Source organism: Hanamia caeni, assembly GCF_003721595.1.
Lineage (GTDB): Bacteria > Bacteroidota > Bacteroidia > Chitinophagales > Chitinophagaceae > Ginsengibacter > Ginsengibacter caeni.
In genome coordinates, this window is the sequence record NZ_RJJR01000005.1 from 230,687 (window position 1) to 288,357 (window position 57,671).

At 39.2% G+C, this 57,671-nt stretch carries 51 protein-coding genes and 1 other RNA gene (1 of these 52 cut by a window edge); 26 read left to right on the top strand and 26 right to left on the bottom strand.

Features of this window, described 5'->3' with window-relative positions:
* The 4 genes from EFY79_RS08420 to EFY79_RS08435 all read right to left on the bottom strand — a co-directional run.
* Positions 1-324, bottom strand: partial view of a penicillin-binding transpeptidase domain-containing protein gene (locus tag EFY79_RS08420; RefSeq protein WP_123120251.1) — the 5' portion only. The gene continues 471 nt to the left of window position 1, outside the view; 324 of the gene's 795 nt are visible here — the first part of the coding sequence; it begins with the start codon at positions 322-324; its stop codon lies beyond the left edge, outside the window.
* 19 nt (positions 325-343) lie between these two features.
* On the bottom strand, positions 344-931 hold the full coding sequence (locus EFY79_RS08425; protein ID WP_123120252.1) for a DUF3109 family protein: 588 nt from the start codon (positions 929-931) through the stop codon (positions 344-346).
* A 102-nt stretch (positions 932-1,033) separates the two neighbouring features.
* On the bottom strand, positions 1,034-1,678 hold the full coding sequence (locus tag EFY79_RS08430; RefSeq protein WP_123120253.1) for an endonuclease III domain-containing protein: 645 nt from the start codon (positions 1,676-1,678) through the stop codon (positions 1,034-1,036).
* Positions 1,679-1,780: 102 nt separating this feature from the next.
* Positions 1,781-2,500, bottom strand: coding sequence for an EcsC family protein (locus EFY79_RS08435; protein WP_123120254.1), 720 nt, complete (start codon positions 2,498-2,500; stop codon positions 1,781-1,783).
* A 140-nt stretch (positions 2,501-2,640) separates the two neighbouring features.
* Between EFY79_RS08435 and lhgO the strand changes: the two genes are divergently transcribed.
* Both lhgO and EFY79_RS08445 read left to right on the top strand, forming a co-directional pair.
* Entirely contained in the window at positions 2,641-3,864 is a 1,224-nt protein-coding gene (gene lhgO / locus EFY79_RS08440) for an L-2-hydroxyglutarate oxidase (RefSeq protein ID WP_123120255.1), read from the top strand.
* Between the two features lie 67 nt (positions 3,865-3,931).
* Positions 3,932-5,356 (top strand): nicotinate phosphoribosyltransferase, encoded by a 1,425-nt coding sequence (locus EFY79_RS08445; protein ID WP_123120256.1) that lies wholly within the window; start codon positions 3,932-3,934, stop codon positions 5,354-5,356.
* An 11-nt stretch (positions 5,357-5,367) separates the two neighbouring features.
* Here EFY79_RS08445 and EFY79_RS08450 read toward each other — a convergent pair whose 3' ends face one another.
* The 7 genes from EFY79_RS08450 to rpmB all read right to left on the bottom strand — a co-directional run bounded on the left by EFY79_RS08450 (position 5,368) and on the right by rpmB (position 9,150).
* The gene (locus tag EFY79_RS08450) at positions 5,368-5,772 is read right to left on the bottom strand and encodes a putative toxin-antitoxin system toxin component, PIN family (RefSeq protein WP_123120257.1); all 405 of its coding nucleotides are present in this window, start codon (positions 5,770-5,772) and stop codon (positions 5,368-5,370) included.
* Positions 5,769-5,999, bottom strand: a complete 231-nt coding sequence (locus EFY79_RS08455; protein WP_148041880.1) for a hypothetical protein — start codon at positions 5,997-5,999, stop codon at positions 5,769-5,771. The genes EFY79_RS08450 and EFY79_RS08455 overlap by 4 nt, the downstream gene beginning before the upstream one ends.
* A gap of 30 nt (positions 6,000-6,029) precedes the next feature.
* Positions 6,030-7,343, bottom strand: a complete 1,314-nt coding sequence (gene rimO, locus EFY79_RS08460) for a 30S ribosomal protein S12 methylthiotransferase RimO (protein WP_123120259.1) — start codon at positions 7,341-7,343, stop codon at positions 6,030-6,032.
* A 63-nt stretch (positions 7,344-7,406) separates the two neighbouring features.
* Positions 7,407-8,375, bottom strand: a complete 969-nt coding sequence (gene ftsY / locus EFY79_RS08465; RefSeq protein WP_123120260.1) for a signal recognition particle-docking protein FtsY — start codon at positions 8,373-8,375, stop codon at positions 7,407-7,409.
* A gap of 85 nt (positions 8,376-8,460) precedes the next feature.
* A complete protein-coding gene (locus EFY79_RS08470; RefSeq protein ID WP_123120261.1) occupies positions 8,461-8,631 on the bottom strand; it encodes a DUF4295 family protein in 171 nt (56 codons plus the stop codon).
* A 75-nt stretch (positions 8,632-8,706) separates the two neighbouring features.
* On the bottom strand, positions 8,707-8,889 hold the full coding sequence (rpmG, locus tag EFY79_RS08475) for a 50S ribosomal protein L33 (protein ID WP_123120262.1): 183 nt from the start codon (positions 8,887-8,889) through the stop codon (positions 8,707-8,709).
* Between the two features lie 24 nt (positions 8,890-8,913).
* The gene (rpmB, locus tag EFY79_RS08480) at positions 8,914-9,150 is read right to left on the bottom strand and encodes a 50S ribosomal protein L28 (RefSeq protein ID WP_123120263.1); all 237 of its coding nucleotides are present in this window, start codon (positions 9,148-9,150) and stop codon (positions 8,914-8,916) included.
* 1 nt (position 9,151) lies between these two features.
* On the opposite strand from rpmB, the gene EFY79_RS21415 reads away from it, so the two are divergent.
* From EFY79_RS21415 to EFY79_RS08490, 3 genes are read left to right on the top strand one after another with little or no spacing between them, the layout of a single operon-like run.
* Positions 9,152-9,325 carry a hypothetical protein gene (locus EFY79_RS21415; RefSeq protein ID WP_158605182.1) on the top strand — a complete coding sequence of 58 codons (174 nt, stop codon included), beginning with the start codon at positions 9,152-9,154 and terminating at the stop codon, positions 9,323-9,325.
* A gap of 35 nt (positions 9,326-9,360) precedes the next feature.
* Complete coding sequence (trxA, locus tag EFY79_RS08485; RefSeq protein ID WP_123120264.1) at positions 9,361-9,657, top strand: thioredoxin; 297 nt, start codon at positions 9,361-9,363, stop codon at positions 9,655-9,657.
* Positions 9,658-9,694: 37 nt separating this feature from the next.
* Entirely contained in the window at positions 9,695-10,111 is a 417-nt protein-coding gene (locus tag EFY79_RS08490) for an OsmC family protein (RefSeq protein WP_123120265.1), read from the top strand.
* Here the strand turns inward: EFY79_RS08490 and EFY79_RS08495 are convergent.
* Entirely contained in the window at positions 10,106-10,987 is an 882-nt protein-coding gene (locus tag EFY79_RS08495) for a DMT family transporter (protein WP_123120266.1), read from the bottom strand. The two genes, EFY79_RS08490 and EFY79_RS08495, sit on opposite strands and share 6 nt — an antisense overlap.
* Positions 10,988-11,195: 208 nt before the next feature.
* Between EFY79_RS08495 and EFY79_RS08500 the strand changes: the two genes are divergently transcribed.
* The 4 genes from EFY79_RS08500 (at position 11,196) to ssrA (ending at position 17,770) form a co-directional block, all read left to right on the top strand.
* Entirely contained in the window at positions 11,196-14,306 is a 3,111-nt protein-coding gene (locus EFY79_RS08500; protein ID WP_123120267.1) for a glycosyltransferase family 117 protein, read from the top strand.
* A gap of 203 nt (positions 14,307-14,509) precedes the next feature.
* Positions 14,510-15,607, top strand: a complete 1,098-nt coding sequence (locus EFY79_RS08505) for a vWA domain-containing protein (RefSeq protein ID WP_123120268.1) — start codon at positions 14,510-14,512, stop codon at positions 15,605-15,607.
* 79 nt (positions 15,608-15,686) lie between these two features.
* A complete protein-coding gene (locus tag EFY79_RS08510; RefSeq protein WP_123120269.1) occupies positions 15,687-17,201 on the top strand; it encodes a magnesium chelatase in 1,515 nt (504 codons plus the stop codon).
* A gap of 197 nt (positions 17,202-17,398) precedes the next feature.
* Positions 17,399-17,770, top strand: a transfer-messenger RNA (tmRNA) gene (gene ssrA / locus EFY79_RS08515).
* A gap of 88 nt (positions 17,771-17,858) precedes the next feature.
* On the opposite strand, the gene metE is transcribed toward ssrA, so the two are convergent.
* Positions 17,859-20,189: a 5-methyltetrahydropteroyltriglutamate--homocysteine S-methyltransferase gene (gene metE / locus EFY79_RS08520; protein WP_123120270.1), complete on the bottom strand. Its 2,331-nt coding sequence runs from the start codon at positions 20,187-20,189 to the stop codon at positions 17,859-17,861.
* Positions 20,190-20,353: 164 nt separating this feature from the next.
* Here metE and EFY79_RS08525 point away from each other — a divergent pair, with 164 nt between their 5' ends.
* The 3 genes from EFY79_RS08525 (at position 20,354) to EFY79_RS08535 (ending at position 23,474) form a co-directional block, all read left to right on the top strand.
* Positions 20,354-20,809 carry an Lrp/AsnC family transcriptional regulator gene (locus EFY79_RS08525; RefSeq protein WP_123120271.1) on the top strand — a complete coding sequence of 152 codons (456 nt, stop codon included), beginning with the start codon at positions 20,354-20,356 and terminating at the stop codon, positions 20,807-20,809.
* Positions 20,810-20,889: 80 nt separating this feature from the next.
* The gene (locus EFY79_RS08530; RefSeq protein WP_123120272.1) at positions 20,890-22,680 is read left to right on the top strand and encodes a MutS family DNA mismatch repair protein; all 1,791 of its coding nucleotides are present in this window, start codon (positions 20,890-20,892) and stop codon (positions 22,678-22,680) included.
* 89 nt (positions 22,681-22,769) lie between these two features.
* Complete coding sequence (locus tag EFY79_RS08535) at positions 22,770-23,474, top strand: DUF4197 domain-containing protein (RefSeq protein WP_123120273.1); 705 nt, start codon at positions 22,770-22,772, stop codon at positions 23,472-23,474.
* Positions 23,475-23,581: 107 nt separating this feature from the next.
* On the opposite strand, the gene EFY79_RS08540 is transcribed toward EFY79_RS08535, so the two are convergent.
* Positions 23,582-24,103 (bottom strand): DsbA family protein, encoded by a 522-nt coding sequence (locus EFY79_RS08540; protein ID WP_123120274.1) that lies wholly within the window; start codon positions 24,101-24,103, stop codon positions 23,582-23,584.
* A 148-nt stretch (positions 24,104-24,251) separates the two neighbouring features.
* Between EFY79_RS08540 and EFY79_RS08545 the strand changes: the two genes are divergently transcribed.
* The 3 genes from EFY79_RS08545 to EFY79_RS08555 all read left to right on the top strand — a co-directional run bounded on the left by EFY79_RS08545 (position 24,252) and on the right by EFY79_RS08555 (position 26,163).
* Positions 24,252-24,737 (top strand): hemerythrin domain-containing protein, encoded by a 486-nt coding sequence (locus EFY79_RS08545; RefSeq protein ID WP_123120275.1) that lies wholly within the window; start codon positions 24,252-24,254, stop codon positions 24,735-24,737.
* Between the two features lie 46 nt (positions 24,738-24,783).
* Positions 24,784-25,125 carry a 2Fe-2S iron-sulfur cluster-binding protein gene (locus EFY79_RS08550; protein WP_123120276.1) on the top strand — a complete coding sequence of 114 codons (342 nt, stop codon included), beginning with the start codon at positions 24,784-24,786 and terminating at the stop codon, positions 25,123-25,125.
* A gap of 102 nt (positions 25,126-25,227) precedes the next feature.
* A complete protein-coding gene (locus EFY79_RS08555) occupies positions 25,228-26,163 on the top strand; it encodes a serine hydrolase (protein ID WP_148041881.1) in 936 nt (311 codons plus the stop codon).
* A 297-nt stretch (positions 26,164-26,460) separates the two neighbouring features.
* Here the strand turns inward: EFY79_RS08555 and EFY79_RS08560 are convergent, their stop codons facing one another.
* Positions 26,461-27,102 (bottom strand): response regulator, encoded by a 642-nt coding sequence (locus EFY79_RS08560; RefSeq protein WP_123120278.1) that lies wholly within the window; start codon positions 27,100-27,102, stop codon positions 26,461-26,463.
* Between the two features lie 262 nt (positions 27,103-27,364).
* Between EFY79_RS08560 and lon the strand changes: the two genes are divergently transcribed.
* The 4 genes from lon (at position 27,365) to EFY79_RS08580 (ending at position 32,300) form a co-directional block, all read left to right on the top strand.
* Complete coding sequence (lon, locus tag EFY79_RS08565; protein WP_123120279.1) at positions 27,365-29,764, top strand: endopeptidase La; 2,400 nt, start codon at positions 27,365-27,367, stop codon at positions 29,762-29,764.
* A 158-nt stretch (positions 29,765-29,922) separates the two neighbouring features.
* Positions 29,923-30,948, top strand: coding sequence for a DUF4421 domain-containing protein (locus EFY79_RS08570; RefSeq protein WP_123120280.1), 1,026 nt, complete (start codon positions 29,923-29,925; stop codon positions 30,946-30,948).
* 204 nt (positions 30,949-31,152) lie between these two features.
* Positions 31,153-31,500: an L-rhamnose mutarotase gene (locus EFY79_RS08575; protein WP_123120281.1), complete on the top strand. Its 348-nt coding sequence runs from the start codon at positions 31,153-31,155 to the stop codon at positions 31,498-31,500.
* 35 nt (positions 31,501-31,535) lie between these two features.
* Entirely contained in the window at positions 31,536-32,300 is a 765-nt protein-coding gene (locus EFY79_RS08580; protein ID WP_123120282.1) for an SDR family NAD(P)-dependent oxidoreductase, read from the top strand.
* Positions 32,301-32,397: 97 nt separating this feature from the next.
* Here EFY79_RS08580 and EFY79_RS08585 read toward each other — a convergent pair whose 3' ends face one another.
* The 4 genes from EFY79_RS08585 to EFY79_RS08600 all read right to left on the bottom strand — a co-directional run bounded on the left by EFY79_RS08585 (position 32,398) and on the right by EFY79_RS08600 (position 43,128).
* The gene (locus EFY79_RS08585) at positions 32,398-35,700 is read right to left on the bottom strand and encodes a VCBS repeat-containing protein (RefSeq protein WP_123120283.1); all 3,303 of its coding nucleotides are present in this window, start codon (positions 35,698-35,700) and stop codon (positions 32,398-32,400) included.
* Positions 35,701-35,792: 92 nt separating this feature from the next.
* Positions 35,793-37,376 carry a SusD/RagB family nutrient-binding outer membrane lipoprotein gene (locus EFY79_RS08590; RefSeq protein WP_123120284.1) on the bottom strand — a complete coding sequence of 528 codons (1,584 nt, stop codon included), beginning with the start codon at positions 37,374-37,376 and terminating at the stop codon, positions 35,793-35,795.
* A gap of 27 nt (positions 37,377-37,403) precedes the next feature.
* Positions 37,404-40,538 (bottom strand): SusC/RagA family TonB-linked outer membrane protein, encoded by a 3,135-nt coding sequence (locus EFY79_RS08595; protein WP_123120285.1) that lies wholly within the window; start codon positions 40,536-40,538, stop codon positions 37,404-37,406.
* Between the two features lie 523 nt (positions 40,539-41,061).
* A complete protein-coding gene (locus EFY79_RS08600) occupies positions 41,062-43,128 on the bottom strand; it encodes a hypothetical protein (RefSeq protein WP_148041882.1) in 2,067 nt (688 codons plus the stop codon).
* Positions 43,129-43,410: 282 nt separating this feature from the next.
* Between EFY79_RS08600 and EFY79_RS08605 the strand changes: the two genes are divergently transcribed.
* Genes EFY79_RS08605 through EFY79_RS08630 form a run of 7 tightly spaced genes read left to right on the top strand, consistent with a single transcriptional unit; the run spans position 43,411 to position 47,922 of the window.
* Positions 43,411-44,736: an alpha-L-fucosidase gene (locus EFY79_RS08605; RefSeq protein ID WP_123120287.1), complete on the top strand. Its 1,326-nt coding sequence runs from the start codon at positions 43,411-43,413 to the stop codon at positions 44,734-44,736.
* Between the two features lie 5 nt (positions 44,737-44,741).
* A complete protein-coding gene (locus EFY79_RS08610) occupies positions 44,742-45,590 on the top strand; it encodes a fumarylacetoacetate hydrolase family protein (RefSeq protein ID WP_123120288.1) in 849 nt (282 codons plus the stop codon).
* Between the two features lie 23 nt (positions 45,591-45,613).
* A complete protein-coding gene (locus tag EFY79_RS08615; protein ID WP_123120289.1) occupies positions 45,614-45,904 on the top strand; it encodes a nucleotidyltransferase family protein in 291 nt (96 codons plus the stop codon).
* On the top strand, positions 45,897-46,121 hold the full coding sequence (locus EFY79_RS08620; protein ID WP_199727494.1) for a HepT-like ribonuclease domain-containing protein: 225 nt from the start codon (positions 45,897-45,899) through the stop codon (positions 46,119-46,121). The genes EFY79_RS08615 and EFY79_RS08620 overlap by 8 nt, the downstream gene beginning before the upstream one ends.
* Before the next feature lie 22 nt (positions 46,122-46,143).
* Complete coding sequence (locus tag EFY79_RS22025; RefSeq protein ID WP_394338870.1) at positions 46,144-46,230, top strand: hypothetical protein; 87 nt, start codon at positions 46,144-46,146, stop codon at positions 46,228-46,230.
* 18 nt (positions 46,231-46,248) lie between these two features.
* A complete protein-coding gene (locus EFY79_RS08625) occupies positions 46,249-47,094 on the top strand; it encodes an amidohydrolase family protein (RefSeq protein WP_123120290.1) in 846 nt (281 codons plus the stop codon).
* Between the two features lie 54 nt (positions 47,095-47,148).
* Positions 47,149-47,922: an L-fucose dehydrogenase gene (locus tag EFY79_RS08630; protein WP_123120291.1), complete on the top strand. Its 774-nt coding sequence runs from the start codon at positions 47,149-47,151 to the stop codon at positions 47,920-47,922.
* Positions 47,923-47,986: 64 nt separating this feature from the next.
* Here the strand turns inward: EFY79_RS08630 and EFY79_RS08635 are convergent, their stop codons facing one another.
* The 7 genes from EFY79_RS08635 to EFY79_RS08665 all read right to left on the bottom strand — a co-directional run bounded on the left by EFY79_RS08635 (position 47,987) and on the right by EFY79_RS08665 (position 57,552).
* Positions 47,987-48,319: a peptidylprolyl isomerase gene (locus tag EFY79_RS08635; RefSeq protein ID WP_148041883.1), complete on the bottom strand. Its 333-nt coding sequence runs from the start codon at positions 48,317-48,319 to the stop codon at positions 47,987-47,989.
* Positions 48,316-50,946 (bottom strand): GH116 family glycosyl hydrolase, encoded by a 2,631-nt coding sequence (locus tag EFY79_RS08640; protein ID WP_123120293.1) that lies wholly within the window; start codon positions 50,944-50,946, stop codon positions 48,316-48,318. Before EFY79_RS08640 ends, EFY79_RS08635 begins: the two co-directional genes overlap by 4 nt.
* Before the next feature lie 102 nt (positions 50,947-51,048).
* Positions 51,049-52,398: a sugar MFS transporter gene (locus EFY79_RS08645; protein WP_123120294.1), complete on the bottom strand. Its 1,350-nt coding sequence runs from the start codon at positions 52,396-52,398 to the stop codon at positions 51,049-51,051.
* A gap of 14 nt (positions 52,399-52,412) precedes the next feature.
* Positions 52,413-54,185: an L-fucose isomerase gene (locus tag EFY79_RS08650; protein ID WP_123120295.1), complete on the bottom strand. Its 1,773-nt coding sequence runs from the start codon at positions 54,183-54,185 to the stop codon at positions 52,413-52,415.
* Between the two features lie 20 nt (positions 54,186-54,205).
* Positions 54,206-55,450, bottom strand: coding sequence for a DUF6786 family protein (locus EFY79_RS08655; RefSeq protein ID WP_123120365.1), 1,245 nt, complete (start codon positions 55,448-55,450; stop codon positions 54,206-54,208).
* 100 nt (positions 55,451-55,550) lie between these two features.
* Positions 55,551-56,582 carry a LacI family DNA-binding transcriptional regulator gene (locus tag EFY79_RS08660; protein ID WP_123120296.1) on the bottom strand — a complete coding sequence of 344 codons (1,032 nt, stop codon included), beginning with the start codon at positions 56,580-56,582 and terminating at the stop codon, positions 55,551-55,553.
* An 88-nt stretch (positions 56,583-56,670) separates the two neighbouring features.
* A complete protein-coding gene (locus EFY79_RS08665) occupies positions 56,671-57,552 on the bottom strand; it encodes a formylglycine-generating enzyme family protein (protein WP_199727496.1) in 882 nt (293 codons plus the stop codon).
* Positions 57,553-57,671 lie beyond the last annotated feature (119 nt).

Here is a 57,671-nt window from a genome sequence, read left to right on the forward strand (position 1 = left end):
AAAAGCCTGCTGCAGGGTTACATTTTTAGTCGAAGAAGAATCATTTCCCAAAGTAGTTTTTTCGTTAGTGATTCTGCCTGTCTGAATTCCAATCAGCGTTTCAATAACTTTAAACGAAGTGCCGGTTGATAATCTTTGGGTATCAAGGTTCATGTTATATACAGTAATGTCGCCCATCTGGTTATTGAGCATAGCGAAACATCCTTCTACGTTTGATGAATCAAAGTACTTTTTTAAATCATCATTGATTTTAGCATGATTTACCGAACAGGAATGGAGAATTAAACTAATAAATAAAAAAAATAAAAGATAAAGTTTCTTCATAAGAAATGATATGGATATTTTATAAACTGTTGTTTTGATTGTTTAAATGTGTTGCAGTTGCTTCAAGCGCATCATAAAAATGCGGGCCATATTTTCGTACCAGCGCTTCTTTTAAAAATTGATAAACCGGAACTTTTAATTTTTTTCCAAGAGCGCAGGCCGGATCACAGAGTCCTTCGCGGGGTTCATAATTTACCAAATCCCCCTTCCTTGTTTTTTTGATTCTTACCGGAAAAAGATGGCAGCTTATTGGTTTTTTCCATGATATTTTTCCTTCATTGTATGCTTTCTCTATTGCACATTTTACAATACCTTTTTTGTCTGTGATTCCATAGGCGCACATGCCGTTGCTAATGGTAGGAGTTACCCAGCCAAATTCGGCGTCAAACACATATTTACCTTCAGTTTCAATTATCATTTTTGCTTCTTCCGACAAATAAGGAAGCACTTTCTCATAAACGGCATTCAACTGCTCCAATTCTTTTTTTTCAAGCGGTGCACCTGCATCACCATCTACGCAACAGCCGCCTTTGCATTTGTTGAGGTCGCAAACAAATTGCTCTTGCACTACCTGGTCGCTAATCAGAATATCGTCTATTGCAATCATGCTGCAAAAGTAAGTTGAATCCTCTGGACTTGAGAAATTGTCGCAACCAGAATTATATGGATTGATTTTTTACCAGAAAAATAAAATAAGAATTCTTATTATTTATTGCTTTACTGAGTTTAAAAATACGGTGTGATAATAATTGCAGACTTTTTTCATTAAGCAGATTTCACATTTTGGAGTTGGGCGGCAGATTTCCCGCCCTAAAAATGACATGGCCATTCCGGCATCCCATTCTTCGGGCGGCAACGTTTCCATGATTTGTTTTTCAATTTTTTTCGGATCCGTACCGGACGCAATTCCTAAACGGGGCGCAACACGCACCACATGAAGATCAACCATTACTCCTTCTGCCGGCGCGCCGGCTTCACGCTTGATCACATTAGCAGATTTTCTTCCGATACCCGGTAGCGCTGTTAGTTCATCAAGGGTGAGCGGAATATTTTCGTCATTTTGTATTTTTTGCGCCAATGAAATAAGCCACTTTGTTTTATTCGCGTAATTGCGCACCGACCCAATGAAAGGAAATAAAGTTTCGGGTGTACAATGAGAAAGCGCTTCCATATTCGGAAAGGCTTCAAACAATTTCGGAGCTACCTGATTAATGTGCTTGTCGGAATCCTGGGCTGATAAAATTACTCCTACCAAAAGCTGGTAAGTATTTTCATAATCCAATGGATGTTTTTTCCCTTTATATTTTTCAATCAGGGGTTTGATCGCTTCAGGCCAGTTGACTTTTGGAGGCATAGTTATATTTTTTGAAGTTTAAATTTATAAAAATTCATAGCAGCTAAAAATTTTATTATGGGCATAAAATTTCGTGTAGGCATAGCTGTTATCTCTCTTATTTTATTTTATCAATCGCATTCTGTAGGCATTCATCGCCGTTATTCCTAATTTTTTTATTAGGCGTGAATTCACCACAAAACCAATAGGAGCGCCAATCACCGGAATAAGCTGTGCCATTTTTGCAATGTCTAAATAATCGCGGTATTCCTGCTGAAAATTTCTCCAGTCAAACTGATTAATATCCTCAGGTAATTCTTTGGTTTTGTTTTCCCAATCAATCATTTTCAAATAAACATCACGGCGATGTGAATCACTGGAAAAAGCGAGTTCAAAAATGTGCAACAGGTAAACTCTTTCTTTATAATCATTGATATCGAATCCGTAAAGTGATGCAATATCAAAAAGTAATTTGATTTTGATACCAATCAGAACAGGAAAATCAACAAGACCAAGTAAAATTCCTCCTGCGCCTGTAACGCCTCCCTCGACGGCAGCGGTAGTTTTATAATTTTCAATTTTCTTTCGGACCATATTTTCACGAACCAGCAAACTCATGTTCAGTAATGGTTTTGCTGTGGCATATTTTGCGCCAAAGAGAACTCCTTTTATCATTTGTTTAATCACTTCGGTTATTCCCTTATGCACTTTTTCCGGAATCCATGAATTGATTTTGGTTTGAATTTTTTTGGAAAATTTATCAAACAAAGAAGGCCTTCGCAGCATTTTTTTTTGCCACTTTTTTAATTCTGCATCTGCAATTTCTTCATAAGAATCTGGCATAATGAAGCGAATTTATTTAAAGAAAGTTACGGTTTTAATTTTCTTTTTTTTATCAAAAGCAATAAAACAGAAGATTTATTTTTGCATACTTACTATTAAGATTTGCAGTAGACAAACAAATAAAACCAAATTCTAAATTATTGGAAAACGAAGTTTTTGATATCGCGATTATTGGCGGCGGAATTGTAGGTGCCGGTACATTCTATCAATTGCAAAAGCATCATCCTTCTTTAAAAATTATTTTGATTGAAAAGGAATCGCACCTCGCTGCGCATCAAACCGGCAACAATTCAGGTGTGATGCATTCAGGGCTTTATTATAAGCCGGGTTCGCTGAAAGCAAAAAACTGTGTGGAAGGCAGAAAAGCTTTGGTAAAATTTGCTGAAGAAAATAATATTCCACATGATGTGTGTGGTAAAATTGTAGTGGCCATGGATGACTCGGAGCTACCCTATTTAGAAAAGATTTTCCAAACCGGTTTACAAAATGAAATTGAAGGAATTGAAAAAATAAATGCGGAACAAATTAGAGAGCATGAGCCGTTTTGTGTAGGAATTGCGGGTATTTGGGTGCCTTGCACCGGTATCATTGATTATGTAAAAGCAACGGATAAGATGGTTGAAATTGCGCGAAGCATTAATCCAAACAGTCAATTGGCTTTAAACACAGAAGCTACTTCTTTTGAAAAAGAAAATGATATCAATGTTATTTCAACGAATAAAAAAACGTACCGGAGTAAATACACGATTTTCTGTGGTGGATTGCAGGCAGACAGATTAGCGCATAAAGACCATGTGGATGTAAAAGAAAAAGTAGTTGGGTTTCGTGGCGATTATTATGAGTTAACAGAACAAGCAAAACATAAAATAAAAAATCTTATTTACCCTGTTCCAAATCCTGATTTTCCTTTCCTGGGCGTGCATTTCACGAGAATGACCAACGGAGAAATTGAATGTGGCCCGAATGCGGTTTTCACTTTCAAAAGAGAAGGCTATGGCAAAACTGATTTCAATTGGAAAGACACTATTGATGCACTCACTTACAAAGGAACCTGGAAATTATTTTTTCAAAATATGCAATTCGGTATTAATGAATATCGTCGTGCTTTTTCAAAAAAATTATTTTTAAAAACATTACAAAGGCTGGTTCCTTCTTTAACAATGGATGATATAAAACCAGGCAGGTCGGGAGTTAGAGCAATGTTGCTCAGTGAAGATGGCGACACACGCGATGATTTTAGAATTGAATATCGCGATACGAGCATTCATGTTTTGAATGCGCCATCGCCTGCTGCCACTGCATCTCTGGCCATTGGCGATAACATTCGTGAGATGGCTGAGAAGCATTTTGATTTAGGAAAATAATGAAGTTTCGACTCTAATTGACTTATTACTTTAGTATCTGGAATTTAAAAAAATAAATACTTTCATCATGCCTGAACAAAATAGATTTACCATTCACACTAATTCCGGACTTTATACAGACATGTATGAGCTGGCAATGGCTGAGGCATATTTCAAGGAAAAAAAACACAATGAGCCAGCCTGCTTCGATTATTTTTTCAGAAAATTACCGTTTGGTGGTGGTTATGTTATCTTTTGTGGATTGGGTGAATTGCTTCCGATAATTGAAACATTACATTTTAATGCTGACGAAATTAATTGGCTTCATAAACAAGGATTTAATAAAGATTTCTTATCGTGGCTGGAAGCATTTCGTTTTAAAGGAACGATTCGTTCAATGCAGGAAGGCGAAATTGTATTTCCGCTGGAGCCTTTGCTGGAAGTGGAAGGCGGACTTGCTGAAGTGCAGATTATAGAAACCTTATTGTTAAACTATCTGAATTTTCAATCACTTATTGCTACAAAAGCAGCAAGGATGCGCTTCGCAGCCGGAAATCGTCATTTAAGCGAATTTGGGTTGAGAAGAGCGCAGGCATTAGGCGGCATTTCAGCAAGCCGTGCTGCGGTAGCAGGAGGTTTTGACAGCACTTCCAATATGTATTCTGCTAAAAAATACGATATAAAGGCAGTAGGCACCATGGCGCACTCATTTATCCAAAGCCAACAGGATGAATTGACTGCTTTTAGAAAATTTGCCGAAGCAGAGCCACACAATTGCACTTTGCTGGTTGACACTTACGATACATTGAAAAGCGGCATTCCAAATGCCATAAAAGTGGCAAAGGAAATGACAGAAAAAGGGCTTCATCTTCAGGCAATCAGGCTTGACAGTGGCGACCTTGCTTATCTTTCTAAAAGAGGCCGCAAAATGCTGGATGATGCTGGTTTTTCTAATGTACAGATTATCGTTTCTAATCAGTTGGATGAATATTTAATAAAAAGCTTGCTGGAACAAAAAGCGCCAATAGATTCATTTGGTGTAGGTACAAGCCTGGCAACCGGTCAGCCGGATGCGGCGCTTGATGGCGTTTATAAATTGTGTGAAATAAACGGCGAACCGAAAATTAAATTATCTGAAAATATTCAGAAAGTAACTTTGCCGGGACGCAAACAAGTCTACCGTTTTAGCGATGAAACAGGTTGCTTTGTTGCTGACGCAATCGGACTTGAAAAAGACACCGCTCCCGATAAAATGATTCATCCTTTTGATGTGGAAAAAAGCATGCAACTGGATATTAAAATGGCGGCCCCACTGCTTGAAAAAATCATGGAAAACGGTCATTCTTTGTTAGAAAAATATGAGCCGGAAGACATAGCTGCTTTTGTAAAAAAAAGAATGCGTCAATTGCCTGATGAACACAAACGTTTTAATAATCCGCATATCTACAAAGTGGGTGTCAGCGCGCCTTTACATAAATTAAGAAGCGATTTGAGGAAGAGGTATAAGATGTAAATTGTAAATTTCTATTCTACTCTTAATTTGAAAAATGTAGCAAGAGTTATAACCTGAACCGGAGCATTTTTCCAATTTATTAATGGTTTGTCTCCAGAAACAATAATCGATTCAGAAGCTAAAGCTAAACAGAAAAGATAATCGTCTTTTGCATCCGGACTTTTTATTTTTTGAAATCCCGGCTCAATTAAATTTCCAAATTGAGCAACAGCATTAACAAATTCAAGAGGTGATTTTTTTAAGTATTTCTTAAACTTATCCCGTAGTAAAACATCCTTCAACTCATTAATTAATTCAATTGATATAAAAACCTCAAAATCCTTTTCTAACAAAAAAATAAAAAGCTCATCCAGTTTGTCCTTTAAAATGTAACTGATATAAATATTTACATCAATCACATAATTTTTCTGAATCATTTTTTCCTCTCTTTATGCATTTTCTTTTGCTCAGCTACAATTTCAGCAAGACTTATATTATTTGGTACCACTGCTCCTTTTAATTTTTCAGCCATCATCAAAGCTTTTCTCATTCTTACCTGTTTAAGCATTAGTTTCTTTTCTTCTTCTGTAAGTGATTCCACTTCCATCACTATTTTCGCAAGTGTAGAGGGTTCTTTTTCATTTATTACTAAGGTGCCTGGCATAAAAATGGGTTTCTCAAATTTACAAAACATTTAGTGTTCTATAACCACCTCTCCTTCCAAATCATAATCATAAGCTTTTGTGATTTTTACATTTATAAAATCGCCCGGATTTAATTTTTTTTCAGAATTGATAATAACTTCATTATCTACTTCCACACTGTCAAATTCTGTACGGCCAAGATATTTTCCGGCTTCCTTTTTATCGATAATTACTTTAAAGGTCTTGCCGATTTTGGCTTCATTTTTTTGGTAAGAAATTTCCTGTTGCACATCCATTATCTCTTGAGCTCTTCTTTCTTTTTCTTCTTCATTAACATTGTTTTCAAGATTAAATGCAGAGGTATTTTCTTCGTGTGAATAAGTAAAAATCCCTACCCGGTCGAATTCCATTTTCTTCAAAAACAATTTTAATTCTTCAACATCATCCTGCGTTTCTCCGGGGAAACCTGCAATGAGTGTTGTTCTTAAACAAATCTCCGGAATCTTGTATTTTATCTCGCCGATAATATCTTCCATTTCTTCCCGGGTAATCTGCCTTTTCATTGCTTTCAACATTCTGTTGCTCGCGTGTTGCAAAGGCATATCGAGATAGTTGCAAATATTTTCTCTTTCTTTCATTGCATCAATTATTTCCATCGGAAATTTTGATGGATAGGCATAATGCAACCTGATCCATTCAAGTCCGGGAATATCCGACAGTAAACGAAGTAATTTGGGCAATTCCCGTTTTTTATAAATATCCAAACCGTAGTAAGTGAGTTCCTGTGCAATCAGCATGATTTCTTTTACACCTCTAGATACCAATAGTTTTGCTTCTTGCACCAAAGATTCTATGGGCCGGCTCACGTGTTTTCCGCGCATTAACGGAATGGCACAAAAAGAACAGGTGCGGTTGCACCCTTCGCTTATTTTCAAATAAGCATAATGATTTGGGGTGCTTAATAATCTTTCGCCGACCAACTCAGCCTTATAATCTACATCGAATTTTCTCAGCAAAAAAGGCAATTCCATCGTTCCGAAAAAAGCATCTACTTCCGGAATTTCTTCCTCAAGATTTTGTTTGTAGCGTTCGCTCAAACAGCCGGTAACATAGACTTTATCCAGCTTTCCGCGCTTTTTTAATTCTACTTGTTCCAATATAGTATTGATACTTTCCTCTTTTGCCAAATCAATAAATCCGCAGGTATTCACGACAACTATATTATGATCTAATTTTTTACTTTCATGCTGCACATCAAAATCGGCAGCAGCTAATTGACCGCTCAATACTTCACTATCGACCATATTCTTGCTGCATCCGAGTGTGATAATATTTACCTTATCTTTTTTATTTTTTGTTTTCATTTTTTATCCTCTAATTACACGAATTGCACAAAACTCTCTCAACAGAATAATTTAATCATTAACCTATTTCACTCCCCCAAACAAACTGTCCACAAAATCTTTTTTATCAAACACTAAAAGATCCGTTGCTTTTTCACCAACACCTATAAATTTTACGGGAATTTTAAATTGATCAGCCACTGCAAGCACAACGCCGCCCTTGGCTGTGCCGTCCAGTTTTGTGATGGTCAATGCGGAAACTTCTGTGGCTGCTGTGAAATGCTTTGCCTGTTCCAAAGCATTTTGGCCGGTGCTTCCGTCTAATACCAGCATCACTTCGTGTGGCGCTCCCGGCAATGCTTTATTTACGGATCTTTTGATTTTATTTAGCTCATCCATCAGGTGGATCTTATTGTGCAATCTTCCTGCAGTATCAATTACGACCACATCAGCATTTCTCGCAATCCCGCTTTGCACTGCATCAAAAGCGACCGCGCTTGGGTCAGAACCCATCGCATGTTTTACTATCGGCACATTTGTTCTTTCGCTCCAGATATTTAGTTGATCAACTGCCGCTGCGCGAAAAGTATCCGCTGCACCAAGCAACACCGATTTTCCGGCCAATGAAAAATTATGAGCCAGTTTTCCAATCGTCGTAGTTTTGCCAACTCCATTTACCCCTACAACCAAAATAACATGAGGCTGATGCCCGGATGGAAGTTCGTAATTGATGTAGGAAGTATCCTGTGGTGCATCTACCAGGATGGACTGAATCTCTTCTTTCAAAATCCGGTTCAGTTCATTGGTATTTACGTATTTATCACGCGCTACTCTTTTCTCAATTCCATCGATAATTTTTACAGTTGTATCTACGCCTACATCAGCGCTGACTAAAGCATTTTCCAAATCGTCAAGAACTTCCTCATCTACGGTACTTTTTCCGGCTATCGCTTTTGTGATCTTGTCAAAAAAACCTTCTTTTGTTTTTTGCAAGCCCTGGTCTAACGATTCCTTCTGTTCTTTTTTCCCAAATATTTTGTCGAATAAACCCATGTATCATTTGATTTAGGTAAAAATAAATAAAGCTATCCGCAAACTGATGCAGGATAGCTTTAATAATATTGTTAGCAGTTCAAACTTAACTTCCCAGGTGTTCCTTTATTTTATCCTTGTGAACTATAGCTTCTTTGAAAGTGTATGATCCTGTTTTAGGGCTGCGAATGGTGCGAACTACTTTAGTCCAGTTTTTAGCATCTGCTGCTGCTTTCTGATCTTTGGTTTTAATCGCCGTTTTTGCTGACTTTGCCATTGTTTATAATTTGATGATGTGCTAATGTGCCAATATGCTAATTAAATCCATTGGCTAATTACTGAATTAGCTTAATTATTTAATTTCTTTATGAACAGTTACTTTTTTTAAAATTGGGTTGAATTTTTTCAACTCCAGGCGTTCCGGTGTATTCTTTTTGTTTTTTTGTGAAATATAACGGCTGGTGCCCGGCTGGCCAGAAGCTTTATGCTCGGTGCATTCCAAAATTACCTGAACCCTGTTTCCTTTCTTTGCCATTTTATAAATTTGAAAATTTGCTAATTATATTTTAACCCCATTCTCTCTCATTTCTTTCACCACAGTATATAGACCATTTTTATTAATAGTCCTGATAGCTCCGGAAGATAATTTTAAAGTGATCCATTTGTTCTCTTCTGCCAAAAAATACCTTTTTTTCTGGAGGTTAGGAAGAAATCTTCTGCGTGTTTTAATATTTGAATGTGAAACAGTATTTCCGGTGATTGGTCGTTTTCCTGTTACCTGACAAACTCTGGCCATAATGATCTATTTTTTTTCGGACGGCAAAGGTAATAAAGATATGATTATTGAAAAAATAAAATTGAAACTTTTGATGGCCAAATGGCAGTTAAAAATTGACCATCCGGCAGTAAAAGAACTTTTTTGTCGTTTTTTTGTTTTGATTATACGCACCACTGTTGCAGGCCGTTCATAAACCTAATCAGGCACAATTTATGATGACAATTTGCTATGGAAAAGTTTGGAGATGTAATAAAAAGCAGTCAACCTGTATTAGTTGATTTTCATGCTACCTGGTGCGGCCCATGCAAAATGATGGCGCCTGAATTACAAAAATTCGCTCATAATAATACCGGTAAATTAAGAGTTTTAAAAATTGATATTGACAAGAATCCTGCTACCGCGCAGCAATTCAATATCCAGGGCGTACCCACTTTAATCCTGTTTAAGGAGGGAAAGGTTTTGTGGCGCCAATCAGGAGCTATGAGTTCCTCTCAAATATCAGCAGCGGTAAGCTCACATATTTAAATCATAATTTGCAGGTTTTAATTACAATTTATTTTCAATGGCACAATCGTCAATTAATGCAGTATTCAACGGTGGCATGAACTTTACGGCTGATTTAAACGGGCATCAATTAGAAATTGACACCGAGGAATCGCGCGGTGGTAATAACAAAGGTACACGCCCAAAAGTTTTGATGCTTGCTTCCCTGGCGGGCTGTACCGGCCTCGATGTAGTAGGGATTTTAAATAAAATGCGCGTGAATTTTACTAATCTTTCCATAAAAGTAGATGCTCATCTTACTGATGAGGAAGCAGCTATTTATGATGAAGTAACAGTAAATTATTCAATTAAGGTTGATAAGGCTGACGAGCAAAAAGTGGAGAAAGCTGTAAAATTATCCCAGGAAAAATATTGCGGTGTCACTAAAATGTTTGAAGCCTTCGCGAAAGTTTCTTATAAAATAATTTATTTATAATTTCCTGGTTTTCTTTTCCTGGTATACCCGCATCATTTGAAGCGTAACTGCAAGCAATATTAAGCCCAATCCAAAATAGAACCCCCGTCCCAAAAATTTATTTTCTTTAAAAATAATAAACGCCAGAATAATAGAATACACCGGTTCAAAATTATAAGACAGATTAGTAGTGAAAGCGCTAATATGCTTCAGCGCCTGGAGGCTCAGATTAAATGCGAAGACCGTACAAACCGCCGCTAATATAATTAACCACCACCAATCACTGAAAGTGGGCAGATAATAGGAAGCCGGAAAATAACTGAGGTAAAAGGGAAGTATTAAAACGAGTGCGATACAACCTCCGCTCATTTCGTAGAGTGTGACGGTATTTGGAGCAAAATCATTTAGCAATTTTTTATTGATTATTGGAAAAATGCAGGCAAACATGGCTGAAATAATTCCAAACAATATTCCCATTTTGTATTCAGGATAGAAATTGAAAATCAGGTACACTCCCGCAATAGCCAACAAGCCAAGAAATACTTCAACAAAATCGATTTTGCGCCTCATCAATAGCGGTTCAAATAAAGACGTGAAAAAACCTATAGTAGATAAACAGGTGACGGAAACGGAAACGTTGGAATATTTGATGCTTCCGTAAAATGTGACCCAGTGAATTGCAATAATGGCGCCCACGCCAAAGAGTTTCATTTTGTTTGTTGCGGAGATGTGCTCCATCTGTTTTTTGTAAAATAAAAATGCAGCAAGAATCAGCGCGCTAAGTAACATCCTGTAAAAAGTAAGCAGCCCTTCATTAAGTTGTATTAATTTGCCCAGGATAGCAGTGAAACCGGCAAGGATAATTGCAACATGCAATTGAACGAAGGCTTTTTTCAAGGAAGTATTATCTGGAATTCTATTTTAAAATGATTTTAAAAAGCAAAATTAGATTAACAACTTGCATTGATGAAATATTCCTTTTGTTCAATTTTCCTGTTTTCATAAACGGCTAACAATTAACAATCCTTTGTGTAAAAAAAAATAAGCCGATTGTATAGTAGCTTCCATAGCTTTATATTTGCCCATCTTTCGACAAATCCATAATATGAGTTATAAACGTATCAATAACATTACCGGGTGGGTGATTTGTGCTATCGCCTGCTTTGTTTACCTGGCTACAATGGAAGCTACCGGCAGCTTTTGGGATTGTGGTGAATTCGCATCCAGCGCCTATAAACTTCAAATTCCACATCCTCCGGGCGCGCCACTTTTTATTTTGATCGGAAGGTTATTCATGGCGCCATTTTCAAATCCAAACACGGCTATACTTGGCCTCAACACCATGAGTGCCCTGATGAGCGGTTTTTGTATTTTATTCCTGTTCTGGACAATAACCCACTTTGCACGAAAACTACTTGAAAAAAATAATCCGAATGCCCTTACCGAAGGACAAATCTTTACTATTATGGCCGCCGGAGTTGTGGGGGCGCTGGCATATACTTTCTCAGATTCTTTTTGGTATTCGGCTGTGGAGTCTGAAGTATACGCCAGCTCGTCTTTTTTTACTGCCATCGTTTTTTGGGCAGCATTGAAATGGGAAGATGCGGTAACCCAGGAAAAATTACGGGGAGTAAAAGGGAATTTTACCCCGGCCGACAGGTGGCTTATCTTAATTTTTTATATGGTTGGATTGGCTGTAGGTGTGCATTTGCTGGCCATTCTTACTATCCCTGCTATTGTAATGTTATATTATTTCAAAAGATACAAGGTCACAAAATGGGGCACTTTTTGGGCTTTCATCGCTGCATGTGTAGTTACAGGAATTGTACAGGTGCCGATGATTCAATGGAGCATTAAGCTGGCTTCTAAATTTGATATCCTTTTCACCAATAGCTTCGGCTTGCCCTTTTTTACTGGCTTTACCTTCTTTTTTGTTTTAATTGCTTTACTCATTTTTGTGATGCTTCGGGTGGCAAAAAGAAAAGACTGGAACTTTTTGCGCCTGGCCATGTGGGCTTTTGCATTTGTCCTTTTAGGATTTTCTACCTATTTCACAACGATGATTCGTTCTAATGCGGATCCGGCTATAGATATGTTCAACGTGGATAACCCTCTTAGTCTTGAAGGATATCTGACTCGCGAACAATATGGCGACTGGCCGATATTAAAAGGGCAGGATTTCACAGATGAGCCAACAAGCCAGAACTACGAAGATACTTATGTGAAGGGCGATGATAAATATGTGAAAAAAGGCAAGAAAGTAGTCACCGAATATGATCCTTCAGACCTTCATTTTTTCCCAAGGATGTGGGATAACAGCAATGACCAGGGACATGCAGATTATTATGCAAGCTTTGCGGGCATTCAAAAAGATCAGAAAACGGGAAAATATTATGAAAAGCCTACCATGGCGGATAATATTTCTTTCTTTTTTAGCTACCAGCTTAACTGGATGTACATCCGCTACTTCATGTGGAATTTTGCCGGAAAACAAAATGATTTGCAAGGTATTGATATGGGGAACGTTCGCGACGGCAACTGGATTACCGGTATTTCGTTTCTTGACAATGCCCGGCTTGGGGACCAGAGCAAGATGCCTCAAAGCCTGAAAGAAAACAAAGCGAACAATAAATTATTTGCCCTGCCTTTAATCCTTGGTATTCTTGGACTTTTATATCAATACCAGAAAGACAAAGAGGATACGTTAGTGGTGGGACTTTTATTCTTCTTTACGGGGATTGCTATTGTTTTTTACTTAAATCAACCGGGCAATCAGCCGAGGGAACGTGATTATGCTTACGTAGGTTCATTTTATGCATTTGCCGTTTGGATAGGTATAGGTGTGATGTATGTAAAAGATCTTTTTCAAAAATATATGAAGCCAAATATGGCCAATTACGCTGCCGCCGGGCTGTGCCTTTTGGCGGTTCCCGTGTTAATGGCTGGCCAGGAATGGAATGATCACGACAGAAGCCAGAAAACACTGGCAAGAGATATAGCAAAAGATTATCTTGAAAGTTGTGCGCCAAATGCAATATTGATAACTTTTGGCGACAATGATACTTATCCACTCTGGTTCGACCAGGAAGTACTTGGCATTCGCCGCGATGTAAGGGTGATCAATTCAAGCCTGCTTGGCACAGATTGGTATTTAAATGAATTGCGCTATAAAATTAATAAGAGCGACCCTGTGCCCCAAATCTGGAACGCCAACCAAATACTGGGAAGCAACCGGGATGCTATTTATTTCTTCCCCGATCTTCCGGGCGCTAAAGTGGATCAAAATACGCCGATGGATTTGTATAATATGATGAAAAATTATGCAGGCAGCGACGAGCCTTCAAAAATGTACCAAAATGGAAGCGATTTTATTAATATTTTTCCATCCCAAAATGTAGAAGTTCCTGTGGACACAGCACTGGTACGGCAAAACGGAACCGTAAACCCGGACGATACTGTATTATCTAAAATACAATTTACCATTCCTAAAAATGTGCTTCTTAAAAATGAATCAGCGATTCTTAATATCATCGCTGCTAACAAATGGAAGCGCCCGATTTATTTTACCGCTCATTATTCTGATCTTGGCTTTGGCCAATATTTGCGGACTGACGGACTTACCTACCGGCTGGTGCCTGTGAAAAGTGCTGACGTGAATGACACCTGGGCTTATAATGTAATGATGAAAAAATTTGCTTTTGGCGGTGCCGATAAGCCGGGAACTTATTTTGACGAAACAAACAGGCAGCAGTTGAACACCCTCAGGATGCAATATTCACAAGTGGCCAATAGTCTTGTTGACAAGGGAAAAATTGACGAAGCAAAGCAACTTTTAGAAAAGTGTGATAAAAATATGCTACCGGAAAATTTCCCTTACGCAATGGCCTCAAGGCGCGAACAGCAAAACCAGATTTCGGCTCAATTCTTATTAGCGGCCTACAGGGCAGGCGATACCGTACTCGCCAAGAAAATATCAAATGCTTTGCGGGCGGATCTTGAACAGCAGGTAATGTATTTTAACAGCCTTAATGAAAACCGGCAGCAGTATCTCGCGTACGACAACCAGATTGTTACTCAATTGTTGCAGCAATTACAAGGTATGGAACAATATTTTACCAAGCCTTTAATGAATTTGCCATCACCAGAAAGTACCAATAAGGTAATTACAAATACACCTGCGCTACAAAACGATACGCAGCCGCACGATAAGCCCTAAAAAGAACAATTATTTAAATTTGAAATCCCGGCCTTTTATATTGCCGGGATTTTTTATGTCTTAATAAAAAGATTCTAAATGACATCAGAATCTGGCGTCCATTTCAAAATTTTTCAATAAACCACAAAGTGAGCTTTTACAGTGAATAAACAAATACAGCAGATTTTTATTTTACCTTTATACAAAACAATCCGTAACATTCAATGCGATTCAATAATTTTTCCAAGTTCGATCCGAATGCAAACAGCAAATCAACTTTCGACAGCCTGTTGAATATTTTTATGCAATTGCTCACTTATACAAGCGGCGATGTCGGCGAAGCGCTAAACTGGCTTACTGAACTAGACAAAGAGTATAATCTTACCAATGATGAATATGGAATGGGCGATTTTATTGATGATTTGAAGGACAAAGGATATATTGATGATAATAAGCAAACCGGCGAAATTAAAATAACACCAAAGACGGAACAGGGCATCAGAAAACGCAGCCTGGAAGAGATTTTTGGAAAATTAAAAAAATCAAGAACAGGTAATCACAACACTTATAAACCGGGAACCGGCGATGAGATTAACCCGGAAACGCGGCCTTTCCAGTTTGGAGATACCCTTGAACAAATTGATTTTACCTCATCCATACGAAATGCGCAAATAAACCATGGCACCGAAAGTTTTATGATGCATGAAGATGACTTGGAAATCCGCGAAACAGATTTTAAAGCCCAGACTTCTACTGTATTAATGATTGATATTTCGCATAGCATGATTTTGTATGGGGAAGACAGAATTACGCCTGCAAAAAAAGTGGCGATGGCCCTGAGCGAACTTATCACTACAAAGTACCCGAAAGATACTTTGGATATCGTAGTATTTGGAAACGACGCGTGGACGGTTGAAATTAAGGATCTCCCTTATTTACAAGTTGGCCCTTATCATACCAACACAGTTGCAGGATTGGAACTGGCGATGGATATTTTAAGGAGAAGAAAAAATCCAAACAAGCAAATTTTTATGATTACCGATGGAAAGCCGACATGCCTGAAAGTGGGAAAAAGATATTACAAAAATAGTTTTGGTGTGGATAGAAGAATTCTGAACCGTTGTTTGAATCTTGCAGCGCAATGTAAGAAATTAAAAATACCCATCACCACTTTTATGATCGCCAGTGATCCTTACCTCCAGAGATTTGTGACAGAATTTACGGAGACCAATAACGGCAAAGCTTTCTTTGCATCGCTCGACAGATTGGGCGCTTTCATCTTTAAGGATTTTGAAAGTGGGAAAAGAAAAACGGTGTATTGATTGATCTTTAATGAACTTCGAATTGAATTAAACCGTAAATTTAAGAGAACAGAAAAGTGAGAAAATTTAAGAAAAAATAATGCAAATAAAAGATATAAAAACCCTCGGACAACTTAAAGAAATCAATTACAAACCCAGGTCAGTAAAAGAAGAAATAAGGGAGAATCTTATTAAGAAAATTGGCAAAAAGGAAGTCACTTTCCGCGGGATCATCGGCTATGAAGATTCTGTGATTCCCGATACTGAAAGAGCGCTGCTTTCCCGGCATAATATTCTTTTTCTTGGTTTACGCGGACAGGCTAAAACCCGTATGGCGCGGCAAATGACAGAGTTGCTGGACGAATATATTCCCATCGTTGAAGGAAGCGAGGTAAATGATGATCCTTTTAAGCCATTGAGCAAATATGCCCGCGATTTGGTAGATGAAAAAGGTGACAACAGTCCGATAGATTGGCTGCATCGCAGCGAGAGATATGGTGAAAAGCTGGCAACCCCGGATGTAAGTGTTGCTGATCTGATTGGTGATATCGATCCGATAAAGGCTGCTAACCTGAAGCTGAGCTATGCTGATGAAAAAGTGATTCATTATGGAATTATTCCACGCAGCAACCGCGGAATTTTTGTAATAAATGAATTGCCCGATTTGCAGGCGCGCATACAGGTTTCTTTATTTAATATTCTTGAAGAAGGCGATTTGCAAATACGCGGCTTTAAGCTGAGGCTGCCATTAGACATCCTGTTTGTGTTCACCGCCAACCCCGAAGATTATACCAATCGCGGTGCAATAGTTACCCCTTTAAAAGATAGAATCGAAAGCCAGATACTTACGCATTATCCTACTAATATTGAAAATTCTCTTTTTATTACCGAGCAGGAAGCTTCCATCCATAGCGACCAGGTAAAAAAAGTACAGGTAAGCGATTTGATAAAGCGATTAATAGAACAGGTTTCTTTTGAAGCACGCGGCAGCGAATTTGTTGATAAAAAAAGCGGGGTCTCGGCCAGGCTTACCATTTCGGCTTTCGAAAACGCTGTGAGCGCCGCAGAACGGCGCGCTATCATGAATAAAGAAAAAGAAACACAGGTATGGGTAAGCGATCTTACAGGAATTATTCCTTCCATTACCGGCAAAATAGAATTGGTATATGAAGGTGAACAGGAAGGGCCTTTCCAGGTGGCGTATAACTTGTTGGAAAAATCTATCAGGACTCAATTTGTAAAATATTTTCCTAATCCTGATTCTCTAAAGAAAAAAAGAAATAACCGTGAAGGTGTCGTTAACGAAAACCCCTACAATGCGATTACACAATGGTTCGATAGCGGAAACCAGCTAAACATTTCTTTCGATATGAAAGATGAGGATAAAATCCAATTGTTATATAAGGTGGACGGCTTGTTTGGGTTGGTAAAAAAACATTTTCCTGCGGCAAGCACAAAAGAGAATGCTTTGTTGATGGAGTTTATATTACATGGTTTATCTTCTTTTTCGTTAATCAGCAAAAAAGTATTTGAAGGAAAAGTTGAATTCAAAGATCTGATGGGAAGCATGATAAATCTTAGCTCGCAATCCTTCTCTGATGAAGAGCTGGAATAGTTTTATTTTGATGAAAAGTAAAACCGGTTTTAGATTCAGGCATTTTAATAATCCTGGTTATAAAATAATTATTTCTTCGGATAAAAATAAGCGTGAGCATGACCGGGAGGTTTATAGGATTTATTTAATTAATTTTTGCATCCGGAAATTTATTAACTGAAATTAATTTTTGTAAATTTGTTGATTCACTAAATCCCGGGGCTGACCGGTTTTGACAGCATAGTTCTTTGTAAGTATAAGCATGTAGCGCGTTGCGTAATTAGCGCTTTAATCTGAATACGAAAACTTTAAATGGCAATAACAATTTTGCCATGGCTGCGTAATCGATAGATTCGCTTCCATTAGGGCCGTTGAGCTGGTCAGGCCTGTTGCCACGCTCTTCCGCCGACTCAAAATAAAACGGGCTGCTGCAATTGAAGGCTGTGACAATTGCTTAAGACTATTCAGCTACGGAAATAGTTGGTTTGTTTTGCTCCTGCTTTTTCCCGACAAATAATGCAAAACTAAACATGTAGAAGGCTTACGGCGGATGTGTTTGGACCAGGGTTCGAATCCCTGCAGCTCCACATAAGAAGGCCTCCATTACTGAACGTATGGAGGCCTTCTTTGCTTCATATCCCACTTCTGGCCTTAATTAAAACCATGGTACCATTCAGTCTAAACTTCGGCCGGTATTACCGCTTCCTTTCTTAATATCTTTGCCGCATCTACCATTGCTTCCAGGGCTGCCTTCGTTTCGGGCCATGCCCGGGTTTTTAATCCGCAATCAGGATTTACCCACAATTGTTTTGCAGGAATAACTTTGCTGGCTTTATGAATCAAATCTATCATTTCTTCTTTTGATGGCACCCGTGGCGAATGAATATCATACACGCCCGGACCGATATCGTTCGGATATTTAAATGCTGCAAATACATCCAGTAATTCCATTTGTGATCGCGAAGTTTCTATAGTAATGACATCGGCGTCCATGGCCGCAATATCTTCAATAATGTCATTAAATTCTGAATAGCACATGTGTGTATGAACCTGGGTTTCATCCTTCACGCCTGAGGCGGAAATCTTAAACGCCTTAACAGCCCAATCTAAATAATTACGCCAGTTTTCTTTGCGTAATGGCAACCCCTCACGAAGTGCCGGCTCATCAATTTGAAGGATTTTGATATTTGCATTTTCAAGATCAGCAACTTCGTCACGTATTGCAAAAGCAATCTGCATGCACGTTTCAGCGTGCGGCTGGTCATTGCGCACGAAACTCCATTGCAGTATGGTAACCGGCCCGGTCAACATTCCTTTTACCAATTTTTTCGTCAATGATTGAGCAAACTTTGTATAATAAAGGGTCATCGGATGTTTTCTTTCCACATCGCCAACAATGATCGGGGGCTTCACACAGCGGCTGCCATAGCTTTGCACCCATCCGTTTTTAGTAAACACGAATCCATCCAGTTGTTCGCCAAAATATTCCACCATGTCATTGCGCTCAAATTCACCATGCACTAACACATCAATTCCTGATTCTTCCTGCCAGCGGATAGATGATTCAATTTCTTTTTTTACGAGGCTATCATATTCCTCATTGGCAATTTCTCCTTTCTTCAGTTTGGCTCTCCATCCCCGTACTTCTTTTGTTTGCGGGAAAGAGCCGATAGTAGTAGTAGGAAATAAGGGAAGGTTTAACTGCTTTTGTTGTATGGCTTTTCTTTTAGAAAATGGACTTTGACGATTTAAGTCTTTATCAGAAAACTTTTTTATCCTGTCCTGAATTTTTTGCTTATGAATAAGAGCGGATTGTTTTTTTTCATCAATCGCTTTTTTATTATCGGTCAGCTTGCGCAGATTTTCTGTTGAGGGATTTTCTTCTGAAAGCGCAGCCAACGTTGCTACTTCATCAATTTTTTGTTTGGCAAAAGCCATCCAGTTTTTAATTGTTGACGGAAGATTTTTTTCATCAGTTTCTAAATCCAAATCACAAGGCACATGGAGCAACGAACAGGAGGGCGCAATCATAATTCTGTCGGCGCCGATAGCTTCTTTCGCTTTTGCTATCAATAGAAGTGAATTCGTAAAATCATTTTTCCAGATATTTCTGCCATCGGTAAGGCCTAATGATAAACTCATTTTAGACTGACGAATACTGGTCTGCAGAATATCCTCCAATTGCAAAGGACAACGTGCCAAATCAAGGTGCAACGTCTGAACCGGAAGCTGCAAAACCGTTTCTAGATTATCTCCATAGCATTCAAAATAAGCAGCCAGGATAATGTGCAAACCGGGAAATGCCTTTTTGATATCACTATAAACCTTAATAAAAAGCTTTCGCTCTGCCTCAGTAAGATTTAATGACAAGCAAGGCTCATCAAATTGGATATAGTGGGCATTTGCATCGTCCAGATTTTTTAAAACTTCAAAATAAACGGGTAACAAATTATTTATTAATTCCAGGCGGTGAAAGCCTTCCTGTTTTTCTTTGCCGAGCAACAAGTAGGAAATAGGCCCTAATAATACAGGCTTTGCGTTAAACCCTTCTCTTTTCGCTTCGCGGAATTCGTGAATTATCTTTTTAGAAAAGAAACAAAATTTTTGATTCGCAACGAACTCAGGTACAATGAAATGATAATTGGTGTCAAACCACTTCGTCATTTCCATTGCAGTGATATCATAATCGTCTTTTTGATAACCTCTCGCCATTGCAAAAAGCAAATCAATATCCCGTAATTGCTTTTTTTCCATGAGCGAATGAAATCTTTCAGGGATAGCACCCACCATCAGGCTTGTATCCAATACATGGTCGTAATAGGAAAAATCATTGCATGGAATAATATCAATCCCTGCATTTTGCTGCAACTGCCAGTTTTGAAGGCGGATGCTCTTGGCGGTTTGTTCCAGTTCAATCGCCGAAATTTTGCCGGCCCAATATTGTTCATTCGCTTTTTTTAATTCTCGGTGGCTGCCGATACGTGGGTATCCTAAATTGTGAGTAAGCATGTTCAGAGGCTTTTAAAAATTTTAAGCAAAACTAAGCATCTGGATAAAATTTCTTTATAAGTCTTATAACTTTGGAATTTTGTTCTATATGAATATTTTAAATAGAAAATTATTCTAAAAATTAGTATTCAGTTTATATTTGACAGCAAAATAAACTTTTAAAAATGTTGGATACAATTGATAAATCAATCCTGAAAATGTTGCAAAACGATGCGCATATTACCAACCGCGAAATTTCTTTAAAACTTCACCTTACCACTACGCCCGTGCATGAACGCATCAAGCGACTGGAAAAAGATGGTTATATAAAAAAGTATGTTGCTCTGCTCGACAAAGAAAAATTGGATAAGGGCTTAACTGTTTTTTGTAATGTTTCATTAAAGCAACATACCAACGAAAATGGCAAAAAGCTGGTAAAAGAAATCCAGTCCATTCCTGAAGTAGTTGAATGTTATAACATCGCCGGCGATTATGATTTTATGTTGAAAATCCTGGTTAAAGATATGCCTGCATATCAAAAATTTGTATTGGGCGTATTGGGCACTATTAAAAGCATAGGGAGCGTAAAAAGCGTTTTTGTGATGGGCGAAATCAAGAGCAGCACAAGTGTTCCTTTTTAATTATAGCTTAAATCGTTTGACTGGAAATCATACTCTTGTTTATTCAAGTACTTTTACAAACTTTTTAAGAAAATTTTGACATGGATTCCAGACAATTTTATGAAAGCAGATTAACCGAGCTGCAACTACAACTGAAAAAGCTCAAACAAAAGAAATCTTCTTTTGCGTGGCTGAGACTCGGTGCTGTCGTTGCTATTGTTGCTGCATTTTATTTTCTGTGGTCGCTGGGAATCGGATTTGTAATGGGCGCCATAATTCTGTTGCTGATTGTTTTTGTTCAACTCATAAAAGCAGATTTAAAAAATCATGCAAAAATTGAGCACACGGATAAGTTGATAGCTATTAATGAAAATGAATTACAATTTCTAAGCGGCAACTATTTTGTTTTTGACAACGGATCGGAGCATATTCCCAAACAGCACGAGTATGCAAATGATCTTGACATATTTGGCAGAGCTTCTTTATTTCAATATATCAACCGCACTACTTCCGAGCCGGGAAGCAGGCAACTGGCTGATTTTTTAAAAGCGCCTGCACCGGTTGCAGATATAATCAACCGCCAGGAAGCAATTAAAGAGCTATCAGCTAAAATGATATGGAGCCAGGATTTCCAGGCAAATGGCCAAAAAAATAAAGTTACTTTTTCTGCCAAAGAGCGCCTTGAAAAATGGATGCAAGCCTCCGATATTTTTTCAGGATTCAGACCGTGGAAATGGCTTCGATATGTATTGCCCGCAATTATTATTACCATTGTTGTATTATATATTTTTAGCCTTGTTGGAAATACAATCTTTTATACCTCCTTATTTTTATTTGCAATCATTGCTTATCAAATTAACAAATATGTAGCGCCTGTTCATGAGCAATTATCAAAGGTTTCCGACGAAATGCGAACACTTTATTCTACAATTTCTTCAATCGAAAAGGAAGCCTTTAATACCTCGTTATTGCAACAATGGCAATCAATTTTCCGGCAGCAAAATAAAAAAGCTTCAGCAGATATTTTAAGATTAAAAAATATACTGGATCGCCTCGATATCAGGTATAACCTCGTGCTATCAGCTCCCCTTAATCTTTTGCTTTTATGGAACCTGCAGCAGGTGCTGGATCTCGAAAAGTGGAAAAAAAATGTTCAGAATAATTTTAATTCCTGGTTTCAAACACTTGCCGGTTTTGAAGCGATCAACAGCCTCGGCGTTATTTGCTTTAATCACCCTTCCTGGGTTTTTCCTCAAATCAATCAAAATTATTTTTCAATTCATGGAAATGAAATTGGCCATCCGTTAATACCCAAAGAAAAAAGAGTAAATAATTTTATAAACATCGAGGACAATTCAGAACTCATGCTGGTTACAGGTTCTAACATGGCAGGAAAAAGCACTTACCTCAGAAGCATCGGAATTAACACAGTGCTTGCAATGACTGGCTCACCGGTATGTGCTGCATCATTTGCTGTTTCGCACGTAAAGTTAATCAGCAGCATGCGGGTTACAGATAATCTTGAAGAAAGCACTTCTACATTTTATGCAGAGTTAAAAAAATTAAAAGCCATAATTGACCGTGTAAATGCAGGAGAGAAGGTTTTTATACTGCTCGACGAAATCCTGAGAGGTACAAATTCACTGGACAGGCATACAGGATCAAAGGCGCTGATTAAGCAATTAATAAAAAGAAAAGCCGCAGCCATTATTGCAACTCACGATCTTGAGCTGGCGAATTTAAAGGAAGATTTTTCAGGGAGTATTCGTAATTATCATTTTGATGTGCAGGTTAGCAATGACGAATTGTATTTTGATTATCGCCTGAAACCCGGTGTTTGCAACAGTTTGAACGCTTCAATATTGATGAAAAAAATTGGTATAGAACTTTAAAATAGATTGAGATCTGCATGCGAAACGATTAATGTCAAATCAAAAATTCTTTTTGGCACTGTACTTGAATCTTTTTTGAAAAAGAACTTATGAATAAAGTTTATATTTCATGCATGATATTTTTGTTCGCTTTTTCAGGGTGTGATACTGCGAAAAATATTTTAAATTCTGTCGGAACCCCCAACGGAAATCTTACTACCGAAGAAGTTGTTGATGGTTTAAAAACAGCGTTACGCGTTGGAACTGACACTGCTACTACTAAATTATCTGCATTAGATGGGTTTTACAAAGATGCTCTCGTTAAAATCGTGATGCCGCCGGAAGCGCAAAAGGTAGAAAAAACGTTAAGAGATGTTGGTTTTGGAAGTGTAGTTGATAAAGCAGTTTTATCCATGAACCGCGCTGCCGAAGATGCATCAAAATATGTGGGCAATATTTTTATCAATGCAATAAAACAAATGACCATCCAGGATGCGTTTTCAATATTAAGGGGTGGCAACACCGCTGCCACTGACTATCTGAAAGAAAAAACAACTGCGCAACTAACTGCTGCCTTTAAGCCAATAATTTCAAAATCTCTTGACAAAACAGACGCTACAAAATACTGGAGCGATGTTTTTAGCACCTACAACCGGTTCTCCAATAAGCCCGTCAATACTGACCTCACAGCCTATGTAACCGGAAAGGCGCTCAATGGCTTGTTTTATAAAATCGGCCTTGAAGAGCAGCAAATCCGGCAAAATCCTGCCGCCCGCGTTACAGAGATTTTGAAAAAGGTTTTTGCCAACCAATAAAAAAATCATATTACCGCTAACTATTTTTTACCTCGAAATAAAAATCAACTTATTTTTTAGTTTACTATAAAATAAAACTTACAGTTGACCAAAAAATGCGTGAACAATTATTCAGCGTTGCGAACTGCATTAGCTAAGGATTCGTAAGTTTCATCGTAATCATTTATTAATTCGTCATCAATAAAAAACGTTGGAGTGGATGAAACATTAGCCCTGATGCCACTTTCAATATCACTTTCAATTTTTGCCATAACATTTTGACTTGCCCTGTCGTCATCAAACTGCTCCAGGTTCAGATTTAAAGATTCGGCGAAATATATCAAATTATCTTCCGTAAGCTGATCCTGCTGTTCGAAAATTAAATCATGCATTTCCCAAAATTTATTCTGCAAACCTGCTGCTTCGGCGGCCTGAGCTGCAATCATAGATTCCGGCAACTGCTCATCAGGAAAGTTTCTGAACACAAACAAAAGATCATTATGAAATTCTTTTATCAACCTTTTTATGAGCGGATAAGCCTCCGCACTTTTCTTACACTGAAAATCGCCATACTCCACCAATGTGATAGTTGCGCTTGTTTTTCCTTCAATATGGTCCAGCGAGCCAACGGGGGTGTTTAAATCAGCCATGAATTAAGTATTTAGGTGTATACGAATTAATAGAATGCCTATTCATCACTTAAAAAAACAAACAAATACTAAACAAGATTAGTGCCGTTTTAAACTCAATTGATCAGCAGTTGATAAATTGTAAATAGATTTGCAAAAATTCAAACGGATGAAAATCAGTCATGAAAAATCAAAATCCGGCTTGCTTCCCTTCTCAAAAGATCACTATGCGGGATCTTTATTTTGTTGGAAAATCAGACAGGGCATCAAGTTTCATATAGAAAAGCAGCGGATGCTGGATTATGTCAGCTATTTCTGGAGCCATTATTTTTCAGGCCATTTTAAAGAAGAAGAGGAAATACTTTTTGGCCTGGTAAGAGACAAACAGGTGCAAAAAGCTTTGGCTGATCATCAAGAAATTAAAACAGTCTTTAAAAACATAGAAACTTCAGGCTTGCAATACGCAGAGGATATTCTGCTCGAACTTTCAGACACGATTGACAACCACATCCGTTTTGAAGAAAGAATATTGTTTCCGCATCTCTGCAAAGCGCTATCGGATAAGCAACTGAAAGGTATTGGCGACCAGTTGGTTCGCGAGCCTCTTGTTGATGACTATCAGGATCAGTTTTGGATAAAATCAAAGTCGTTATGATTTTTGTATTGCAGCTTTATGTTGTTTTTAAATCATTCTGCCAATAATGATTGTGCGAAAAAAGGATATTTGTTTTTCAATTTTTTATAATAAGGAAGAAATCGAGGTGGCTACTTTCGAAGGAGAATTCAGAAACCTTATGGTATTAATAAATGAAAAACTTTATGTCGAAGATTTTGGCGAATGTAAAGGAATAGGCAGATGTGGAACGTGCCTGGTAATTGCACAAAGCATGGGCGAAAGCATAATGGAAAGAAATGAAAAAAGCACGCTTCAGAAATGCGCTTACGTCCACACTAACCTGCGGTTATCCTGCCAGATAATGGTAAACGATGCCTTGCAGGGTGCCCGCATTGAAATAGTGGAAGATCGCCCTGATGTACGATAGCAGCAGTAAACAAACCTGACAGTAAATAGATAAATATTCCGGATTTTTATTTTGTCGCACTATTTTTTGTGTGAATTATTTTTTATCAATAACAATTGAATCTTGAAAAGGTTATCATTATTTATTTCATTTCATCTTACCTCATTAATGATGGTGGCTCAAACAACAATACCCTCTTATTATATTCAAAAGAGAGAATTTACAGATTCTTTGTATCAGATTGTTCATGATGTTCATCTTGATGGAACTTATGATGCAGGTGACGATGGAATGGAAAAAATTTCTTTTGCAGTAATTGACCTCGCGGCTAAAAGCCCCGTAATTGGCGGGGTAAATATGGATAATTTTATTTATCCGGCTTCTCTTTATAAAATGTATGTAGCGATGGAAGTGCTGAACCAAATTGAACAAGGCGCGCACTCATTGTCTGAACCCTATATTGTAAAAACGCCCAATGATGTGGATGTAGTGAAAGAAATAAGCTGGGATCCGCGGCCTTTGCTGCGTGATGGCGACACCGTTACCATTAATTATTTATTGGATCTGATGATTACGCGAAGCGATAATTCAGCCGCTAATTGCCTAATTGATATCGCCGGCAGAAAAAATATTAATAAAATGATGCACGCCAATGGATGGGTTGGAAGTGAAGTGACAAGAAAATATTTGCCCCGCAAATTTGAAGATGCAGGATATGATACGATAAGAGGAACGGTTACCTGCGCTCTGCACGCGGCAGATTTTATGTTTAAAATATATACCAATACATTAATTAGCCCGTGGGTAAGCCAGCAAATAAAAGTTTTGTTGGGAAGGCAATTGGATACAACCAAACTATCCGGAGGCCTTCCCCATAACGTTATGTTTTATCATAAATCAGGGTGGTGGCGCTATTTTACCAATGATGCGGGCATTGTGGATGACGGGACGGTAAAGTATGCAATCGCGCTATTGACACCGGTTACAGAAGAAAAAGTGCGTGAAAGAATGAGAGAATTGTCACGCAGGGTTTATGAATTAATGCGGAGAAGGCATTAAATTTCAACCCATAACAAATTATTTTTTCATTTGCAAGACTCCGATGAATCTTTGAAGTTATTTTTTTTAAGAGAGATAAAAAAGAAAAGCGACAGCTCAACAACTGTCGCTTCTTTCCTGAGGTTACCAACGGTGCACTTTGGCGTAGGTTCTTAATAACCAGTCATAAAACTATCATAGATTGAAAAGACATCTTTTGATGGTAATATCTGATTGGTTCAAAATTAGACAATAGCCATTCGCTTATTTGTAGTAAAGCGGTCAAGTATTTGTAATAAAAAAACTACATTTTGTTTGTCAGGAAGGAAATATAACATCATAAGTCCTTGCCAGGCTAAGCAGTTCTACAAGGTTTTGAACCTGTAATTTTTCGAATATGCGGCTTTTATAGGTGCCAACTGTTGAAGTATGAATATTAAGTTTTTTGGCCATTTCAGAAACCGAATTTCCCTGCGCCATGTGTTGAACAATTTCAAACTCGCGTGATGATAATTTATCAAAAGGATTTTCCGGCTGACTTTTAGATCGCATCCCCGCCACGAGTTTTTGGCTTAGCTCAGGGCTGATGTAGGTTTTTCCATTTAAAACCACCTCAATAGCTTTTTGTATTTCACTATTATTTGAATCTTTCCTTAGATAGCCCTTTGCACCAATTTTCAAAAATCTTTTGGCAAATACTTCTTCGGAATTCATACTAAAAATGAGAACTTTTAATCCCGGCCTGATAGCCAGGACAGTTTCAAGCGTTACAAACGAATCCGTGCCAGGCATGTTGATATCCATCATGACTAAATCATAATTTTTTTGCTTAATATTTTCAAGCGCAGAAGTTCCATCAAACGCTTCATCAATATTAGTACGAGGAATATAATCCTGTATTAATAATCTGAGCCCTTTTCTGACTATTGAATGATCATCAACCAGCAAAATTTCAGGCATGTTTTTTTTGTTTATCCTTGGGTGTAGACTGTAAATAAATTTAATTTAATTCCTTAAAAAAGAAATTTTTTTTATGCCGTTAAATAAGTTATGAACAAATTTCGTTTAAAGATGTAACGACATTCAAAATAAAAATCAGCGCTAAATGTTCTTTTACTGTCCGGCTATTTAACGTGGCATTAATGTTGAATAATATAGTAATACCTGAAAATGTTCGTTTCTTTGCCGAAAATTTTGACAGATTGACAAGTGAAAAAAATATATGAATAATAAATTTTTTATGAATGGGCCGGAAGATGAAATGGAATTCATGCCCATGATTCCGCTTCACGAAGAGGGTGACGGAAATGATGAACAGCCCATCCCTGCTGAGTTGCCACTGCTACCTTTGAGAAATACGGTTCTTTTTCCCGGAGTGGTAATACCAATAACAGTGGGGCGCGACAAAAGCATTAAGGCCGTGCAAGAGGCTTACAAGACTGACAAATTGGTAGGCGTAATTTCTCAAAAAGACAGCCTCGTGGAAGAGCCTGCCTCAGCAGATTTAGTTAATGTGGGAACGGTCGCAAAAATCCTTAAGCTAATAAAAATGCCTGACGGCGGAACTACCGTTATAATCCAGGGTAAGAAGCGTTTTCGCATTGACGAGATTACTATGGAAGAGCCGTTTTTTAAAGCGAAGATTACAATTCTTGCGGAAGAAGAGCTGAAGGAAGATACCGATTTTGACGCAATGGTGAGTTCCATAAAAGAGCTTTCCGGGCAAATTATTCAGCTATCTCCCAATATGCCTTCGGAGGCAACCATTATCTTAAAAAACATTGAAAATCCTTCCTTTCTTATCCATTTTGTAAGCAGTAATTTAAATAGTAATATTCTGGAAAAGCAAAAGCTGCTGGAAATTCAAAACATAAAGGAAAGGGCAGAAATGTTATTGAATTTATTACAGACAGAATTGCAATACGCGGAATTAAAAAATAAGGTCACCAATAAAACCCGCGCCGAGCTTGACAAGCAGCAGAAGGATTATTTCCTGCAACAGCAATTGAAAGCCATCAAAGAAGAGCTTGGAGGAGATAATGTAGCAGAGGTAAAGGAAATGCAAAAGAAGGCGGAAGCAAAAAAATGGCCTGCTGCAGCAAAGGAAATGTTCAATAAAGGAATTGAGAAGCTTGAACGTATGCATCCTTCAACGCCTGATTATTCTGTCGTTTACAATCATCTTGATTTAATGCTTGATTTGCCGTGGGAAGATTATACCAGGGATCAATACGATTTCAAAAAGGCGAAAAGAATTTTGGATCACGATCATTATGGCATGGAAAAAATCAAGCAAAGGATTTTAGAATACCTCGCTGTTTTAAAGCTGAAAGGCGATATGAAAAGCCCGATTCTTTGCTTCGTAGGCCCTCCCGGAATCGGTAAAACTTCATTGGGAAAAAGTATAGCCAATGCCATTAATAGAAAGTACGTCCGCGTTAGCCTTGGCGGCCTGCATGATGAAAGCGAAATACGCGGCCATCGTAAGACATACATCGGCGCTATGCCCGGAAGAATTCTTCAATCCATCCGTAAGGCAAAATCTTCTAACCCTGTTATGATTCTTGACGAAATAGATAAAGTTGGAACTGATTTTCGTGGCGATCCTTCTTCAGCTTTGCTTGAAGTTCTGGATCCGGAGCAGAATAATAATTTTTACGACAATTACCTTGAGCTGGAATATGATTTAAGCAAAGTGTTGTTCATTGCTACTGCCAATAATCTTCAAAATATTCAGCCTGCACTGCGCGATCGTTTGGAAATTATAGAGTTGAGTGGTTATGCTCTGGAAGAAAAAATTGAAATTGCAAAAAGGCATTTGTTGCCAAAGCAAAAAGAAGCGCATGGCTTAAAAAATGTGTCGTTTAAAATGAGCGATTCTGTTTTAGGAAAAGTAATCGCCGATTTTACCCGGGAAAGTGGTGTAAGAGAACTTGACAGGCAATTGGCCAGCCTGATGAGAAAGCTTGCAAGGGATTATGCGGAAAAAGGAAAATTAAAGCCGACGGTAAGCATTAATGATGTTGAGAAAATTCTTGGTAAATCAAGATATAGCAATGAAGTGTACCGGACGGCAAATATGGCCGGCGTTGCAGTAGGCCTCGCCTGGACTTATGTAGGAGGTGATATCTTATTTATTGAATCCGCGATGAGCGACAACGGCAAAGGCGATTTGAAATTGACAGGAAATCTTGGAAATGTAATGAAGGAAAGCGCTTCTACGGCATTAAGTTACCTTCAGTCTAACGCAAAGAAATACGGAATAAATCCTGAAATGTTTTATAAAAAGAATGTACACATCCACGTCCCGGAAGGCGCCGTGCCCAAGGATGGACCAAGTGCCGGCGTTACCATGATGACCGCGTTAGCCTCGTCGTTTACTGGCCGGCGCGTGAAGCCTTATCTTGCAATGACGGGCGAAATTACCTTGCGCGGCCAGGTGCTTCCTGTGGGCGGTATTAAGGAGAAAGTTTTGGCTGCAAAAAGATCCGGTATCCGTGAAATTATTATGAGTGCACAAAATGAAAAAGATATTAACGATATTAATCCGGCTTATATCAAAGGATTAAAAATTCATTATGTGAAAACCATGCAACAAGTATTGGAAAATGCTTTGGTTTAGAAAAGATTTTTTTTGATAATGAGCCAGCCTGCAAATGGTTGGCTTTTTATTTGTAGTAAATCAACAAATACCTTGTTTTCTTTTTTTTGTATTTTGATAGTAAGGCTTTCTGGCTTCATAGTTGTTTGCAAAGATTTAGTGAAATAAAATGTTTGTATATGGCGAAGTTCTCCGGCCCGATAATATGCTTTGTGTTGCTGTCAGTGAGCGCTCTGAATGTTAATGCGCAAAATAGCCGTGGGAATGATAGCGCTTACTACGTTTATTTTCCTAACAGCATTACCGGCCGCATGTATACTTCCCAAAAATACAGCCGCTTTAATTTAAAAGCTAAAAATGCGCCTGGCCTGCATTATTTGCCAAATACCACTTTCAATTTGGGCGTGGGTGCCACCTACCATAATTTTTCATTAAACATTGCCTACGGTTTTGATTTTTTAAATCCTGGTAAAAAAAATAATAAAACCAAATACCTGGATTTACAGATGCATTTATACCAACCAAAATGGGTAACAGATGTGTATGGCCAGTTATATAAAGGGTTTCATCTTGCCGGCAGCTTCAATGAGCCTGCGGAAAATTATTATCGTAAAGACTTCCGGTTGAATTTATTTGGCTTGTCTCGGTATTACATTTTTAATTCTAAAAGATTTTCATACCGTGCGTCGTTCATACAAAATGAATTGCAAAAAAAATCTGCCGGAAGTTTTCTGGCGGGCGCGGAATTGTATTATGGGGTAGTGAAGGCAGACAGCAACCTCATCCCAAAATCAGTAAGCGAAAAATACCCTCAAAAAAATCTGAGTAAAATAAATTATCTAAGCATTGGCCCGGGTATCGGTTATGCATACACGCAAATTGTGGTAGCTCAATTTTTTATCACAGGTTCCGTAACAGGCAATCTTGCTTTCAGTTTTGCAAACGAGCATTTGGAAAAAAATTCTCATACACATTTTTCACTAAATCCCGTGACGCGCTTTCGCGTAGCTGCCGGCTACAATAGCAGAAGCTGGAATATCAGCGCCAACTGGGTATTTGATAACCTGGCATTTAAAGGTGTAAAAAGCCATACTGTATATTGGTTTAATACAGGTAATTTCAGGATGGTTTTTGCTAAAAGATTTTATCCCGGAAACCGGCTGCAAAAGCGTTTAAGGCCGTTGGATAAAATTTTTAAAGATTAGAAACGGCATTAGCAGTAGACTAAGAAATAATATATTTTTCTAGTTTAAACCGCCGCTAACAACAGCCTGTTCGGAATTTTGATCTTATTTAAAAATTCGGGCATTCTATTTTAAAAAAAATTTGTGTACGCAGGAAGGAGGGTATGATAACCGTCGAAATTTTATCTATAATAACTTACTTTTAGATTTTTTAATTAATAGAAAATGAAATACTGTCTTGCGCTCGATTTGAAAGATGATGACGCGATGATTGCAGAATATGAAAATCACCATAAAAAGATCTGGCCTGAAATTCTTGAATCAATGGAGAAGGCTGGCATCACAGGCATGGAAATATACAGAGCTTTCAATCGCCTTTTTATGATTATGGAAACCAGTGAAAATTTTTCATTTCCCGAAAAGGAAAAAATGGATAATGCAAATGCGAAAGTGCAGGAGTGGGAACAACTGATGTGGAAATACCAGCAAGGGATTCCTGGCAGCAAGCCTGGTGAAAAATGGGTTCTAATGAAAAAGATTTTTGACTTGAACGAGCAGCCATTCATAATTTAGATTTGAAAATATTTTTTATAAAAAACTTAGAGAGCATGTTTTCTTTAGATAATAAAAAAGCTATCATAACCGGCGCGGGAAGCGGTATTGGAAGAGCAATTGCCGTTTTGTTTGCCAAACAGGGAGCTGAGGTGCATATTATAGAGTTGAGCAGCGAGACTGCGAAATCATCCGTGGAAGAAATTGAGGCAAATGGTGGCAAAGTGTTTTCTCATGCCTGTAATGTTGCCCTTCAGCAGGAATTGATTAAAACAATTAATGCAATAGGAACGCATGATATATTAGTGAACAATGCAGGAATCGCGCACATTGGTAAGGCAGACACAACAAGTGAACAGGATTTTGATCGCATTGTGGGCGTGAATATAAAGGGCGTATACAATTGTTTGTTTGCTTCTATCCCGGTAATGAAAAAAAATGGCGGAGGTGTAATTATAAACATGGCTTCAGTTGCAGCGTGGGTAGGCATTCCAGACCGGTTTGCGTATTCGATGGCAAAAGGGGCAGTGGCCGCAATGACAATGTCGGTGGCCAAAGATTATATTGCAGACCGTATCCGCTGTAATTCCATTTCGCCAGGGCGTGTTCATACGCCATTTGTTGATGGCTTTTTACAAAAAAATTATCCGGGAAAAGAAGAAGAGATGTTTGAAAAGCTTTCAAAAACCCAGCCCATTGGCCGGATGGCAAAGCCTGAAGAAGTGGCTGCTTTAGCGCTCTATTTATGCAGCGATGAAGCTTCATTCATTACGGGCACAGATTACCCGATAGATGGCGGATTCTTAAAATTGAATACCTGATGGGCGCCTGCAAATGAGGGAGATGAAAAAGATTTTTTTATGCTCGGAATCATAATTATCGAAATTTCTATCTAAGGTCAAAAGATAAAATCGCCAATCATTTAAGATGAAGCAATAAAGCTTTTGAATTATTTATCCCAACCACAATTCGTACTTTGTCTTTATTCTTTACGGAAACAACGCTGCGGACATTTCCCCTTATTTTCAAACCGCTTTTATACTGCGGCACGTACGAAAAATTACCTTTCCCGTCTCCCAATAACAATACCCCATGATTGGCAGAATAGCGGCCAAACTTTATCCTCGTCCAGGTGTTGTTGCCGCATAACAATAAATCCTTCTTCCCATCATGATTAGCGTCAACTGAAGTGATGCTATACACCGGAGAGTATTGAGCCTCCAACGGTAATTTATGCATCAAAAAACCTTTACTTCCCTGGTTTTCCAGGTACATGCTTTGCATCGTTTGTGCCTTTAAAACTGAGGCGCTTTTAAGTTCTTCATTCGTAAACAAATCATGGATCATCGCAACGGCATAGTCTTTATACGTCGGAAATTTTTTCTTAAGCGAAGGAAGCCGGCCAGTGAGATCATCCAGTGAGGCTGCAGGGTAAGAAACCCCATCAATATAATAACAAAGTATAGGATCAATAGAGCCATTGTTGTCAAAATCCTTAAAATATAGGGTCATGGGTTCCTTCTCTGTACAATGAAATTGCGTATTCAACCCATAATTTCCTATTACCAAATCTTTATCCCCATCCCCATCCATATCTTCTGCATAAATGCAATTCCACCAACCGCTGCTGGGAAATTTTATATATTCGGAAGAGGCGTCAATCAATTTCCCATTTTGATTAATGAAAATTTTTACCGGCATCCATTCACCTACAACAATCAAATCGGGTCTTCCATCTTTATTAATATCCATCCAAACGGCACCCGTTACCATTCCAATATGTTGCAGGGAAGGTGCGACATTGGCGGTAGCATCTGTGAAATTTCCTTTGCCGTCATTCATTAAAATTTTACTTTCAGGTGCGGCCGGATATTTGCCCGGAACAACCCGGCCACCTATAAATAAATCCATCTTGCCGTCACCATTGATATCGGCAGCTTTTACGCAACCTGTACTGGTATACGTTTTAGGAATGGCAATTTCCTTTTTGAAAAAATTTCCTTTGCCATCGTTAATGTATAGTCTTCCCTGCAAAGCAGGATCATTTTCAGTAAACTCGTATCCACCGCCACCCACATATAAATCCATATCCCCATCGCCATCTGCATCAAAAAATTCAGCAGATACATCTTCACTTACCGCATCTTTTAAAAATGCAGGTTCCGTTTTTTTTGTAAATGTGCCCTCTGCATTTTGAATAAATAATTGAGAAGGCTGTCCTTTTGCCCCGCCGAAAAATACATCGTCCAATCCATCCTTATTTACGTCTGCCACCGCAAGGCAGGGGCCCTGGCGTGAAAGATAGTTAGGTAGCAATGACTGAACTGTAAAGTCATCGAAATTATTTTCCGCATGAATCATATTATTAAGCGTGTCAGTCGAAAAATAGGATTCATATTTATGCGCAGTCGTATCATAATGCCATTTATTACGTGCATCAGTTATCTTCAATGTCAATACCTGATTGGGTTTTACATTTCGCAGGATTTGCATATGATCATCAGGCCAAATGATTAATAACGAATCTATAATTGCATGTTTTCCGATTCCAAAATTCAATACCGGATCTACGGATGATTGGAAACCCCGGACGGGAAACTCTTCCTGGTAGAATTGTTGCTTGCCGCAATACAGCTTTACTTTAGCCCCAATGCCGCCGGTATTTTTTGAATCTCCTGTCAATTTTATTTTCAGGTAATTATTTTTCAGCAGCGTTCCACTATTATTTTTATAAATACCTGCCAGCCCGTTGATGTTATTAATCACCAGGTCCATAGTTCCATTGTTATCCAAATCAGCATAGGCAGTTCCGGATGAAACCGTTTTTTGGTCAAAACCCCATTCGTTCGAACGATTGGTAAAAGTTTGATCCCCCCTATTTTGAAAGATATAATCCGGAATTTCATTGGTTGGCATTTTATCAATATAATCCTTTTCTGAAGTTGCCGGCCCTCCTCCTTGTCTGGCCTGTATAACACTATTCATGGAGGACTTCAAAAAATCCATGTTGGTATAATCTTTTACATAGCCATTGCTTATAAAAAGATCTTTGTTGCCATCATTATCAAAATCACTAAACAATGCACTCCAGCTCCAGTCAGTGTTAGACACGCCTGCTAATTGCCCGATCTCACTGAACGTTCCGTCACCATTATTCTTTTGCAGCATATTACGGCTGTATTGATAATAAAATCCCTGGCTGAAGAGGTATTGAAATTTATCATAGTTTTCTGCCCCATTATGCATTTTTTGGCCTTCATTACTTTCGGGTAACATATCCAACGTCAGTAAATCAACAAATCCGTCATTATTATAATCTGCGGCATCGCAGCCCATTGAAGCCAAAGGAACTTCATCTATTTGATTGGACAACTGTTCACTAAAAGTACCGTTGCGGTTATTTATAAATAAATAATCAGGCTCATTAAAATCATTGGACACATAAATATCCGGCCACCCGTCGTTATTGATATCAGAAACTGAAAGGCCCAAGCCAAACGTAAATACATTAGAGGTAATTCCGGCTTCTTTACTTACTTCGGTAAAATGCCCGTTATCATTACGGTATAATTTATCAGCAAAATCGGGATTGCGCTGATTGCGTAATTCCGGATGCAGTTGTGCGCCTGTTGTGTACTGCTTTAAAGAGTGATTGATAATGAAACAATCCAAATCCCCGTCTTTATCATAATCAAAAAAAGCAGCCTGGGTTGAATAGCCTACATCTGCCAAACCGTACTTCTCCGCTTTTTCTGTGAATGTCAGATTTCCATTATTAATGAACAACAAGTTCTTCCTTCTTTCACGATTAATATCGGCGCTACGGCAAATGTAAATGTCCAATTTACCATCCCCGTTAATATCCACCATAGTTGCGCCCGTACACCATCCTTGTTTGTCAGCAATTCCGCTTTTTTCAGTAATATCTTCAAATTTAAAACCACCTTTATTTAAGAACAACCTGTTTCTGACCATATTGCCCGTGAATAAAATATCAGGCAAGCCGTCATTGTTGATATCCCCGATAGCCACTCCTCCGCCATTATAGAAATAAGTATAATTCAGCACATTCAATGCTTCGTCTTCGAAAATAGTATTCTTAAAATTTATCCCGGTCCTTCCTTCATCAAGAAGAGTAAATAAGTGAGAAGTATTATCACTACAACTAAAAAACAGGCTTGTTAAAAAAAAGAAGCAGATATTTCTCAAAAAAGTTGACATATTCAGATTTTATCTTCCAGGTGCCTTGCTAAAACTAAAGATTCCATTTTTACAAATGGAATCTTTGAAAAAGAATCTATAAAATAGCGAAATTAGTTTTTATCCCACCAGAGAGGCGTCGTTACTTTGTCCGGACCATTGAGTAATGGTATTGCTGCTTCAACAGCGGCCCCGTTGTTTTGCGTCTCCGAAAGAAGGAAAGGAATTCTCCTGATCCACTGGGTTCTGGTATTGGTGATATCAGGATTATCCGAATTAACTACCGGGTAAAGTTTTAGAATATGGCTTCTTCTATAATCAGCCCATGCTTCCATACCGTCAGGGAAAAGCGCGAGCCATTTTTGGGTGGCAATCTGTTCTTTTTGCTCAGCAAGGCTTGTCCCAAACTTTACAGGAATAGTGGTCATGGCGGGTGAATTAAGATAATCCCCTGGAGGAACAGGCGTATTCATGCTGTTGATGTAATTATTAACTATTGTTGCATCCGTAATGCCCCATTGTGCAAGGGAATTAGTAATACCGGCATTATATAAATCTTTGGCATTGCCATCCATATTCCAGCCACGCAAAGCACCTTCGGCTCTCAGAAAGTACGCTTCTGCGGTAGCCATCACGTTTTGCGGGGTGGAAAGATAAGTTGAAATTCCCCCCGCAGCCGGCGAGGCCCACCGTGGACCCACATGAGAATTATTGTCAGCTTTATTGGCATCCAAACCCAACTGAACAACACTAAGCCCGTTTCTTAAGCCGTTGTACTCTCCTGTATTCACCGCAGGTAAAAAATAAATTGGTAACCGTGGGTCTTTGTATCCTTTCAATACTGATTCCATTGATGCGCTCATCCTGAATTCATTCCAATCTGACATAATAGAAAGGCCATTGCCATCATCGCCCTTCGTGGTTCTTTGAATAAGTGCATCATCACCGGGGCTGGTGGTCATTACTCCGTCAGCTACTGCAGCTTCCGCTTCAGTTTTAGCCCGGCCAGCATCCACATTTGAAATTCTCAGCGCCAGTCGCAAACGAAGCGTGTTTGCAAATTTTATCCACTTATTTACATCGCCACCATAAATAAGATCATAACTCCCAAAAGGTTGTTCCCCGGTTTTCCCTTTCAAAACGGTGACTGCTGCTGCAAGCCTTTTAAAAAAATCATCATAGATTTTATCCTGCGGGTCGTAGGGAACCGAGCTACCCGGTGTGCCCGCTGAGAAATACGGAATCGGCCCCCAATAATCTGTGACCTTATGAAAGGTATATACCCACCAGATGCTGGCAAGCGCATGCTCGGCCGAAGAAGAATCTGTGCTGTTAAAAATCGTTTGTAACTGGGGAACTACGGTTGTGTACATGGGGTTAAAAGCGGCGCCTACCCAGTCCATCCTTATTACCAAACGGTCCGAAGGGAAATAAGTAGCTTCACATGCAAAGTATTGTGCGTATTGATCGGCGAACAGATTTTGTGCTACCTGGTAATTCCATTGGCTATTTGTAGCAGTGGATTGTGCCTGGGAAAATAGAAATGGAAGTTCTGCCGCTCCTACAGTTGCAATGCTATTTTTATCAGTGTTTATCTCAGCGAATTTTTTAGTGCAGGAGTTAAACAATAAAAATATAGTGAAGCAAAAGAGCAATACATATACATGTTTGCAGGATAAAAAATTTATTCGTTTCATAAACTTTAAGGTTTAATTATTTAGACTTTAGAAAGTTAGTTTTAAATTAAAGCCAAGGCTCCTGGTAGAAGGCAAAGTTCCATATTCTACTCCCTGGTAGTTGCCATTTCCCAGGCTCATATCGGGATCGAACCACATTTTGCGTTTACCTTCTCCGGGAATATTCATTATGGAACTGCCGCGGTACAGCCAGAATAAATTATGTGCGATAACGGAGAATCTGGCTGATCTTATAAAAGAATTCTGCCCTACTGGAATATCATATCCGAAAGAAAGTTCTCTTACTCTGAAACTGGTAACATCATACGCAAAAAATTCACCTACGCCATATCGTTTTCCGGAAGCTGTTTGCCAAAAGTCCTGGGCGCTTATCGGTTTAGATACCGCCTGCCCATTGGCATCTACACCTCCAAGGTTCCATCCTCCCTCGCGGTGGGCTTCCGTACCTTCTGTAATACCACTAAAAGCAAGATTCATTTCAGTTCCGGAAATCATCACACCTCCAAAACGGCCATCAGCTAAAATCCTTAAAGAAAATCTTTTATAAGTAAACGTGTTAGTCATTCCTAAGTTTGCTCTCGGATTAAAATTACCAATGTACCCCTGAGCGGCGCCTGATATATCAGTAGTAAGTGGTTTTCCCGCGTTTGCTCCTGTGTCTATCACCATATGATTTCCTTTTGCATCCTTTTGCCATTGATAGGCTAAAAGATCACCATAGCTTCCTCCTTCAGTTACCACAGGTGTTCCCGAACGTCCAAATCCTCCGGCAAGATAAACTGTCTTAATATCCTTACTTAAAGTAACTATTTTATTGCGGTTTAAAGCGAAATTCAAATCAATATCCCAATCAAAATCCTGGTTCTTTATAGGTGTTGCATTCAATACAATTTCCACTCCCTTGTTTTGAATATTACCTGCATTTATATATTGGTTGGCATAACCGGTTCCCACTGGCAGGTTAAGTTGCAATAATTGGTTAAAAGAGTTGCTTTTATAATAGTTTGCTGTAAAACCCAAACGATCGTTAAGAAACCTGGCTGCAATGCCAACTTCTAAGTTCTTAACAATTTCAGGTTTTAAAGTGGGAAAAGGTAAAGTAGTGCCTCTGCTTAAAAAGCCATTACCTGCTCCCTGGCTGTAACCGTACGTTGCATTCAGTAGCCCAAACTGCCCGCCGTTACCTACTTCAGAGTAGTTTAAATTCGCTTTCAGGAAAGAAATACTAGTGGGAAGTGTGGTTATCAGGTCTGATATAATAACTGATGTTCCCACTGAATAATATTGGAATGAATAGGGTGAAGGTAAGCGTGAATCCCAGTCATTTCGCAAACTTCCATCAAGGAAAATGGCATCCTTAAAAGATATATTCGCCTGCCCAAATACAGCTTGTGTTTGTACTTCATTTCCTGACGAAGATAAAGCCGGGTTCGATGCGAAATTAAGGCTGAATTTATTGGTTACATTTAATCCGTTTGCTGTTCCCTGGTTCTGGTCATACGCATTATCCTGGTAAATAGCGCCCAAATGATAATTGATCTTAAAGTCTTCGGAAATTTTATTGTTTCCTGTAAGCATAACATCAAACCATTTTTGAGTGATATTGATATTGTTCTTTGCGTAATATCCTCCTGCTTGTGTAGCCCATAACAATGTGCTTTGATAATATATGATATCCTGGTTATCCATTATTTTGTCAATATTAGCGCGGCCCGTTATGTTTAGCCAATCAGTAATATCATATTTTGCAGATAAAAAGCCCATGATCCTGTTACGAGTTTGGTTGAGGGAAGTATTATTTACCATCCAGTACGGATTTTGATAAATAGAACTTAAAGTGGAAGGCCACGCGGTAGCTACAGGAACTCCTACATTATTTAATGAGTCATATTGTTTGGCGTCAGATAAAGGAACATTTCTTGGAATTTGATAGATGTCTATCACAGGCGCATTTTCTTCACCCGTACGCGGCATGTGTTTTATAATCTCATTTACATAGGTAACTTTTGCATCTGTAGAAAATTTCTTCGAAATCTGGTTAGTGATTCGCAAATTTACCGTATGACTGGTCAGGTCATTTTTGGGGATAATTCCGTTTACAATATTATTAGTATAGGAAAGGTAAGTTTGGGCTTTTGCAGAACCCCCTGATACACTTATTGAATTATTTAACCCGAGTCCGGTTCTGAAGAAATCCTTTATATTATCAGGTTGAGGAGAATAAGTAGAAGGTTGCCCCAGGTAATTGGTAATACTCTGGCCAGTCATTTTAGCTCCCCAGCTTTCCCCGGAGGTAACATCCAATACACCACCATTTCCCTGGCCATATTTGTTTTGCACTTTTGGTAAAGACCACGCGTTTTCAAATGCAAGTCCTGAATTCAGGGTAACGGTCATTTTATCTCTTGTTCCTTTTTTAGTGGTGATAACTATTACCCCGTTGCCTGCCTGGCTTCCATATAAAGCCGCTGCTGATCCTCCGGGCAATACGGTAACTGATTCAATATCGTCAGGATTAATATTAGAGGCGCCATCTGAACTCTGAACAGAACCGAAGTCACTTCCTGCAGAGCTGTATGTATCGTTCGTAATAGGGACTCCATCCACCACGATCAGGGCATTGTTGGTTCCCTGAATAGAGCGGTTACCACGCAACACAATTCGGGCCCCGCTGCCTGGGCCACCTGAGCCCTGGTTAATTACCGCATTAGCCACCTTTCCCTGCAGTGAATTCAAAACATTATTAGGGTCTCTTACTTCTGTAAGTGAGCCCACCTTTACAGTTTGTGTTGCGTAAGGCAATGTCTTCGACTGCCGTGTGATACCTAATGCAGTCACCACTATCTCACTTAAACCACTATTGTCCTTTACAAGAGTGATTTCGACATTCGTTTCATTTTGGCCCACTGAACGTTCGGCTTTTACATACCCAATAGAAGTAACCACTAAGGTAACTTCTCTATCAGGGACATTTAAAGTGAAGGAGCCATCAGAGCCGCTTGCAGTTCCGGTTGTTGTACCCTTAATTACAATAGAGGCACCCACCAGCGAACCTTCGGCTGATACTACTTTCCCTTTAAGAACCCGGGTTTGGGCTTTTAGCAAGAATCCCATAAACAGGGCAGGAATCAGCATTAGCAGTATTCGAAAAATTTTTCCCATATACATAAATTTAGAATTGACAAAAGGTTTTAAAATATTTCAAAAAATAAATCTTGAAATCTCTCAGGAGCCCGAGGGGTATGAATAAAAAACAGTTGCACAGGAATAATAAAGCTCTTCCGGCAGATATGCTTTTTTATTCTAAATTCTGCAATACAATTCTACATGCAACTCACATCTTGTAATCGAAAAAATAACCAGCTAAGAAGCAATTCTGTTTTTTAATCAAGTAATACTGTTTTAATCAAGTAATTCGTTTTTTTTGACAAAATCATTCCTTTAACTATTCTCTATAGTAAATATGGCAATATTTTTTGGAATATGCTGCATCAAAATATTAAAAAGCAAAAATATTTTTTTGCAATTGGTTGATTTTGCCAATTACGTTCGTTTTATTTTTCTGATTGTTTATCAAAAATTCCAAATGATTCGATTTTTTAAACCAAATTGCTAGATAAAAAAATAGCGGTTTAGAAGAAATAGATGAAGTTAAATTTCATGGATTTTATTTATACATCTTAAATTATTTTGAACCTGTAATGATTTGGATAACTTTGGTTCTTCCTGCAGGCACTTTTATATAAACATGATTATCCTTACTATTTAAAGAGTTCTTGCCAATCATTTCAAAGGCGGAATATTTTTCTAAATTTAAGGCTTTCAGATCCAATGAAATGACACAATCTGTATCTGTATTACCATTATTCCGAACAGTAAAAAATAATTTTCTCTGACCTCCGAATCTTTCAATTCTAACGGAATTCAGCCGGGTGGTGGCGTAAGTGACCGGCTGCCAGCCGGCCTGCGATAATTGTTTGATAACAGGAATATATTTTTTAAAAAACGGGCGGCCTCTCTCTACCTTACTACTATCCTGCCAGTAGGGATCACTTGAAGCATCCTCGCTAAAAAAAGAGGGGAAAAAACCATAAGCCATCAATTTTTCAAAATAAATTGCATAGCCTTCATAAGGGAATTTTGTAAACGCTGTATCATTTAAACCCTCATTCAAAAGAAACACAATAGGTTTCTGGAACGAAATAGCTCTTTTAAAATCCAAAGCCTTTGTATCATGGTCCCCGGTTGAATACCAGCTCAATTCTGCCCCGAATAAATCAAGGTTAGCGGCTGCAAAAGGGTTCCAGGCATGTCCGTTGCCCATGACCAGTTTCCCCTGGGAATGCATTTCATCAGCTATTTTTTTCATGATTTCAAATTCCGATGTAAAATTCCAGATAGCCGGCCTGGCAACGTCCTTAGAAAAAGTCAAAGGATAATTCGTGTATTTAAAATGCTCTTTCCGATAATTTAAATCATTATGCCAGTTCCACTCCATAGAATCAAAATAAATCCCGTCAACATTCAATTTAACGGCCGGATCTATCTCCTCTTTCAAAATATTACGATACCTGCTTGTTCCTAATATATCAGGATTACAATTTGTGGTGATGCTTACAGCCCAGCCCGATTTAAACCAGGGAGTTTTCAGGCGCCGGATCTGCCAAAGCCCATTTTTATCTTCGGCGACACTCGTTTCCAAAAATTCCTTTTTTGCTTCGGGAATAATCCTGGATGAAAAAAGCGTTTTATAATCCACTTCTGCTGATTGAATAGGCAATTGGATATCCCAGGGTTCAGTATATTGAAAACTTAACACGCCTGATTCCTTGTCTGATACAATAGATGGAACTTTTTGCCCATTTTTTTGATCGCTACTGTTCCAGGAAGTTTCGTGAAAGGCAAATCCAAAATCACTCCAGCCAGGGATTTTCCCAAGGGGAGTGAAAGGAAGCCAGATGCCTTCTGCAGTAACTCTCTTTTTAAAAGATCCAGGATAAATTTTATAATATTTTTCTAAAGCTGATCGCATTCCCCAGCCAGCATCAAATGCAAACCTGCTCAACTTAAAAAAACTGCGGTTTGGAAATTTATCTGTCAGTGGACTGGTAGCAATATCAAATTCAGCAATTAGCTTCTCTTTCTCAGCTTCCAAGCGATATACTATCGGTAATGATAAATCAATTCCCAATGCTTCTCCTTTTCCATCCATACTAATTGCGCAGAGAGGATAAAATGACATCTTTCCCCGGCCTACTGCATCCCCATATCCACCATCCGGTAATGTCTTGCCATTTAACGCACCATCCGGAGGCACAATAGTATTGGCTGATACCAAATCCGCATACACCGAATCTGTTTTGATTACATACGAATGGTCAAGACCGGAATACCATTTCCAATTTGTGCCTTTCTCCGGAAAGATAATTCCAAGAGTCAGCGCTGAAGCCCCTGAATCCAAATGTTCCAGTGAACCATTTATTTCTACATAATTTCCCCTGTCAATTTCCTGGATGATGACCTGGTAAATTTTATTTTGGTACGTAGTGAGTTTGATCTTGCCGGAAATATTCTCATTGTATTTGGGAAGTTCTGTAATTTGACTTGCTGGATGGCCTGCTAATACATACTCAATACGGATTGACGCTGAATTGAGGTCATTACTCTGAACCTGCGGCAGGGCAGCAATCGGAATCATATATAAAAACATTATTCCTATACAAACAAGGGACAACAGTTTGGCTCTTTTCATGTATTCGTTTCTTTTAAATTTAAAAACATTTCTCTTACAGCGTCCATCATGATTTTCAAAAAGGTTCTAATCAGTAGTCTAAAATAATTCTATTATTTTATTTCGTTCTTTTCTCATCCTTCTAATACAGGAAGCATTGATATTTTGAAAATCAGACGTCTTAAGCAAGAACCTGATAAGATTAAAGTTTACCGGTAAATAGTTTGAAAATTTGAATTGATCATTTGCCTTATTTTTGAACTTTTCATGGAGTATCTCTGTTCTCTTATTTAAAACTATAAAATGAAAAAACTGGTTATTTATTTATTTACTGCAATCATCATGACTAACGGTCATGCACAAACGTATACGCCAACGGCAGCAAACTTTGAAGCGCGGCAACAATTTGAAAATGCAAAATTTGGATTGTTTATTCACTGGGGTGTTTTCAGCATTTTGGGAGATGCCGAATGGGTAATGCAAAATGAAAATATCAAAGTAAAAGATTACACGCGCCTCATGGATTTTTTTAATCCTGCCGAATTTAATGCGCACGATTGGGTGGCGATGGCGAAGAATGCGGGAATGAAATACATCACGCTTATCACACGCCATCATGATGGCTTTAGCATGTGGGATACCAAATATTCTGATTTCAATATTATGAATACACCGTATCATAAAGACGTGGTAAAAATGATTGTGGATGAATGCCATAAGCAGGACATGAAAATATTTCTTTACTATTCACTCCTTGATTGGAGAAGGGATGACTATTCCTACTGGACCGGCAGAACAGGGCAGGGAACCGGAAGAACAGTGCATGGCGATTGGAAAGATTATATCAAATTCATGGAAAATCAGTTAACCGAATTGCTTACCAATTATGGAAAGATTGATGGTATCTGGTTTGATGGATATTGGGACCAAACAGCCCCTGAAGGCGCGCAGGACAGGACGCCAAGAATTGATTGGCATCTTCCGGAGATATATGCATTAATACATAAATTGCAACCAGCTTGCCTCATTGGCAACAATCATCATCTGTCGCCCCTTCCCGGCGAAGATTTTCAAATGTTTGAAAAAGATTTGCCCGGTCAGAATAAATCAGGGCTGAGCTTTCAAAAGCCTTCCGACCAGTTGCCTCTTGAAACGTGCGAAACGATGAACAATTCCTGGGGGTTCAATATTAAAGATGATAATTACAAACCGGTAAACACCTTGATTCATTACCTTGTGAACGCAGCAGGGCGTAACGCCAATTTTTTATTAAATGTGGGGCCGCAGCCCAATGGAATTATCCAGGAAGAATTCAGGGATACGTTGCAGCAAATAGGAAAATGGATGGAAAAATTTGGAAAAAGCATTTATGGAACCCGTGGAAACATAATGCCACCGCAGGATTGGGGTGTAGTTACTTCAAAAGAAAATAAAATATTTGTTCATATTTTAAAAGATTCAATTCAGCCTGTAGTGATAACTGGAATCAGGAATAAAATAAAAAGTTGTACGTTAATGGGCACCGGCGAGCAGGTAAAATATGATCAGAATAAAAACGAAGTTACTATCAGGCTTGATGGAATTGCACTGGTGGAACCGGACACAATTATCGAAATCGAAACAAAATAAATTATATGAAATTAATACGGTTTGGAGAGGCCGGTAAAGAAAGGCCTGGAATAATCAACAATGAGAAATGGTATGACTTATCCGGATTTGTAAAAGATTATGACGAAGAATTTTTTACGAATGGAGGAATTGAAAAATTGCAGGAGATTGCTGAACAAAATAGTTTGACCGAAGTGGAATCAAATCAAAGATTGGGTTGCCCGGTTTATAAGCCCTCTAAAGTAATTTGTATCGGTTTAAATTATGCACAGCATGCCAGGGAAACCAACGCGCAGGTGCCTAAAGAACCGATTATTTTTTTCAAGGCTACTACTTCAGTTTCCGGTCCAAATGATGACATTATCATTCCTAAAAATTCCAACAAAACCGACTGGGAAGTGGAGCTGGCTGTGATTATTGGCAAGCGTGCGAGCTATGTAGAAGAAAGTGAAGCCATGGATTATGTAGCAGGTTACTGCCTTCATAATGATGTGAGCGAAAGGGCTTTTCAGATAGAAAGAGGCGGCCAATGGGTAAAAGGAAAAAGCTGCGACACTTTTGCACCGCTTGGCCCATGGATGGCTACAAAGGATGAAATTACGGATGTGAATAATTTACGTTTATGGCTCACCGTTAATGGTAAGAAGATGCAGGATTCCAACACAAATGATTTAATATTCAAAATTCCTTTTTTGGTTTCCTACATCAGCCAGTTTATGACTTTATTGCCCGGCGATATTATATCTACCGGTACACCGCAGGGCGTTGGGCTGGGTATGAATCCACAGGTGTACCTGAAGGAAGGCGATATAGTAGAATTGGGAATTGAAGGGCTGGGAACACAAACGCAGCATGTAAGAAACTGGTCTGTATAATTCTTTTATCTTTGAATTCAACGATGAACCATTTACTTTCCATAAAAAAGCAGTTAGAATTAATAAAACCATCGCTTATGTCCCGGTATTATGTAAGTGAATTAGGATTGTTTGGTTCTGTTGTCAGAAATGATTTTTCCGGTGAAAGTGATATTGACATTTTGGTAGATTTTAGCCAGCCGATTGGTATTGAGTTTATTGATCTCGCGGAAGAATTAGAAACCAGGTTAAAACGAAAAGTTGATTTGGTTTCGAAGAAAGGAGTAAAGCCACAATACCTTAAAACTATCCAGGCTGATTTGATTTATGTCTAAAAGAAGTTCCCGTTTATTGTTGGAAGATTTGTTGCTTAATATCGAAAAGATTACTGAATATACAAGCGGTTTATCTTTTGATAATTTTTTAGAAGACAGCAGAACTTCAGATGCAGTTATTCGGAATTTTGAAATCATTGGTGAAGCCGCAAACCGCTTACCTGATGAAATGAAAGAAAAGTTCCGGAGATTGATTGGTACAGGATTCGTGGTTTAGGAATAGAATAGTTCATGATTATATGGGAATTGATTATCAAATGGTGTGGCTTATTAAAGAAAATTATCTTCCAAAAACTGAAAGCCCAAATACAAAATATTTTAGATAGCCTGTAATTAGATGTTTAATGATTGACACTCATGTTCATTTCTGGAAGTACGATAAAGTAAAAGATGCCTGGATTACTGACGATATGAAAATGTTGCAAAAAGATTTTCTTCCCCATGATTTATTTCCGGTTTTAAAGGAAAATAATATCGAAGGCGTAATTGCAGTTCAGGCAGATCAAAGCGAAAATGAAAATAATTTTTTAATCGCGCTTGCTGAAACCAATCCATTCATAAAAGGAATAGTAGGGTGGGTGGATTTTCAAAATAAAAATATTGAAAATAGATTGCTTTACTATTCAAAGTTTTCCATCGTAAAAGGCTTCAGGCATATAGTGCAGGCAGAGCCGGCAGGATTTTTAAAGAATAAAAATTTTTTAGAAGGTATTGGTTTATTAAGAAAATATAATTTTACTTACGACATATTGGTTTACGAAAATCAGTTGCAGGAGGTAATTCAATTCGTAAAGAAATTTCCTGGTCAGAAATGTATGATTGATCATTGTGCAAAGCCGAACGTTAAACTAAAAAGTGTAGATGCCTGGAAGAAGGCAATCGAAGAAATTGCCGGGTTCGACAATGTGTATTGTAAACTTTCCGGGCTCACAACCGAAGCGGATTGGACTAGCTGGAAGGAAGAAGATTTTTATCCTTATTTCGATTGTGTAACAAAGGCTTTCGGTACCGCGCGATTGGTTTTCGGGAGTGACTGGCCTGTTGTAAATATCAGTGGCGGATATTTAATCTGGAAAAACCTGGTTGAAAATTATATGCGCAACTTTTCTGCGGAGGACAATGAAAAAGTATTTAAAAAAAATGCAATTGAATTTTATAATCTTTCTGAAATTGGCGGCCACAACGAGTAAAGAAAAGATTTTAAATATTGCCAAAAACTTCTAAACGTCAAAAACATTTCTTACATGAATTTGAATCTCGACAATAAAATTATCATCGTAACCGGCGGCGCGAAAGGAATAGGGGAGGGGATCGTAAAAGTTCTTGCCGCTGAAAATGCATTGCCTGTAATTGTGGGCAGAAAGGAACAGGATAATTTAAAAACCCTCGAAAGCATTGGTAACAAAGGTTTTCAGGTTGTAGCAGAGTTGACAAAGCCGCAGGAATGTGAAGCGGCTATAAAAAAGGTGGTTGATAAATTTGGGAGAATTGATGGTCTGGTTAATAACGCTGGCCTAAATGACGGGGTTGGCCTGGAAAACGGAAATTATCAACAATTTGTTGATTCACTGCACAATACTTTAATTCATTATTATTTAATGGCGCATCACGCGTTGCCTTATTTAAAGCAATCTTTTGGCGCGATTGTAAATATTGGTTCTAAAACGGCCGAAACAGGCCAGGGAAATACATCTGGCTATGCAGCATCCAATGGAGGAAGAAATGCATTGACCCGGGAATGGGCAGTTGAATTACTAAAATATAAAATCAGGGTAAACGCGGTAATTGTTTCCGAATGCTGGACACCTCAATATTCAGTATGGATAAAGACACTGGAGCATCCTGATGAACAATTAGAATCCATAACCGCAAAAATTCCTTTAGAAAAACGAATGACCACACCGGAAGAAATTGCGAACATGGTTGCTTTTCTTTTATCTGAAAAATCCAGCCACACTACCGGCCAACTCATTCACGTAGATGGCGGGTATGTTCATCTCGACAGGGCCATTAGTTAGAACTTTTTTTCCTGGTTTTTATAGTAAACAAATAAATAATCTGAATTTTTATTTGCACAAAACTTTAGAATTGAGCGCTATAACAATTGCAATCAGAATTGCAGTTTGCATTCTCATCCACAGGGTAACCTAATATTAATTCTTCGCCGGATGCGGGCCGTAATTTATCAATTATTATTTTGAACGAAATATTTTCACTTCCACCATTTAAAAAGATCGTTTTGATTTCCCCGATGCCAAGGCCTTCAAATTGAGATTGTAAAAATGGTGCAATTGAGGAGCCGCCGTGCAGATAGCAGGTTGGCGAAGCATTTGAGTTGTCTTCAATCACTTCGCCATTCGTGTTTTGCATGCAATACCGAAAATGGACCACCATATTTTTTGTTACTCTCGTCATACCTGTATTTCCTTGCCGCTTAGTTTGATTTTATTTATTTCTATCTTACCGTAAGCCACATGCAGCGAAGCCTTTCCTGCCTTCAGTGTCACATTTCCAAACCCGGTAGCCGTAGAAAGAAAACTGGTAAAATCACCGATTTTTGAATCTATATATAATGTTTTATCAACGGCATCATACCGGACGCCTGTAAGGCCTTCCAGCATTCCATAGCTCGACATGGCGCGCGCATACCAATGGCCGCATTCATATTCGTTAAAGGGATTGCGCACCCGGCCATCATAACGGTCGCGGCATAGACGAACTATTTCGAGCCCCTCCGTTACTTTTCCCATCAGCATCAGGTGCGACGCCACCTGGTATTCAATTCCTGTCCACACTTCATCGCTGTAAACAAAAGGCAAAGACAATTTGCCTCCTTTCGGCCACGTACACAACAACAACCCGCCTTCCTTGCCTAGGGCATAACTTGGACGCTGCGGATTTGCATGCTCGGTCAGGTCGTTCTTTAAATTGTATTTATGCACGGAAAGTAAATGGCTTGTGACCTTTGTGTTTTCGACAAAATCCGGAAGCGCGCACATTTTTCCAATCCATGCCCCAAGAATGCCATCGCTGAGACAGCCCGTACCATATTGATACTTTGGCCCTTCCTTTTTCAACATAGCTAAGGCCTCAGGCGAATAGTCCCCACCAAAGGATTTGGCAGTGGCAGGGTCTGGCGCATCCAGGTTTTTAGACTCAATATCCTGGAAAAAGTATTCTCCGTTGTACAGTTTGGTTTCTAAATATTGTTTGCCTTTTTCAAATAAAGTTTGATACCGGCCAATATCTTTTTTCAGAAACGATCCCATCTCAATCATTGATCTTAATGCGCCGAGATAAAAGCTGGTGCACATCCCGTCGGGTCCCCAAAATTCTATATCATAAGTGTTGTGATGCGGCTCTTCCACGATTCCTTTACCTCGCGGATCCCATGTGGAGATGCAATAGTCCATGCTCACTTTTACCATTGGATATATTTTGGCGAGCCAGTCATTGTCGCCACTGATACGCCAATCGCGATGCACTTTCATGATGCCTCCGAGTTGGCCATCTGCCGCTGCATAAAAATCATGTTTTAAAGGACTGATAGGAAGATTTGCCCTGAAGCCCTGGTGGCCGGCTATATTTTGATTTTCACAGAACTCAGTATTGCGCAGTGAACGTTCCAGCGTTGGAAATAAATGAGGCATTGCCTGCGCATAATTCCATACATGCGTGCACGAGCCATGACAACATCCGCCATCATCGCCGCAACCTTCCCAGTTCCACAAGCGCCCATCATACTGGCGAAGCACAGTAGGCGATTTAATAATGGTAAGATTGGCAGCTACTGCTTCCATCACTTCGGAAGGAAGGCTGCTTTTGTAAAAGGTGTCAGAAAATAATTTTGTTTTTTGAAAAAGCTCTTTGTAATTATTGGTCCAGTATTCAATTACTTCATCTATGTTTTTAAACCGGCTGCTGTACCAGGGTGAATAATCTGCGGATGGATTTTTTTTACCATTAGCCACGCCAAGGTCTGATGGCCCGCCACAACATCCGGATGCGGGATCGCAGTTTTTCTTTTCATCTTTCATTACTTCCCCGATATGTAAAGTTGTGAGCGGCGTATACCATGAAACGAGCAGCTTCACGGTTTTTGAAGCGCCAGGTGCCAATGAAAACGGAACAAATAATGAAGCGCCGGGTGCATCTTTTTCTACCGGTTCGCGCGCATTTAGTTTGCCCTCTCTCACATCGTTCCATGCCATCGTTAGCGGGTCCCACCAACCACCCCGAAACCAACAATGATCAACGATTGTGTTGCTATCATCAGTAAATATTGCAAAGCTGCTTTTCAAAAATGGTTTTTCTTTTATGCCTTCCTGGTTAAGAATAAATCCATTTTTGCACGGCCCGATATTATTAACGGCCTCGCGGTCAGAAGCCAAAAAATTTTTTGTGTTAAAAGAAAAAACTGCTTCAATCGCCTGCGGACCGGTATTTTTAAACGTATATTCAAGAGCGCCAACGGGCAGACTTGAACTATTTTCATCTGTTGGTATAAAAGGACTCCAGCCGGTAATCTTCGATTTCAGGGGAAGGTCAGAATCGCGTAAAGTGACATAGCCATAAGGGAATTTAGTTTCAAACTCTGCATTGATAAATCGCGGCAGCCCATAAGTAGAACCTGCATCTCCGTTACCGGAACCACGCTGTCCGAATATTTTCCAATCCGGGACGGGCCCTTCCAAAACCTTCACTCCATTTTTAAAGCCTTTCACTTCAATAGCAGCAAACAAGGAAGGCTCATTAAAAATCTCCGGCCTGTTGCGAATGCTCATGTGCGAAATAGCGCCAGTGCCTTCAAGGCAAAACATGCCTGCCCCAATTCCCCCGATAGGAAAGGCAAGCCGGTTTAAATAGCCTGCCTGGTAAATGCCATTGTATTTTCGTACTATGCTCTTTTGTAAATTTCCGGATGGCTCATTTTCCTTGTTATGACTTCCGGATGATAAAACAGCGGCGGGAGTGATTGCAGTTCCCAATCCTCCTAAAGCGATTTTTTTTATAAACGAGCGACGGTTATTTTCTTCTTTCATGATAAAATTTCAAATTAAAAATCTCAGCTTTTTATTTGTTTACTGCTATTCTTTTTTTTTGAATGAATGGAAAATATACGTGTAGGCATACCGTTATAAACATTAGCCTGTTACCTGGTTTTCAGTTTTCAAATTGCTTTTATTCACTACGGCAATATCTGTATCTGGTTTTATTTTAAATCCTTCCACGGCGTAATATAAAATGAATGCGAACAACGGAATTGGCACGAGAAAACCAACCGACATCCCATAAACGTCCGCTACCGCACCCATTAAGGGCGGGAAAACTGCGCCGCCGGCAACAGCCATCACTAAAAAGGAGGCGCCTTCTTTTGTATGCTTGCCCAGTGATTTGATAGCAAGCGCAAAGATGGTTGGAAACATGATAGACATCAGGAAAAATACAGCGTACAAAGCAATGATGGATGTCCATCCAAATTCAAGGCCCACAACAGGCAGTAGAAGGCATACCAATAAAGAATATAAGGCAAGCATCCGCGTGGGTTTAAAATATTTCATCATAGCGCTTCCTGAAATCCTTCCTATCATAAACAATAAAAACCCAAATGAAAGGAAATAAGGCGCCAATTCCACATCGAAATGAGGGTCCATATCATGGTCGGTAACAAAATTGATGAGAAAGCTAAAAACGCCGGTCTGAGCAGCTACGTAGCAGGCCTGAGCAACAAAACCCAATTTAAAATGCCGGTTTTTCCACAAAGGTTTTTTTGAAATATAACGTGGATCAGTTACGTCCGTAATTAAGTCGCCGGGTTCTGCAGCAGGCACGATGGCTCCATGAGCTATGTTTTCATCTTCCTCGGTTATTTCCGGCAATTTCAACCTGGTAAATACAAAGGCAACTGCAAGCACTACCAGCCCGATGATGGCGAATGGCAGCACAATTGAAATCATTTTTTTTCCCTCAACATGGCTCTGGTTGCCATAAATGTATAACGCGATGAGTGGACCAATTACCCAGGCCAGGCCGTTAAACGATTGCGAAAAATTAATCCTGCGCTCTGCTGTTTCCGGGGGCCCTAATTTAGTAGTATAAGGATTGGCGGCAGTTTCAAGCGTGGCCAACCCTGCGCCGATGATTAAAAGGCAAATCAAGAAGAGGATGAATGATTGCAACGGTGCTGTGCCCGCAGCTAGCAGAGCGCCGGAGGCAAACAATATGAGGCCGAAAATGATTCCTTTCTTGTAGCCATGCTTTCTCATGAATAATCCTGCGGGGATGGCCATTCCAAAGTAAGCACCATACAGAGAAAACTGGATGAAACTGGATTGCCATTTTTCGAGGTGCAGCATCATCTGGAAATTTTTATCCAGTGTATCCAGCATGCCGTGCGCTATTCCCCAAAGAAAAAATAATGTGGTGATGGCTACAAACGGGCCAAAATAGTTGACACCATTTTTAATAAAAAGAGTCGATTTTTCTTTCTTCATTTTTTTGTTAGTTATTATTTATAAAGCGGCCCGTAAGTAGAACAGGCCCTGTAATCTGCGCCTTCCACATCCGAACCAAATGCGTTCCACGCGGATGGCCGGAATATTTTTTCTTCACTCACATTGTGCATACACACCGGAATTCTGAGTATAGAGGCAAGTGAAATTAAATCATGCCCTATATGTCCATAACTGATGGCCCCATGATTGGCGCCCCAGCGGGCCATTACATTGTACACATCTGTAAACGCACCCTCACCCGTAAGCCGCGGCACAAACCAAGTGGTAGGCCAGCTTTTGTCAGTTCTCTCGTCTAAAATATCATGCACGTTTTCCGGCAGATCAATCGTTTCTCCTTCTGCAATCTGCAACACAGGGCCAATTCCTTTTACAAGATTCAACCGGCACATAGTAACCGGCATTCCGCCCCGCGTAACAAATTTGGAAGAATAGCCCCCGCCCCGAAAATAGCCATTGTTTGCCGGATACCAAGTGGTTGCCTTTAAACAATTATTTGCTTCTGCCGGTGTGATTTCCCAAAAGGGTTTCATCACAGGTTTGCCGTCTTTTTCTTGCTGGCCGCTTCCATCCAGAGTGGCAGAGCCGGAGTTAATCAGGTGGATAAATCCTTTGGCCGCGGCGCCGGTTGGTTTCCATTTGGTAACACGTTCTACTGCATCAGGGCTCCAGTAAGTTCTTACGTCTGCAAAAATCTGTGCAGTATTGGTGAGCAGGTAATTAAAAAGCATGGATACTCCGTTTAGTGAATCATTTTCTGTAGCCACGGTGTAAGGTGCGCGAATGCCATTCCAGTCAAAAGAGGAATTGAGAATCGCTTCAGAAAAATCACCGTTAGGTAAAAAATCGGTCCATTGCCTTTGCCCCTGGAAGCCTGATACAATGGCATTATGCCCGTGTGCCTCTTCGCCAAAACCCTTTTCTTTCAACTGCTCATTGCCTGTCATCAGGTCGCGCATGATGAGGGTCATCTTTACCACAAATTCCCAATCCTTATCTTTTTGTTCGCGTGAAAATTGTTTTTCTTTCGGATTTAAATCTTCTCCTTCTTTGCAATTTTCTTTTACCCAGGCAAGTGCTTTTTCAAACTCTTCTTCATCATAAATTTTCTTTTGAATACGCCGAAGCACTTCAGATGAATCCACAAATTCATTTCTCATACCCAAATATTCACGGAATAAGGAGGGGGTTATCATAGATCCCGCAATACCCATCGATACTGAACCAATGGCCAGGTAAGACTTTCCACGCATCAATGCAACTGCGAGCCCCGCCCGGGCAAATGACAATAATTTTTCTGTCACATCCGGCGGTATATTTTCATCGCCCAAATCCTGCACATCTTTTCCATAAATTCCAAAGGCCGGCAGCCCGAATTGATTATGTGCTGCAAGAGTGGCAGCAAGGTAAACTGCACCGGGGCGCTCGGTTCCGTTAAACCCCCAAATTGCTTTTGGTAAAAGCGGATTCATATCCATCGTTTCGCTGCCGTAGCACCAGCAAGGAGTAACTGAAAGGGAAATGCCGACATTATTCATTTCAAATTTCTTAGCGCATGCCGCAGCCTCTGCCACGCCGCCAATACACGAATCCGCGATAACACATTCCACCGGCGATCCATCGGGATACTTTAATTCGTTTTGATAAAGCGCAGCTACGTTTTTTGCCATCTTCATCGTAGTATCTTCCAGCGATTCGCGCACGCCACCCAAACGCCCATCGATGATAGGCCTAATTCCGATTTTCGGAAAATTATTATTTTGACTCATAAACGTTTTATTTATTTTTTCTAAAATTCTTTTTGAATAGTTTGCAGGGACACGCCAAGCAATTTTTGCGAAATAGCATCCAGCGATTTTTCATTTCCTGTAAAATGAAAAACGGAATGCTGATGTGAAAGCGATTCTCCGGGTTTCAAAAAAGCAGCCGGCGATACGCTTTCCATTTCATAAAAGGGCCCCATTTGAGAACCATCTTCCAAAGGCCCGTCGTTGTAAGCATTTACCGCATCCCCCTGGAAAGTCGGTTTGGTTGTATTCCATTCCTGGTTCAGGTATTTTGCGGATGAATCCAAATCAAATAGGATGATGGTAAGTACTTTGTTTTCCGCATCATAACTGCCGGCAACTGGTTTGGCATAATCCGGCGCAACACCCAATTTGCCGCGGCTTTTTCCGTCCGCTTTAAAAAATAAATTATCATCGGTATGTTTTAGCCTGTCTTGCGAAATTTGTCCGAAGTAATCTGAGGTTACTACTTTGTCAAACGGTTTTCCTGCCAGGTTTTTAAAAGGAACTACAATCACTGTGGATGGTGAAGGGTTAAACATATCCAGCATCCAGATGCAGGGCATTCCGGTTGCCTCTGTCCACGCTTGCTTTCCATCATTTGTAATCGCATTGTTTGCCTGGTAGCCAACGGCTTTTATTGACGTGTCTAAATTGATACCTGTTTTTTGTGATATTTCTGCATCTGAAAGAATTTGAATAGAACGGCTGACCCCGATATCCAATTTGGTTCCTTTATAATTCGTAAGCTCCATATCTTTTTTCATGGTAACCTTTTGGCCGTTCTTGTCCGTTACGCTCCAGGGTTCTGTATCAAATGGTGCGGGTGTTTTCCAGTTGGCAAAAACCATCGATGAATCAGGCTTGAAGAAAAGCGAATACCTGCCGCCTTCAGGCCCAAGCCAGAAGCGGTTTTCACCACCGTACGCATTCATGTGCGCATCAGCAGCGCCGGAAAATGCTTTATAATTCACCCATCCAAAACTTTTGCCCGATTTTCCATCAGCAGTGGAAGTAAAAACCTTTGCCTGATATTTTGGCGAAACAATTACCTGTGCTTTGCCTTCACCATTGCTTAAAATAATGAGGCTGTCATCATGTTGCTTCAGAAAATTGATATCATAACCAAAACTTCCTTGTTTTAATGAATCTGCTGTGCGTGCTGAATCATTATTACTTCCTGAGTTATTACAGGACAAGGCAATCATGGCCGTTACTACTAAAACGGAAAGAATGTTTTTTGTCATCGCTTTGCTTTTATTTAAATAAAATTTCATTAATGGATTTGTTTCATAACAAAATAAAAATTTGCATGATTTGTTGGTTTACTGTTTCATCTCTATATATTCATTTATTTCGCCGGCTTCCTGAACTTTCTCTTAGCACCAGCTTTTCCCTGATAATAATATTGTTGTGCTTTTTAGATTTATTACCAATTCTTTCTGTGATTAATTTTACAGCTTCTTTTCCCATATCTTCAAGCGATTGATTTACGTAGGATAAAGGGCAATAGAAAAAATCAAAGGCATCGCTTTCATCAAATGCTATTACAGCAAGGTCGTCAGGAACTTTTATTCCGGATTGATTGATAATTTTTAAACTTTCCACTGCCAACGTATTCGTGGCAAAGAAAAATGCATCCACTTTTAAAGAAGGAAATAATAATTCTTTTACTTTTTGTGCTACATCTTTTTCAATATCCTGGTAAGAAGCTTCTTTTACAAATTCTTTTTTAAACCGTATGCCATTCGCTTTTAGCGCTGCCTTGTAGCCGTTGATTCGTTCCTGGATGTGAGGAAGTTTGGTAGCGTAAGCCATGATGCCGATTTTCTTTCTGCCATTTTTTATCAGATGATCCACGGCGTTGTAAGCCGCTTTAAAATTATCGATATGAACGCTGTCAACCTTTAAAGCAGGAAAATACCGGTCAATTAATACTACCGGTATTCCGCTGTTTTGCAAATTCATTATTTGTTTTTCTGTATTTTCTGCAGGCGCAATGATAAATGCATCTACCTGCCTGTTTTGAAAAACCATCAGCAAATCCTGCGATTTTTCTGCACTTTCATCGCTGCTGCCGATAATTACAACATAACCTTTTTTCCGGGCTTCATCTTCGATGATGCGGGCAATGTTTGAGAAGAAAGGGTTTGAAATATCCGCGACAATCAAACCAATCGTATTTGTTCGTCCACTCTTCAGGCTTTTAGCAATCTGGTTTGGCTGGTAGTTAAGCTTTATGACTGCCTCACGAATTTTTTTTACCATCTTATCGCTTACCCTTGCTTCCTTTTCCTTACCATTAATCACATAGGAAACGAGCGCCGTTGATACCCCAAGGTATTTAGCAACATCCTTAAGGGAAACCTTTCCATTCATATTTCAATTTTCAATTTCAATTTTAAATTTAACCGTTTCAATTTTCAGGGAGGTTAACTAATCTTTCTTTTATCAAAAACTTACAGCCTTACTTATTTTTCGCACAACGGAATCCAATATTAGAACAACTGCTATCCGGCGTATTCTTCGAGCGTGCGGCTACTCTGTAGCGGTTGCAATACGAGTGATGGCATAAAAAGGAACCGCCGCGCATCACTTTTGCCTGTCCGCCTGAAGGACCGTCAGGGTTAAATGACGGCCCATTTTTATGAAAGTCCGCGCTAAACCAGTCATTGCACCATTCCCAAACATTTCCTGAAGTGTTATATAAACCGAAATTATTTGGTGCAAAACTTTTCGCCGGGGCAGTTCCAAAATGTCCGTCTTCCATGCTGTTATAATCAGGAAAGTTACCTTGCCAGATATTGCAATGATGTATATTATCCTGCATTAAATCGTCACCCCACGGAAATTTTTTTTGTACCAAATCTCCTCTTGCAGCATATTCCCATTCCGCTTCTGTCGGCAGTCGTTTATGACTCCACTGGCAATAGGCCATCGCATCATTCCATGATACATGAACTACGGGATGATTCATGCGTTCACTGATCTGCGAATCTTCTCCCTCAGGCCGACTCCACGTGGCTCCCGGAAAGGCGCACCACCATGGAGCCTGAGCCGCTACTTTGAAATCCTTTTCTTTATCCTTTTCTGAAAGCAATCCAACAAAAACAAATGACCAGCCAAACCTTTCAGCTTCCGTGATGTAGCCGGTGGCCTTCACAAATTCGGAAAACTGAAAATTGGTAACAGTTGTTTCATCAATATAAAATGAGCCCAGCGTGATTTCCCTGACAGGCCCTTCGCCGTCTTCAATAAATCCTTCTTTATCGTCTGTGCCCATCAAAAATTTTCCGCCTTTAAGTTCAATCATTTTTTCATTTGAATCAGTCCCGGATTTTTCGATCATTGGTTCAGTCTTTGCCGGCCCCGAACTCTTTCTTGAAGCAGCGCAACATGGTTGAGTATTTTCTTTATTCATCGCAGAATGAAAACAATGTGGATTTAATAATTGATCGGAAATTAAAT

What these genes read in the sequence shown, in the direction of transcription:
- EFY79_RS08425 (WP_123120252.1), bottom strand. Translation starts at nt 931, where the DNA reads ATGATTGCAATAGACGATATTCTGATTAGCGACCAGGTAGTGCAAGAG.
- EFY79_RS08430 (WP_123120253.1), bottom strand. Translation starts at nt 1,678, where the DNA reads ATGCCTCCAAAAGTCAACTGGCCTGAAGCGATCAAACCCCTGATTGAA.
- EFY79_RS08435 (WP_123120254.1), bottom strand. Translation starts at nt 2,500, where the DNA reads ATGCCAGATTCTTATGAAGAAATTGCAGATGCAGAATTAAAAAAGTGG.
- EFY79_RS08445 (WP_123120256.1), top strand. Translation starts at nt 3,932, where the DNA reads ATGCCTGAACAAAATAGATTTACCATTCACACTAATTCCGGACTTTAT.
- EFY79_RS08450 (WP_123120257.1), bottom strand. Translation starts at nt 5,772, where the DNA reads ATGATTCAGAAAAATTATGTGATTGATGTAAATATTTATATCAGTTAC.
- EFY79_RS08455 (WP_148041880.1), bottom strand. Translation starts at nt 5,999, where the DNA reads ATGCCAGGCACCTTAGTAATAAATGAAAAAGAACCCTCTACACTTGCG.
- rimO (WP_123120259.1), bottom strand. Translation starts at nt 7,343, where the DNA reads ATGAAAACAAAAAATAAAAAAGATAAGGTAAATATTATCACACTCGGA.
- ftsY (WP_123120260.1), bottom strand. Translation starts at nt 8,375, where the DNA reads ATGGGTTTATTCGACAAAATATTTGGGAAAAAAGAACAGAAGGAATCG.
- EFY79_RS08470 (WP_123120261.1), bottom strand. Translation starts at nt 8,631, where the DNA reads ATGGCAAAGTCAGCAAAAACGGCGATTAAAACCAAAGATCAGAAAGCA.
- rpmG (WP_123120262.1), bottom strand. Translation starts at nt 8,889, where the DNA reads ATGGCAAAGAAAGGAAACAGGGTTCAGGTAATTTTGGAATGCACCGAG.
- rpmB (WP_123120263.1), bottom strand. Translation starts at nt 9,150, where the DNA reads ATGGCCAGAGTTTGTCAGGTAACAGGAAAACGACCAATCACCGGAAAT.
- EFY79_RS21415 (WP_158605182.1), top strand. Translation starts at nt 9,152, where the DNA reads ATGATCTATTTTTTTTCGGACGGCAAAGGTAATAAAGATATGATTATT.
- trxA (WP_123120264.1), top strand. Translation starts at nt 9,361, where the DNA reads ATGGAAAAGTTTGGAGATGTAATAAAAAGCAGTCAACCTGTATTAGTT.
- EFY79_RS08490 (WP_123120265.1), top strand. Translation starts at nt 9,695, where the DNA reads ATGGCACAATCGTCAATTAATGCAGTATTCAACGGTGGCATGAACTTT.
- EFY79_RS08500 (WP_123120267.1), top strand. Translation starts at nt 11,196, where the DNA reads ATGAGTTATAAACGTATCAATAACATTACCGGGTGGGTGATTTGTGCT.
- EFY79_RS08505 (WP_123120268.1), top strand. Translation starts at nt 14,510, where the DNA reads ATGCGATTCAATAATTTTTCCAAGTTCGATCCGAATGCAAACAGCAAA.
- EFY79_RS08510 (WP_123120269.1), top strand. Translation starts at nt 15,687, where the DNA reads ATGCAAATAAAAGATATAAAAACCCTCGGACAACTTAAAGAAATCAAT.
- metE (WP_123120270.1), bottom strand. Translation starts at nt 20,189, where the DNA reads ATGCTTACTCACAATTTAGGATACCCACGTATCGGCAGCCACCGAGAA.
- EFY79_RS08525 (WP_123120271.1), top strand. Translation starts at nt 20,354, where the DNA reads ATGTTGGATACAATTGATAAATCAATCCTGAAAATGTTGCAAAACGAT.
- EFY79_RS08530 (WP_123120272.1), top strand. Translation starts at nt 20,890, where the DNA reads ATGGATTCCAGACAATTTTATGAAAGCAGATTAACCGAGCTGCAACTA.
- EFY79_RS08535 (WP_123120273.1), top strand. Translation starts at nt 22,770, where the DNA reads ATGAATAAAGTTTATATTTCATGCATGATATTTTTGTTCGCTTTTTCA.
- EFY79_RS08540 (WP_123120274.1), bottom strand. Translation starts at nt 24,103, where the DNA reads ATGGCTGATTTAAACACCCCCGTTGGCTCGCTGGACCATATTGAAGGA.
- EFY79_RS08545 (WP_123120275.1), top strand. Translation starts at nt 24,252, where the DNA reads ATGAAAATCAGTCATGAAAAATCAAAATCCGGCTTGCTTCCCTTCTCA.
- EFY79_RS08550 (WP_123120276.1), top strand. Translation starts at nt 24,784, where the DNA reads ATGATTGTGCGAAAAAAGGATATTTGTTTTTCAATTTTTTATAATAAG.
- EFY79_RS08560 (WP_123120278.1), bottom strand. Translation starts at nt 27,102, where the DNA reads ATGCCTGAAATTTTGCTGGTTGATGATCATTCAATAGTCAGAAAAGGG.
- lon (WP_123120279.1), top strand. Translation starts at nt 27,365, where the DNA reads ATGAATAATAAATTTTTTATGAATGGGCCGGAAGATGAAATGGAATTC.
- EFY79_RS08570 (WP_123120280.1), top strand. Translation starts at nt 29,923, where the DNA reads ATGGCGAAGTTCTCCGGCCCGATAATATGCTTTGTGTTGCTGTCAGTG.
- EFY79_RS08575 (WP_123120281.1), top strand. Translation starts at nt 31,153, where the DNA reads ATGAAATACTGTCTTGCGCTCGATTTGAAAGATGATGACGCGATGATT.
- EFY79_RS08580 (WP_123120282.1), top strand. Translation starts at nt 31,536, where the DNA reads ATGTTTTCTTTAGATAATAAAAAAGCTATCATAACCGGCGCGGGAAGC.
- EFY79_RS08585 (WP_123120283.1), bottom strand. Translation starts at nt 35,700, where the DNA reads ATGTCAACTTTTTTGAGAAATATCTGCTTCTTTTTTTTAACAAGCCTG.
- EFY79_RS08590 (WP_123120284.1), bottom strand. Translation starts at nt 37,376, where the DNA reads ATGAAACGAATAAATTTTTTATCCTGCAAACATGTATATGTATTGCTC.
- EFY79_RS08595 (WP_123120285.1), bottom strand. Translation starts at nt 40,538, where the DNA reads ATGGGAAAAATTTTTCGAATACTGCTAATGCTGATTCCTGCCCTGTTT.
- EFY79_RS08600 (WP_148041882.1), bottom strand. Translation starts at nt 43,128, where the DNA reads ATGAAAAGAGCCAAACTGTTGTCCCTTGTTTGTATAGGAATAATGTTT.
- EFY79_RS08605 (WP_123120287.1), top strand. Translation starts at nt 43,411, where the DNA reads ATGAAAAAACTGGTTATTTATTTATTTACTGCAATCATCATGACTAAC.
- EFY79_RS08610 (WP_123120288.1), top strand. Translation starts at nt 44,742, where the DNA reads ATGAAATTAATACGGTTTGGAGAGGCCGGTAAAGAAAGGCCTGGAATA.
- EFY79_RS08615 (WP_123120289.1), top strand. Translation starts at nt 45,614, where the DNA reads ATGAACCATTTACTTTCCATAAAAAAGCAGTTAGAATTAATAAAACCA.
- EFY79_RS08620 (WP_199727494.1), top strand. Translation starts at nt 45,897, where the DNA reads ATGTCTAAAAGAAGTTCCCGTTTATTGTTGGAAGATTTGTTGCTTAAT.
- EFY79_RS22025 (WP_394338870.1), top strand. Translation starts at nt 46,144, where the DNA reads ATGGGAATTGATTATCAAATGGTGTGGCTTATTAAAGAAAATTATCTT.
- EFY79_RS08625 (WP_123120290.1), top strand. Translation starts at nt 46,249, where the DNA reads ATGATTGACACTCATGTTCATTTCTGGAAGTACGATAAAGTAAAAGAT.
- EFY79_RS08630 (WP_123120291.1), top strand. Translation starts at nt 47,149, where the DNA reads ATGAATTTGAATCTCGACAATAAAATTATCATCGTAACCGGCGGCGCG.
- EFY79_RS08635 (WP_148041883.1), bottom strand. Translation starts at nt 48,319, where the DNA reads ATGACGAGAGTAACAAAAAATATGGTGGTCCATTTTCGGTATTGCATG.
- EFY79_RS08640 (WP_123120293.1), bottom strand. Translation starts at nt 50,946, where the DNA reads ATGAAAGAAGAAAATAACCGTCGCTCGTTTATAAAAAAAATCGCTTTA.
- EFY79_RS08645 (WP_123120294.1), bottom strand. Translation starts at nt 52,398, where the DNA reads ATGAAGAAAGAAAAATCGACTCTTTTTATTAAAAATGGTGTCAACTAT.
- EFY79_RS08650 (WP_123120295.1), bottom strand. Translation starts at nt 54,185, where the DNA reads ATGAGTCAAAATAATAATTTTCCGAAAATCGGAATTAGGCCTATCATC.
- EFY79_RS08655 (WP_123120365.1), bottom strand. Translation starts at nt 55,450, where the DNA reads ATGACAAAAAACATTCTTTCCGTTTTAGTAGTAACGGCCATGATTGCC.
- EFY79_RS08660 (WP_123120296.1), bottom strand. Translation starts at nt 56,582, where the DNA reads ATGAATGGAAAGGTTTCCCTTAAGGATGTTGCTAAATACCTTGGGGTA.
- EFY79_RS08665 (WP_199727496.1), bottom strand. Translation starts at nt 57,552, where the DNA reads ATGATCGAAAAATCCGGGACTGATTCAAATGAAAAAATGATTGAACTT.